This is a genomic window from Streptomyces sp. NPDC002386, from assembly GCF_053593175.1.
The window spans coordinates 56279-113548 of sequence record NZ_JBSFBX010000012.1 but is presented as its reverse complement, the minus strand read 5'-3'; the positions used below and the strand labels follow the sequence as shown (position 1 = coordinate 113548).

Below are 57270 nucleotides of genomic sequence, written 5' to 3'. Positions count from 1 at the left end.
CTGGCCGAAGGAACCGCGCCGCCCGCCTTCGACGAGGCGTCCCGGGTGCTGACCGTGTCACTGCCCAAGGGAGCCGTGGCCACCGTCCGCGTGTGCTCCGGCATCGACTTCGACGAGAACCTCATGGGCATGGCTTCCTGGTGCCGTGAGATACCCGAACCGGCGGCAGCGGGGCTCGCCCCGCGGTCGGAGAGCGAGGCCGCGGCGTGGCGAACCGACGCGTCGAGGATGGCGGACCGTGCGATGGAGCTGGCCGCGGCATGTCGCCACTGGATGTTCACTCCCTGGCACGAGCTGACTCTCGTCCACGCGGTCGACAAACCACTGAAGACCCCCGTCCTCACTCTGCACCCGCCGATGACCGGACGCCCCGAGAAGGCGACGGCGCAGCATCTGGCCGGCACCATCGCGCTGGACGAGGCCAGCACGGGCCGGGTCGACCTGATGGCGGAGTGGACCGAGGTGACGGACGCGGGCCCCGACGGACGTGCCACCCAGGAGATGACCGCGCCGGTGTTCGGGCTGCTGACGGCGAGAGCCGACACGAAAGGCGACCCCGGCAGCCAAGCCGCCGTCCTTCAGAACGGTGTCCTCACCTTCAGCACCGAGGCGGCCGAACAGGCCGCGGAAGAGGCCGCGAAAGCGGAATCGAAGGAAGTCCAGCCCCTCATCGGGAATCACGAGTTCGGTGACACGAAGTACCGCATGGTGCGGTATCACCCGCTGGCGGGCAGCCGGTTCGGCGACTGCTTCCCGGCGGACTTCGCCGAACCCGGCGCGAGCGAGCTGACCGTACCGGGCACCGCGCGGGAGTACCCGGTGTTCAGCAGCGCGGAACCCATGGCTCCGCGGGTCCTTTACTGCGTACCCACGCTCTCCCTGGATCAGGACCAAGGGACGCCGGGCGTCATCGTCCGGCGACGACGCGGTGGGGGCATCCGTGTGTACGTGGCCCGCCCCTGGTGGTCCTCCGGAGACGGTGAACTGCTCGGCGTGGTCCTCGGCAAGCCGCCCGGCGGCGACCCGGAGCCCCTGCGCGACGCCAAGGTCACCCTGATGGGCCGCGACCCACTCCACCCTTCCGCACCGGTGGTGGCCCCGACCCCGGAGATGTTCACCAACGCGGTGGGGGAGCCCAGGCCACTCGTCATGGACCCCCTCTCCGGCGGTCTCCCCGTTACCGTCGTCGGCTTCGCCCCGCAGTTCGACGGGGACGACAAGAGCGACAGCAAAGACAAGGACGAGAGGAATTCGGGGAACGGGGAGAGCGAGGCGAACGGCCGCTGGTTCTTCGACCTGGATCTGGACACCGGGGACGCCTTCCTGCCGTTCGTTCGCCTCGCCCTGGTCCGGTACCAGCCCCACTCGATCGAGGGAGCCGAGATCTCACCGGTCGTCCTCGCCGACCTGGTCCGCACCCTGCCCGACCGGGAGCTCACGGTTCGGCCCGGCCGGCCGCTCACCGTCAGCCTCACCGGCCCTTCCTGGAAGCCGACCGAGTCCTCGCGACCGCAGATCACCGCCAGCCTCCAGCGCCGGCACGACGTCATCAGCGACCAGGATCTCGGGTGGGTGACCCTCGACGGCACCGCCACCCCACTCGTCTCGGCCGAGGCGGAGTCGTCCGACCGACCGTCCTACACGGGCCGGATCGAGGTACCGCCCGTGCGGCGCGGGGTCCCCCTGCGCCTGCTGGTGATGGAGACCGAGGGCATCCCGGCCGACGGACCGACCTCACCCACGCCTGCCGGGCCGGTGATCTACTGCGACACCGTCGACCTCCCGCCGCTGGACGGCGGCCATGGCGGCGATCGCGACGACCATGGCGACGACGACCGGCGTGGTGAGCACGACCGGTCGGACGACGACCACGACGACCACGACGGTCACGGCCGGCGCGGTCCCGGCGGCGACTTCCGCCACCGCTGAGTCCCATGAACAGGTGCTGTGAACCGAGGAGGAGACCGCCATGCCCGACGAGACACTGCAGGACACCCTGCCCAGTCCGCAGACCGACACCACCGACCGGTTCGAGGCGGCTCCCGACCCGGACGGGACCCTGATCCCGATACCGAGGGAGGCGCCCGCCGGGAATCCGGTCCGCGACGACGCCACGATCAGTGTCAGCCCGCTCCAGGGCAGCGGCTACTACGTGACGATCTACAACGGTCCTCCCGAAAGCTCGGGTGGGACCGACGACTTCATCGCCGAACTGCTCACCGAGGCGTCGCTCGCGCGCCTGGAGCAGCTGTTCGCCGAGACCGCGGCCGGAGGCGTCATCAGATTCCTGACGGCACCGGTCGGAGTGCTCATCTCACTGCTGAACTCGACCCCCACGCTGAACGAGCAGTTCATCCGCACGAGGCTCGACGACGGCACCCAGGTCACCTACGCGGTCCTCTCCCCGGCGGAGTGAACACCGGGCCACGACCGCGGCGGTGTCCGGTTCTCGCCGTTCCGCGTTAAATGCCTGGACTGAGGTCCTCCCCCGACGGGACACTTCCGACTTCCGAACCTCCGGGAGTGTGATGGGGACGACAGACACGCGAGGGCCGACGCCGGGCAGGGGCGCGGTCGTTCTGGCGCTGCGCCGCTACGGCCGGGAACTGCTGCGACTAAGACGGCTGGCCCTGCCCGCCCTGCTGCTGCCGGCCGTGGGCAACATCGGCATCCGCTACGTCGCCCCCCTGCTGATCGCCAAACTGGCGGGGCAGGCCGCCGGCGGCGGTCTCACCCTCGGCTCGGCGCTGCCGTACGTGCTGGGTTTCGGGGTGACGCTGCTGCTCGCCGAGGCCGTTTGGCGGGTCGGGCAGCACTGCCTGAACCGCGTGGACGCACTGGGCATGGAACACCTGTACGTGAGCGGCATGGACGAACTCCTCGCCAAGGACGCGGCGTTCTTCCACGACAACTTCGCCGGCTCCCTGACCAAACGGGTGCTGAGTTTCGGCAAGCGCTTCGAGGACTTCGTCGACACGGTGACGTACCGGATCGTGGGCAGTCTCGTCCCCCTGGTGTTCGGTGCCGTGGTGCTGTGGAGCTACGCACCCATGCTCGTCGTGGGGCTCCTGGTGATGATCGCCTCGACCGTGGTGGCCGCCACGCCCCTGATCCGTCGCCGGCAGCGGCTCGTCAACGACCGTGAGGCGGCGATCGCCCGGGTCTCCGGGCACGTCGCCGACAGCCTCATGAACATGGAGACGATCCGCGCGTTCGCGGCCGAGCGGCGTGAGGCCGCCGAACACCGCACCCGCGTCGCGGACTCCAGGCGCCTGACACTGCGGTCGTGGGACTACGGCAACCTGCGCGTCGACACCCTGATCGCCCCCCTGTCCGTGCTGACCAACGTGCTGGGCCTGTTGATCGCCATCGCCTTCGGGGGTCCGGGTCAGGGAGTGGAGGAGGTCGTCGTCGCTTTCACCTACTACTCCAACGCCACCCAGATCATGTTCGAGTTCAACCAGATCTACCGGCGTCTGGAAAGCTCGATGACCGAGGCCGCGCAGTTCACGGAGCTGCTGCTGGATCCGCCCACCGTGCTCGACCCGACGGAACCGGAACCGCTCGCGCCGCGGGACGCCGGCGTCCGCTTCGAGGCGGTGACCTTCGCCCACACGGGCGCGAAGCCGATCTTCGAGGGGCTCGACCTGGACGTGCCGGCCGGCGCACGCATCGGACTGGTCGGCAGGTCAGGCGGCGGCAAGACCACGCTCACCCGCCTCCTGCTGCGGATGTCGGACATCGAGGAGGGACGCATCCTGATCGGTGGTCAGGACATCAGCCGGCTGCGCCAGAGCGACCTGCGCTCCCTGATCGCCTACGTGCCGCAGGAACCCGCCATGTTCCACCGCAGCCTGCGGGACAACATCGCCTTCGCCCGGCCCGACGCCACCGACGCGGAGGTCCACGCCGCCGCCGCGGCCGCGCACGTCACGGAGTTCGCCGACCAGCTCCCCAACGGCTTCGCCACCCTGGTGGGGGAGCGGGGGGTGAAACTCTCCGGCGGCCAGCGCCAGCGCGTCGCCCTCGCCAGGGCCATCCTGCGCGACGCCCCGATCCTGCTGCTCGACGAGGCGACCAGCGCGCTGGACTCGGAGAGCGAGCTCCTCGTCCAGGACGCACTGTGGCGGTTGATGGACGGACGTACGGCCCTCGTGGTCGCCCACCGACTGAGCACCGTCGCCGGTATGGACCGTCTCGTCGTCCTCGACCGCGGGAGCGTCGTCGAGCAGGGCACCCATGCGGAGCTGCTCGCGGTGAACGGTGCCTACGCCAAGCTGTGGCAGCACCAGTCGGGCGGCTTCCTCGGCGAGAGCGCAGAGCCGGTCCCCGGGCTCTCGGTCCCGGACCTGCAGGCGGTCGCCGACATCGGTCCGCCGGGCGAGCGGTGAGCCGCCCGGTGCCTGCTCGTCCGTCGCCGTCGCGCACTCGGCTCGCGGACGCCTCCGAGCGGGACTTTCGGCCCGCCCGGTGCTACGGCGCGGTGGGCGGGTGCGGGGAGCGGAGGACGAGCAGGGTGATCTCGCTGGGGGCGAAGACGCGGAACGGCGGGCCCCAGAAGCCGGTGCCGCGGCTGGTGTAGAGCAGGGTGCGGGCGCCGTGGTGGCTGAGGCCGGCGAGGGCGGGCTGGTCGAGACGGACCAGGTGGTGGAAGGGCCAGATCTGGCCGCCGTGGGTGTGTCCGGAGAGCTGGAGGTCGACGCCGGCGGCGGCCGCCCGGTCGATGAACTTGGGCTGGTGTGCCAGGAGCAGGACGGGCAGGTCGGGGTCGGCGCCGTTGAGGGCTCCGGTGAGGTGGGCACGGTGGCCCGCCAGGCCGGAGGACTCGGCGGTGACGTCGTCCACCCCGGCGACCACGAGGGTGTCGCCGCCGCGTTCGAGCAGCAGATGGCGGTTGCGCAGCGGCTCCCAGCCCAGTTCGTCCATCAGGTCGACCCAGCCCTGGGCCTCGCTGTAGTACTCGTGGTTGCCGGTGACGTACACACGGGCCCGGGTCGCCCGCACGGTGCCGAGTGGGGCGGCTTGGGCGCGGCGGCGTTCGGCCGTGCCGTCCGCGATGTCACCGGTGTGGCAGACCAGGTCGGCTTCCAGGGTGTTCACGGTCTCGCACACCCGTGCCGACCAGCGAGCGCGGTCCAGCGGGCCGTAGTGGGTGTCGGTGATGAGGACGACGCGGGTGCCGTCAAGACCGGCTCCCAGCCGCGGGAGTCGCACGTCGAGCCGGCGCACGCGTGGCACGCGGCGGGCTTCGGCGTACCCCCAGCCGAGGAGCACGGCGGTCACGCCGAGGACGGCCCAGGTGACGATGCGGGCCCGGTCCTGGCTCTCGCCGACGCCGGCCACGGTCAGGGCGAGCCTCAAGAGGACGCCGAGCAGGACGGACCAGGTGAACAGGACCCAGCTCGCGCCCAGCAGCGTGACACCGGCGACCGCCGCCCCGTCCTGCTGACGCCGGCCGTGGCCGCGCACCATCGCGAGCGGCATACCGACGAGGCCGAGGGCGAACAGCGCGGTGCAGGCCGCCGTGACGGGCAGCGCCCAGTGCTGACCGGTGTACAGGAGCACCCAGCAGGGCACGGCCCACAGCAGGACGGGGGCGATCAGGGGGATGTAACGCATCAGGCGGTGCAGTCGGCTCCGCCGCGGCGCTCGCGCCTCACCCTCGGAGGGCCGGGTGTTGCTGATGTCGGTCACGCTTACCCTCCCCGGCCGGACTGCCGTCCCCCGCACTGTATCCGGTCGCCTTTGACCAGCCGACCAGCCGACCAGCCGACCAGCCGACCAGCCGGTCGGCGTTCAGGGGCGCGGCCCCTCGGGGCGAGGGTTCTCCAGGGGACGGCAGGACTCCGCCGCGGAGCCGTCGTGCCGGGTTGCCCGGAGGACGAAAGCGCCTCCGGGCACCCCGGTGGAGGCTCTAGAAGAAGCCCAGCTTCTTGGGCGAGTACGACACCAGCAGGTTCTTCGTCTGCTGGTAGTGGTCCAGCATCATCCGGTGCGTCTCGCGGCCGATTCCGGACTGCTTGTAGCCGCCGAACGCGGCGTGCGCCGGGTAGGCGTGGTAGCAGTTCGTCCAGACGCGGCCCGCCTGGATCGCCCGGCCCGCGCGGTAGGCGGTGTTCATGTCACGGGTCCACACGCCCGCGCCCAGGCCGTACAGGGTGTCGTTCGCGATCTTGATGGCGTCGTCGAAGTCGTCGAAGGAGGCCACCGACACGACCGGTCCGAAGATCTCCTCCTGGAAGATCCGCATACGGTTGTCGCCCTCGAAGATGGTCGGCTGGACGTAGTAGCCGCCCTTGAGCTCGCCGTCGTACTCGATGCGCTCGCCCCCGGTGAGGACCTTGGCGCCCTCCTGCCGGCCGATGTCCAGGTAGGAGAGGATCTTCTCCAGCTGGTCGTTGGACGCCTGCGCGCCGATCATGGTGTCGGTGTCGAGCGGGTGCCCCGGCTTGATCAACCGGGTGCGGGCCACCGCCGCCTCCAGGAACTCGGCGTAGTTACCCCGCTGGACGAGCGCCCGGGAGGGACAGGTGCACACCTCTCCCTGGTTGAGCGCGAACATCGTGAAGCCCTCGAGGGCCTTGTCCCGGAAGTCGTCGTCGTGCGCCCAGACGTCGTCGAAGAAGATGTTCGGGGACTTGCCGCCGAGTTCCAGCGTGACCGGCTTGATGTTCTCCGAGGCGTACTGCATGATCAGCCGCCCGGTCGTCGTCTCCCCGGTGAACGCCACCTTCGCCACCCGCGGGCTGGAGGCCAGCGGCTTGCCCGCCTCCGCGCCGAAGCCGTTGACGATGTTGAGCACGCCCGGCGGCAGCAGGTCGGCGATCAGGCTCACCCAGTAGTGGATGGACGCCGGGGTCTGCTCGGCCGGCTTGAGGACGACCGCGTTGCCCGCCGCGAGCGCCGGGGCGAGCTTCCAGGCGGCCATCAGGATCGGGAAGTTCCACGGGATGATCTGCGCGACCACGCCGAGCGGCTCGTGGAAGTGGTACGCCACCGTGTCGTCGTCGACCTCGCTCAGCGAGCCCTCCTGGGCGCGGATGGCGCCCGCGAAGTAGCGGAAGTGGTCGATGGCGAGGGGGATGTCCGCCGCCAGCGTCTCCCGCACCGGCTTGCCGTTCTCCCAGCTCTCGGCCACCGCGAGCGCCTCGAGGTTCGCCTGCATGCGGTCGGCGATCCGCAGCAGGACGTCGGAGCGCTCCGCCACCGCCGTGCGGCCCCATCCGGGCGCGGCCTCGTGCGCCGCGTCCAGCGCCCGCTCCACATCCTCCGCGGTGCCGCGCGCGATCTCGGTGAACGGCTGCCCGTTGACCGGTGACGGGTTCTCGAAGTACTGCCCGCGCACCGGTGGCACGTACTCGCCGCCGATGAAGTGGTCGTAGCGCGCCTGGTAGGAGACGATCGCGCCCTCGGAGCCGGGCGCCGCGTAACGGGTCATGCTGGTCTGCCTCCCGGTGAAGCGCTGCCCGCCGTTGGGCAGCTCTCGGCGCGAGGCTAGGCGCGCCGACGTTGCGAGTACGTTGCGCCGCGGCGCGACGGAGGCCCGGGCGCCCGGCGGCGCGGGGGTGCCGGCACGGCCAGCTCGCCCTCCAGCGCCGCGAGCCGCGCCCGTACCGACGCCGACGGCCGCACCGCCGCCAGCGCCCGCCACACCTCCAGGTCGTCCTCGCCCCACGGGGCGCGCGCCCAGCCGGCGAGCAGGTCGGGGTCGCGGTGCGCGATCAGCGCCGACCGCATCCCCTCGGCGAGGCGCCGCCTGAGCCGTACCACCGCCGGGGCCTGCGAGCCCGGCAGCAGCGGACCGGTGTACGCCGCCACCGCCCCGGTCAGCGCGCCCGTCTCCAGCCGCCGCTCCACCACGGTCACGTCGGCCTCCACCGGCACCGTCAGCCGGTACGGCCGTGAGGCGAGCAGTCCCGGCCCGGTCAGCCGGCGCAGTCGCGCCAGTTCGGCACGCAGCGTCACCGGGGTCACCGCCGCGTCCTCGTACAGCGCGCAGAGCAGTTCGTCTCCGGTCAGCCCCTCGGGATGACGGGCCAGCAGCACGAGGATCTCGCTGTGCCGGCGGCACAGCCGGACCCGCCGTCCGCCCAGGCGGAGTTCGGCCTCGTCCCGGCCCAGCGCGCTGAGCAGGGCCGTGTCCTCGGCGACCGGGGACGGCGCCAGCAGCGCGAGCTGCGACTCGGCGGCCCGGGCCACCGCCTGCACGAAGCCCAGACTGTGCGGGTGCGCCAGCCCGTCTCCGCCGGTGATGTCCACGGCGCCCAGGACCCGCCCGGTGTGCGGGTCGTGCACCGGCGCGGCCGCGCAGGTCCACGGCTGCACCCGCCGTATGAAGTGCTCAGCCGCGAACACCTGCACCGGCCGGTCCAGCGCGACGGCCGTCCCCGGCGCGTTGGTGCCGACCGCCGCCTCCGACCAGAGAGCGCCCGGCACGAAGTTCATCCGGTCCGCCAGGCGCCGGGTCGCCGGGTGCCCCTCGACCCACAGCAGTCGGCCGTGCGCGTCGCACACCGCCAGCAGATGCTCTCCGTCGGCGGCGAACGAGCCCATCAGTTCCCGGAACAGCGGCATCACCCGGGCCAGCGGGTGCTCGGCCCGGTGGGCGCCGAGATCGCCGTCGGTCAGCTCCACGTTCGCCGTGCCGTCCGGTCCCACCCCGGCCCGGGCGCTGCGCCGCCAGGATTCGGCCACCACCGAGCGCACCGGGCGCGGCACCGTCCCCGCCGTGGTGAACGTCTCGTGTGCCCGGCGCAGCGCCCGGACGCGCTCGGCGGGATCGGCCCCCGGTTCCAGGGCCACCCAGGGATCGGTCAACTGGCCCTCCCGGACGGTGAAACGGCTGGCACCATCGTTACTCGACGTGTTGGCGGGGACAACCGGTTCGACAGCTCGCTCAGCCGAAATTGACCAGTCTGATGTAGCGCACCCAGTCCCACAGCGGTCCGGGATCGGAGTGGTCGCTGCCCGGCACCTCGTAGTGGCCGATGATGTGCTGTCTGTCCCTGGGGATGCCGTAGCGGGCGCAGATCGACGCCGTCAGCTTCGCGGACTGCTCGTAGAGGGCGTTGGTGAAGTAGGCCGGCTGATCCACCCAGCCCTCATGCTCGATGCCGACGCTGCGGGTGTTGTAGTCCCAGTTGCCCGCGTGCCAGGCGACGTCCCGCTCGCGCACGCACTGCGCCACGTGACCGTCCGCCGAGCGGACCACGTAGTGGGCGGACACCTTCTTGTCGGGGTTGCGGAAGATGGCCAGCGTGTCGGCGTACGTCTCCTGCGTGATGTGGATGATCACGCGGTCGATGGTGTAGCTGCCGGGGCGGTTCGACGCCGTGTAGTTGGTGGAGACCGCCGGCTGCCACTCGGCCGAGGGGTAGTCCACGGTCGTCTGCGCGCCCGCACGGGCGTCGGGGAGCATGACGGAGGGGACCGCGGCGAGCGCCGCTCCCATCAGGATCCGTCGCCTGCTGAGCTGGAGTCCGGGCCGGTTCGTGTCCATCGTCTGCCGCCTTTCGGGAGCGGGTGGGGGGATGGGGGCCGTGCCGTGAGTGGTTGACGCGACGTCAGGGGTGGAGGTGCCGCGCGGTCCGGCGCGGCCGCGTGTGCGTGCCGCGCACCAGCCACCGCACCAGGTCAAGCTGCGATATCCGGAACGCGTCCTCCAGCGGACGCGCCGAGTCGGCCGGGATCCGCCGCGTGTCTGACTCCAACCGGGGCCACAGGGCGGCGGCGTCCTCGCGGTGACCGACGGCCACCGCGGTGTTCGGTGCGCGCTCCACAGCCACCGTCATCCCTCCCCTGTACGCCGGTGTGTGTCCCGCGAGGGATGTCGGCCGGCCTCACTCGACGCGTGCGCGTTCCTCGGCGCACGGGACGGCGCCGGGTGGTCCCGGCGGATGTGTCCCGTGCGAATTACGGTACGTCGTGGGAGAGTTGGGCAGAAGAGTGTGCCGTGGACCGGTGGACAGAGCGCACTGTGTGAACAACTCGGCCACCTGAACGGGTGAGGCCGGGCAGCCCCTCTCGGGCCGCCCTCGCCCAGGGCCGCGCGCAGGAGGTCACCCTCGACCCCTCGTCGCCCGCCTCGGGCCGGCCACGCCCCGGGGGCGCCCGCTTCGACCCGCTGCCCGGGGCCGTCCGCCTCGGTTCGTCAGCCCCGTTCCGCCAGGGGCTGTTCCGCGACCGTCGCCGGATCGTCGAGGACCGCGCGGACGACATAGTGGGCGGCGCCCAGCAGCGGGCCCTCCGGGCCCAGCGTGGACACGGACACCGGGCAGACGGGTCCGGCCGTACGGCCCGTCAACTCCGCCTCCAGCGAGGGCAGCAGCCAGGGGGAGAGGCCCGCGAGCGCCCCGCCCAGGACGACCGCCTCGGGGTCGAGCAGATTGACGGCCCCCGTCAGGGCGATGCCCAGGGCCGTACCCGCGTCCCGCAGCGCCCCGCGTACGGCCCCGTCGCCCTCCTCGGCGCGCTCGGCGAGCAGGCCGGCCAGGTCCTGGCGCGGCTCCAGACCGGCCGCGCGCAGCACCGCCTCCTCGCCGGCGTATTGCTCCAGGCAGCCACGTCCGCCGCACGGGCAGGCGGGGCCGTCGGGTCGGACGGGCACATGCCCCAGCTCGCCCGCGAAACCGCGGGTGCCGCGCAGCAACTGCCCGTCCACGACCACCGCGGCGCCGATGCCGATCTCGGCCGACACGTGCAGGAAGTCCCGCGGGGTGCCGGCACCGAGCCACAGCTCCGCCAGAGCGCCGAAGTTGGCCTCGTTGTCCACGGTCAGCGGCGGCCCGCCGGGCAACAGGGAACCGAGATCCACGTCGTGCCAGTCGAGGTTCGGGGCGCGTACCACGGTGCGGCCGTCGCGTGCCACGAGGCCCGGCACGGCGACCGCGAGTCCGGCGGGCCACAGGCCGTCCCGTTCGATCTCCGCCAGGACCCGGCCGACCAGCTCCGTCAGCTCCGCCAGTACGGGCTTCGGGGCCCGGCCCCGGTTCGCGCCGTACCGCACGGCACGCGCGCGGACGGTGCCGCGCAGGTCGACGGCACACACCGCGAGATGGTCGACGCCGATCTCCGCCCCGATGCCGGCCGGGCCGCGTCCGCTCACCGCGAGAGCCGATCCGGGGCGGCCCACCCGGCCCGGCCGCTCGGGGCCCAGTTCCTCCAGCAGCCCCCACCGGATCAGCTCGTCCACGAGGGTCGACACCGCGGCCCTGGTCAGCCCGATGTGCGAGGCGACCGCCGCCCGGGACAGCGGACCCGCCGCGCTGACGGCGTGCATCACCCGGGCGAGGTTGCGCCGGCGCATGCCCTGCTGGGTGTCCGGCAGGGGGCGCCCGGTACCACGTGAGCGGCCCTCGTGCAGCGGTGCGGTCATGCCCTTCGTCAATCCTCGGTCTCTGCGGCCGGACCCGGACCCGGACCCGGCCCCGCGCCCGTCGCCGGGCGCGCGCTCAGCGCGATTCCGTCCCCCGCTCCAGCAGCGGGGCCGCGTCGGAGAGTACCCCGCTGATCCGCGCCAGCGTCTCCTCGTCCCGCTCCACGGCCTCCAGCACCGGGCCGGCGGCCGTGTTCCAGCGGCGTGCCACCGCGCCCGGATCCTCACCGGTCAAAAGGCCGGCGGCCTGTGCGGCGGCCCCCAGCGCCACCAGTTCCCCCGCCCGGGGAATCTGGACCGGCCGCCCCGACAGCCGCCGAACGGTCTGCTGCCAGGCGGTGCCCCGGGCCCCGCCGCCGATCAGCAGCAGCGGCGTGCCGCGGTCCGCGTCCTCGTCCAGGACCAGTTCGAGCGCGCCGAGGAGGGCGTGCACCGCGCCGTCGTAGGCGGCCTGCAGCAACTGGCCGCCGGTCGTGTCATGACGCAGCCCGTGCAGCAGGCCGGAGGCATGGGGGAGGTTCGGGGTGCGTTCTCCGTCCAGGTACGGCAGCAGGGTGACGGAGGCGCCGGACTCCACGGCCTCGCGGTCCAGGCCCAGCAGTGCCGCGACCCGGTCCACGGCGAGGGTGCAGTTCAGCGTGCACGCGAGCGGCAGCCAGTCCCCGTGCGCGTCCGCGAAGCCGGCCACCGTGCCCGTCGGATCGGCGGGGCGGCGCCGGGCGACCGCGTACACGGTGCCCGACGTGCCGAGGCTCAGCACGGGGGTGCCCGGCCTGAGCCCGAGGCCCAGCGCGGCGGCGGCGTTGTCACCGGTGCCCGGTGCCACCAGGGTGCCCTTGGAGAACGGCAGACCGTGGCCGCCGCGCACGGTGCCGGCCACCTCGCCGGGCCGCACCACCCGGGGCAGCAGCGCCGGGTCGAGCCCCACATGGGCGAGCGTCTCCTCGTCGTACGCCTCCGTGCCGGCGACCCACCAGCCCGTGCCGGACGCGTCGCCGCGGTCGGTCGTGCCCTGTCCGGTCAGCCGCTCCGTGAGGTAGTCGTGGGGGAGCCGGACCGCCCTGGTGGCACGGACGGCCTCCGGCTCGTGCTCGGCCAGCCAGGCCCACTTGGTCACCGTGAACGACGCCCCGGGCACACTGCCGGTCCGCTCCGCCCACGCCTTCGGGCCGCCCAGCTCCTCCACGAGCCGGCGGGCCTGCGGCGCCGACCGGACGTCGTTCCAGAGCAGTGCGGGGCGCACCGGTTCGCCCCGCTCGTCCAGCGTGACCAGGCCGTGCTGCTGGCCGCCGATCGACACCGCGGCCGCCTCGTGCGCAGGCTCGCCGCACTGGCGCAGCGCCTCGCACAGCGCGTCCCACCACTGGCGCGGATCACTCTCCCGGCCCGCCCCCGAGGTCACGGTGTGCGGGGCCTGGCCGCTCGCCACCACCTCGCCGGTGGACGAGTCGACGACCAGTGCCTTCGTGGACTGGGTGGAGGTGTCCACGCCCACGACGAGCGGACCCTCGGCTGCTGACATCGGGCTCTCCCTCTTTCCGCGGCTCCGCGGGATGCGCTGTGACCTGGCAGGACATGCGTCCGCGGCGGCGGTGGAACGAATCCCTCGCCGTCGAGGACACACCTTGTCTCTTCCCAGAGGTGTGTGCGCATACTAATTTGTAAACGGCCATTACGAAATAGTCGTACCAAGCAAGGAGCCGCGGCATGAGCTACCAGCCCACCCCCGAGGACAGGTTCACCTTCGGCCTGTGGACCGTCGGCTGGCAGGGCAGGGACCCGTTCGGCGACGCCACCCGCCGTGCCCTCGACCCGGTCGAGACGGTGCGGCGCCTGGCGGAGCTCGGCGCCCACGGAGTGACCTTCCACGACGACGACCTGATCCCCTTCGGGTCCTCGGACACCGAGCGCGAGTCCCACATCAAGCGCTTCCGCCAGGCTCTGGACGCCACCGGCATGACGGTGCCGATGGCCACCACCAACCTCTTCACGCACCCGGTCTTCAAGGACGGCGCGTTCACCGCCAACGACCGCGACGTCCGCCGCTACGCCCTGCGCAAGACGATCCGCAACATCGACCTCGCCGCCGAGCTGGGCGCGAAGACGTACGTCGCCTGGGGTGGCCGCGAGGGCGCCGAATCCGGGGCCGCCAAGGACGTCCGCGCCGCCCTCGACCGCATGAAGGAGGCCTTCGACCTCCTCGGCGAGTACGTCACCTCGCAGGGCTACGACCTCCGGTTCGCCATCGAGCCCAAGCCCAACGAGCCGCGCGGCGACATCCTGCTGCCCACGGTCGGTCACGCGCTGGCCTTCATCGAGCGCCTGGAGCGCCCCGAGCTGTACGGCGTCAACCCCGAGGTGGGGCACGAGCAGATGGCCGGGCTGAACTTCCCGCACGGCATCGCGCAGGCCCTGTGGGCGGGCAAGCTCTTCCACATCGACCTCAACGGCCAGTCCGGCATCAAGTACGACCAGGACCTGCGGTTCGGCGCCGGTGACCTGCGGGCCGCGTTCTGGCTCGTCGACCTCCTGGAGGACGCGGGCTACGACGGGCCGCGCCACTTCGACTTCAAGCCGCCGCGGACCGAGGACCTCGACGGCGTGTGGGCGTCGGCGGCCGGCTGCATGCGCAACTACCTCATCCTGAAGGAGCGGGCCGCCGCGTTCCGCGCCGATCCGGAGGTCCAGGACGCGCTGCGCGCCTCGCGGCTGGACGAGCTCGTCCAGCCGACCGCGGCGGACGGCCTGCGGGACCTGCTCGACGACCGCGCCGCCTTCGAGGACTTCGACGTGGAGGCGGCCGCCGCGCGCGGCATGGCCTTCGAGCGGCTCGACCAGCTGGCCATGGACCACCTGCTGGGCGCCCGGGGCTGAACCCGGATCCCGCCGGGGGCATTCCGAAGTCGCGGGGCGGCCTCGGAATGCCCCCGGGGTGGCTGTGCCGGTGGACACCGACCGGGTACGGACGGTGCCGGTGGGCACCGCACCGGTACGGACCGATCACAGCGCCGTCGAGATGTCGCGCGCGCCGGAAGCGGCCCCCGTCAGGAACCCTCGGGTGCCCGGGTCTGCGGGGTCGGCCGGTCCGTGGCCAGCGCTGTCGCCGGGTTCCGGTCCGGGGCACCCGCCGGAACCCAGTGGCCGCCCTCCGCCCGGTACGGCCACCAGCGGCCGTCGGGACCGAGGCGCAGCTGTACCCCTTCGTCGCCCACCGTCCACCGGTTGCCGTCCTGCCGGAACGACGGCCGTTCGTCCGTCTCCCAGGCCGCTTCCAGGGCGGCACGCGCGCGTGCGAGCGCCCCGTCCCGGACCTGCCACTGCCCGTCCAGCACGGCCAGGGCCGGCGGCCCTCCCAGGCGCCAGGCGCGCACGGCCGTCGCCAGCCCCGCAAGGTCCCGCCCCGAGCCCTCGGCGAGCCGGTCGGCCGCGGCAGCGGGAACCGCACCGTCGGCGAGCCTTACGACGTCCTCGGCCGCCGTCAGCGCCCTGTGCTCCCGGTCCTGGAAGCCGCTGCCGCCGAGGGCCCGCCCCAGCAGCCGGTGGGCCTCCTGCGCCGTCTTCCCGGCCAGGTACCGCAGTGCCTCGGGATCGACTGCCGTCGGCGGCGCGATCCCGGTGTCGTAGGACGGTGGTCCGCCGGGCGCCTCCGGGACGGCGGGCAGCACGGGGAGCGCGGGCAGGATGTCCGCGGCCGCCCACGCCTCCGCCGCATCCACGCCCTCCGCCCCGAACGGCTCGCCCGGCTCCGCCGGCGCGTCCGGATGCGGGGTGCTCCGCTCGTTCAGTTCCCGCAGGAACGTGCTCCCTCCCCTGCCGCGCATCAGCAGGAGCACGAACGGATCCTCGTCCAGCAGCCGTGCCACCTGATGGCACAGGGCGGCGGTGTGCCCGCAGTGGTCCCACGCGCCGCAGTCGCACTCGGGTTCCAGCTCACCGAGACCGGGCAGCAGCTCGATCCCCCTGATCGCCGCGTCCTCGATCAGATGTGACGGCAGGTCCCCGTCGAGAAGCGCGGCCAGGTGTCCCGCTTGCCGGGCGGCCAGGTCCACGAACCGGTCCCACTCCCGCTCGGACAGCTCGGGCAGCAGGACGTCGGCGCGGTGCGCCGCGCCCTTCGGCTCGCGGACCACGGCCGTCACCCGGCCCGGCCGGACGGTCACCGCGCCCACCTCGCCCGCGCGCGCGAGCCGACGCCCCGCCTTCACCGCGTTGGCCTCCAGTGCCGCGTCCTCCAGCGCGGCCAGCCATGCCCGGCCCCACCAGGTCCGCGCGAAAGCCCGCCCGCGCGCGGGCGGCAACGCGGCGTACGTGTGCTCCGGACCGCCTTCCGGCCCGTGCTCGAAACGGCTCATCGCGCCTCCCCGCGCAGTTCCACCAGCGCGGCCAGTTCCGCGTCCGTCAGCTCCGTCAGTTCCGCCGGCGCGGCCCCGCCGGTGCCGAGCACGGCGTCCGCGAGAGCGCGCTTGCGTTCGAGCATCTCCGCGATGCGGTCCTCGACGGTCCCCTCGGCGATCAGCCGGTGCACCTGCACCGGCCGGGTCTGCCCGATCCGGTACGCCCGGTCGGTGGCCTGGGCCTCGACCGCCGGATTCCACCAGCGGTCGTAGTGCACCACATGATCGGCCCGGGTGAGGTTCAGGCCCGTCCCCGCGGCCTTCAGCGACAGGAGGAAGACAGGCACCTCGCCGTCCTGGAAGCGGCGCACCAGCGTCTCGCGCTCGGCGACGGGGGTGCCGCCGTGCAGGAGCTGCGAGGGGACTCCACGGGCCGTCAGGTGCCGTTGCAGCAGACGGGCCATGCGCACGTACTGCGTGAAGACGAGCACTCCCGAACGCTCCGCCAGGATGGTGTCGAGCAGTTCGTCCAGCAGCTCCAGCTTGCCGGAGCGTCCCGCGAGTCGCGGATCGTCGTCCTTCAGGAACTGCGCCGGATGGTTGCAGATCTGCTTCAGCCCGGTCAGCAGCTTCACGATGAGGCCGCGGCGGGCCATGTCGTCGGCGTCCGCGATCAGGTCCAGCGTCTCGCGGACGAGCGCCTCGTAGAGACCGGCCTGCTCGTCCGTGAGGGCCACGGGATGGTCGGTCTCGGTCTTCGGCGGCAGTTCCGGCGCGATGCCCGGATCCGACTTGCGGCGCCGCAGCAGGAACGGCCGCACGAGCCGCGCCAGCCGCTCCGCCGCGGCCGGGTCCCCGCCGCCCTCGACGGGCCGCGCGTACCGCTCGCGGAAGGTGCCGAGACGGCCGAGCAGACCAGGGGTGGTCCAGTCGAGGATCGCCCACAGTTCCGTGAGGTCGTTCTCCACCGGTGTGCCCGTGAGCGCCACGCGCGCGCGTGCGCCGATGGAGCGCAGTGCACGTGCGGTCGCCGCGTGGGGGTTCTTCACGTGTTGTGCCTCGTCGGCGACGGTCATTCCCCAGGACACCTCGGCGAGCCGTTCGGCGTCCAGGCGCATCGTGCCGTAGGTGGTGAGCACGAATTCGCCGTCCACCAGGGAATCGAGGCCTCGCGCGGGGCCGTGGAAGCGGCGCACCGGGACCCCGGGCGCGAATCGCTCGATCTCGCGCTGCCAGTTGCCGAGCAGGGAGGCCGGGCACACCACCAGCGTGGGACCGGCCGACGAGGGGTCCTTCTGCCGGTGCAGATGGAGGGCGATCAACGTGATCGTCTTCCCCAGCCCCATGTCGTCGGCCAGACAGCAGCCCAGCCCGAGGGCCGTCGTCCGGGCGAGCCAGCCCAGTCCGCGCAGCTGGTAGTCGCGCAGGGTGGCGGCGAGTCCCGGCGGCGGGCCAGCGAACTCGGCGGACTCCGGGTCCGCGAGCCGCTCCCGGAGCTCCGCCGGCCACCCCGTGGGCCGTACGTCGACCCGGACGCCGTCGGCCTCGGCGAAGCCCGTCAGGGCGGCCGCCAGGGCCTCGACCGGAGTGACGGAACGATCCTCGCGGCCCCGCGCGCGCTCCGCCTCGCGGGGGTCGACCAGCACCCAGCGATCGCGCAGCCGGACCAGGGGACGCTTGGCCTCCGCCAGCAGGTCCAGTTCCTCCTGGGACAACTCGCGCCCGCCCAGCGCGAACGACCACCGGAACTCCGGCCGGGCGCCGGCGGAGAGGAACGACGGCGGTGCCCCGGCCGCTCCGTCCGGCGGGCCGACGGACGCGTGCGTGGTCAGCCCGCGTGGCAGCTCCGTAGGCCAGTGCACGTCGACGCCCGCGGCGGCCAGAGCCCGGGCACCCTCGCCGAGGAGGTCGGCGATCTCGTCGTCGGCGAGGTGCACCACGTCGGGCACGGCGGCGGTGAGCAGGGGAGTCAGCGGCGGCCATGCCCGGACCGCCCGGCGCAGCGCCAGGAGCGTGTCCGTCCGCGCGCGCGGTCCGAACGCCTCGTGTGCGGCCGCCGGACCGGACCAGAGGGCGGCGGCTTCCGCGACGTGCGCCGTCCCGCTCGCGCCGTGCACCTGGAGCACCGCCCGGAACCGCACCGGGGCGTGACCCTCGCCGGTGGCGTCGTGCAGGCCGGGCGCCTCCACCCGCAACGACAGCCGCACGCCCGTGTCGTGGCCGGCGGCGACGTCGTCGGCCCACTCCCGGAGGCCGGGCAGGTGCTGGGGGTCCGGCGCGGCGAACGCGGGGCCGCCCGTCACGAGTGCGGCGGCGGGGGAGCGGGGGAGGGTGTCGGCGACCGCGTCCAGGAAGGAGCGCAACAGCCTTTCCGGGTCCGGCAGGCGTGGCCGGCCCTCCACGTCGTGCGACGTGATGAGGTGTGTGGCGTGGGCCTCCGGGGGCATGGCGGCGGCGAGTTCACGGACCAGTCCGGCGTCGCGCGCGGACAGCGGTCCCGTCCGCCATGCGTCGTGGCCGGACGGCGACAGGCCGGGCAGGAGAAGGCCGCGCGCCAGGAAGTGCAGGGCGAGCAGGCCGGCCGTGCCCCAGAACTCGACGGCACGGTGCTGCCCGTCCCGCCGCCGCATGAGCCATGGCAGAGCCGCCCCGACCGGTAGCAGCACGGCGGGCAGACGTACCCGTTCCACGTCGCCGTCCGGCGCGGGCAGCACCAGGTCCAGCTCCGTGACGGTGCCCCGGGCGACGGTGGGGAGCGCTTCGCCGTCCGGCTGCCAGAAGGCCATGGTGCCGGTGCGGGGCGGGTCGGACGGGACGAAGACCGCGCGGCAGCGGTTCAGCTCGGACGGGGCGGGAGGGTCGAGGAGTCTCGACGGCTCGGACGGTTCCGTCGCATCGGTCGGTTGGGGGTGCTCTGACGGTTCGGTGGGCGGTGCGGTGGAGATCCTCTGCACGACTCTGCCCGCGCTCCTCAAATTTGACTACTGACTCGGAGTCGCCGAGGGTACAGCACTCGGGACGTCCGGCCCGCGGCTCTGCCCTGTGACGCGGGCCACTAGGGGAGGGGCCTCGGGGAAGTATCAGGGTCGGGCTCCGGAACCGCGGGAAGCGTGCGGCCGTTCTCAGAACAGAGAGCGGCAAGGGCTGCCGCGAAGGAGGCGACGCTCATGTCCAAAAACGCGAAGATCGCCGCCGGGGGCGTGGCGGTCGGTCTGCTCCTGCTGATCTGGCTGCCCTGGTGGGTGGCGTTCCTGATCGTGGTGGGCGTCCCCGTCGCCGCCTACCTCGCTCTGGACCCCTCGCAGCGGCGCAGACTCCGTCGTGTCTCGCGCAAGGAACTGGGCCGCTGACGGGCCGGTGAGCCGCCGTGGCCGGCGCGGACGGTTCTGGCCGGCGGGGCGGAAGCCGGACGGGAAACCGGTCGACGGCTGAGCCGGGCCGCTGCGGGCGCGGCACGGCTCCACCGGCTCACAGAGGCCGGACGGCCAGCTTGTCGAGCGCCTCCAGCAGGCCGGGCAGTTCGGGCCCCCGGCCCACCGGCAGCACCTCGCCCGGCTCCTCGTCCAGCAGGACGAAGGCGATGTCGTCGGTGCGGGCCACGATCGACCAGCCGGGGCCGTCGGCCCGCAGCGTGCGGGCGTCGCCCGGGGCGAACGAGGAGCGGACCCGGCCGAGCGGCGGCGGCGAGTCGACGTAGGCGCGCGCCTCCGCCAGCACACGCCGGACGCCGCGGTGCCCCGACTTGGGTCCGCCGTCGGCGTCCTCCGTCGCCGGGGACTCCGCCGCCTCGGGCCGTGTGTCGGAGGAGGCCGAGTAGCCGTCGCCGATCTGTTCCCGCCAGACCGCCCACTGCAGCGCGATCTCGTCGGCGCCCAGGCGGCGCTGGGGCGGACCCCAGGAGCCGGTGTCCGGCGGGGTCAGCGCGGGCCCGTCCGCCTCGTCCGGAACGGGATCGTGCGGTGCCGGCACCCCGGGAGCGGCCACGGCGACCGCCAGCGGCCAGCCCGGCAGTGCGGCCACCACCGTGTTCTCGTCCGGCGACAGTTCGTACTCCATGCCGCAGTCCCAGGACGCGATCGCCACGGCGACCAGGGACACGTCGTCGATGGCGACCGTCCAGCGGGCGCCGTCACCGTCCTGCCCCAGCACCAGGCCGTATCCGTCGGCACACGGCGCCAGGCCCAGCGCGGCGCAGGCCTCCGGATAGTCGTCGCCCAGCACGCTCGGGAACTGTGCGGGGGTCAGCAGCACCGCCGTGAGCACATACAGCGCCTCGTCCGCGGCGGCGACGGCCTGCTCGTCCGTCCCGGCCATCACAGCCCTCCCAGTGGTTGGTCCATCGGCGCGCACCCTAGTGCGAGTGGAAGGTGCTTGTCACGACTCCACACACCACGCGGAGCTGCAGGTTTCCACCTGGACGGGGGCGAAACGGCCGCCCGGCGGAAAGCCGTGACCCGGGGCCGGCACGGTCAGGCGGCCGGCAGACCGAGGAGGTCGCGGGCGACCGCCCGGGGCGACTCGTTGCGCTCCCGGGCCAGTGCCACGACCGCCCGGCACGCCAGTTCGCTCACCCCGAAGGACAGCGCCTCCGGCGACACCCACGCCGACGCCTCGTCGATGCCGTCCTGGTCGTCCTCCGTACGGGCCGCCACGTAGACGGCCGCGGCCTCGAACAAGTTGTGTGGACGCCGTTCCCGGCCGCCCGCCGCCTCCGCGCGCGGGGAGCCGAGGAACCTGGTGGCGTACTTGCGCATCGTGTCGAACACCTGACCCGCCTTCCTCTGTACGGGGTAGTCACCGACCACCCATCCGGCACTGTTCAACGTAGAGTTGAAGCTCCGGCGGTAAAAGGGGGCAGCGACGGTGCGCTTCGACCGGCTCAGGCGGATCCAGCGGATGGACCCGGTGAAGGACGCTCACGAAATCTACCGGCTCAGCACGGCGTTCGAATTTCCTTGGGACTACACGAGGGCCCTGGAACTGGCTCTGTACCGCACCTACGCCGTCCCCTCCATCGGGCGCCTGCTCGCGCGGACGGGGGAGCTGACCGAGCGCGCGCAGAGGCGGTACGACGACACCGCACTGCTGCTGGACACCGTCGTGGAGCACGGCTTCGCCGCCCCCGAGGGCCGCACCGCGATCCGCCGGATCAACCAGATGCACCGCAGCTACGACATCGGCGACGACGACATGCGGTACGTGCTGTCCACGTTCGTGGTGGTGCCCCGGCGCTGGATCGACACCTACGGCTGGCGCCGCCTGTCCCGGCACGAGATCGTCGCCGCCACCGAGTACTACCGCACCCTCGGCCGGCACCTCGGCATCCCCGGTGTCCCGCACACCTACGAGGAGTTCGAGGCGCTGCTCGACGCCTACGAACAGGACCACTTCGCCTGGGACGAGCAGGCCCGGCGGGTCTCCGACGCCACGCTCGACCTGATGGCGTCCTGGTACCCGCGCCCGCTGGCCCCCCTGCTGCGCACCGCCACGCTCGCCCTCCTCGACGGACCCCTGCTGCGCGCCTTCCACTACGAGCCGCCGGGACCCGTCTCCTCCGCCCTGGTGCGCGGCGCGGTGCGGACGCGCGGCCGGCTGGTCCGTCTCCTCCCGCCCCGCCGCGCACCGCACTACGCGCGGCAGAACCGGGAGATCAAGAGCTACCCGAACGGCTACCGCCCGGCCGACCTGGGCACCCGTCCGGTTCCGGGAATGGGCGGCTGCCCCGTGCGCCACCTGGACGTCTCAGCGGGCGACGTCCCCGAGTGAGGCCAGGGTGTCGCGCAGCCAGGCGAGTTCGGCCCGGCTCGTGGCACGCGCGACGGTGAGGACGCCGCGCCGGAACGGATCGTCCAGTTCCTCGGCGCGCAGCGGCCGGTCGCCGTCGTAGAAGAAGCTCGCCGGTTCCTCCAGGAAGGCCAGCCGGCGCCGCAGCACCGTCGCCTGGGCGGCCGGATCGTCGAGGTGCCGCAGGAACGCGAGCAGCGTGAACCAGTGGTTCTCGTCGGTGATCTCGCGCTGCCCCGGCTCGGCCAGGCGGCGGCGCAGCTCCTGCCTGCCCTCCTCGGTGAGCGTGAGGACGTGACGCGGCGCGGCCACGGCGCCGGGTTCGGTGGTCCGCGCCAGCAGCCCCGCCTTCTCCAGCCGCTTGATCGCGGGGTACAGCGTGCTCTCGGCCACGGGCCGCACGTGCCCGGTGAGCGCGGCGATGTGCCTGCGCAGGACGTAGCCGTGCAGCGGGACGTCGTACAGGAAGCCGAGGATGGCGAGTTCCAGCATGGCCGCATTCTCCCGCATCAGCGCTGTACATCAAGACGCGCATATTCCTGTAGCGCAATACATCGGTGTCGAAGTATGTTGTGCCGAGTGCAGCCGAGCCGTTGGTGACGCAGGAGGGGCGACGTGGAGCAGGCCGTGTTCGACGACAGGGGAAGCCGGATCCGGTGGACGGAGGTGTCCGGGGCGGGGCTGGCGCGCGTGTATCTGCACGGGCTGGGATCGGTCTCCTCCGTCTATCACGCGCATGTCGCGGCCCGCCCCGAGCTGGCCGGCAGGCGCAGCCTGTTCGTGGACCTGCCCGGGCACGGCATCAGCGACCGGCCCGAGCACTTCGGCTACACGCTGGAGGAGAACGCCGACGCCCTGGCGGTCGCGATGGACCAGGCGGACGTCACCGGAGCCGAGCTGATCGCGCACAGCATGGGCGGAGCCGTCGCGGTCGTCCTCGCCCACCGACGGCCCGACCTGGTCTCGCGGCTGGTCCTCACCGAGGCCAACCTCGACGCCTTCCCGCCGCCCACGGCCGGCAGCAGCTCGATCGCCGCCTACGGGGAGGACGAGTTCGTCGAAGAGCGGTACGCGCGCGTGCTGGAAGCCGTCGGCCCGCTGTGGGCGGCCACGATGCGGCTGGCCGACCCCCGGGCGCTGCACCGCAGCGCCGTAGGCCTCCGCCGCGGCTCGGACCCCGTCATGCGCACGATTCTCGAGGGCCTGGACATCGACCGCGTCTACCTCCAGGGGGAACACAGCGGCGAACTCCCTGGCCGGAAGACGCTGGAAGCCGCGGGAGTCCGCGTTCTCACGGTGCCGGGCGCCGGGCACAACGTCATGTTCGACAACCCCGACGCCTTCGTGACGGCCGTGGCCGGACAGGGCTGACGCGCCCCCGGATCAGTCCTCGCGCGTCGCCAGCGCGAGGAAGCGGGAGTCCTCGTCGACGTACGAGGTCATGCGCCACCCCGCGCCCTCCAGCAGAGGGCGGAGGTTGGCCTCGGCGCGGAGGTCGTCCGGGGTGATCCGCCGCCCCTGACGGGCCGCCAGGGCCGCCCGCCCGATGGGGTGGAACAGCGCGAGTCCGCCGCCCGGACGCACCACACGGGCCAGTTCCCGCAGGTTCTCGGCGGGCTCCGGCAGGTGCGCGATCAGGCCGGCCGCGAACACCGCGTCCAGGGCGCCCCGGCGCAGCGGAAGCGCCGCGACGTCCGCGAGCAGCAGGCGGCCCTCCCGGTCCCGGCCGGCCCGCACGGCGGCCTGGAGCATCGCCGGAGTCAGGTCGATGCCGAGCACCACCCCGGTGGGACCGACCGCGGCACGCAACGGCGGCAGAGCGCGGCCCGTGCCGCATCCGGCGTCGAGCACGCGGTCGCCCGGACGCAGTCCCATGTCCGCCACGGCGGCCGAGAAGGCGGGGCCGTCGTCGGGGAACCTGCTGTCCCACCCGGCCGCACGGGCGGCGAAGAACTCCTGGACGTGTGTGTGGTCGTCGCTCATGTCCGGCATGATTCCTCACCGACACGAGGGACACTCCTGTGCGCACGTTCGAGCGCGACCCGATCGTTCCGCCGCCTCTCTGCGTCATATTGCAACACCTTTCGAAATGCGCCCCCTTCGTGCGCCCCGGCCCCGGCTAGCGTCCCGGGGCCATGGGACACCTGGACCACGCCGCCTTCGGCTGGCTGACCCCCGTGCTGTCGTATCTGATGGCCTGCACGGGCGCCGCACTGGGTCTGCGCTGCACCGTCCGCGCTCTCGCCGCCACCGGCCGGTCGCGCCGCAACTGGCTCCTCACCGCCGCCTCCGCGATCGGCACGGGCATCTGGACCATGCACTTCGTGGCCATGCTCGGCTTCCGCGTCAGCGGCACCGACATCCGCTACGACGTACCGCTGACCATCCTCAGCCTGGTCGTCGCCATGGCCGTCGTCTGCGCCGGCGTCTTCGCCGTCGGCTACAGCCGGGACCGCAACCGCGCGCTCCTGCTCGGCGGGCTCACCACCGGGCTGGGCGTCGCGAGCATGCACTACCTGGGCATGGCGGCCGTACGGCTGCACGGCGACGTCACCTACCGGCCCGCTCTCGTCGGCCTCTCGGTGCTGATCGCCGTCGTGGCGGCGACCGCGGCGCTCTGGGCGGGACTCAACATCAAGTCGCCCCTCGCGGTCACCCTCGCCTCCCTCGTCATGGGAGCGGCCGTCAGCAGCATGCACTACACCGGAATGTTCGCGGTGAGGGTGCGGGTCACCCCCTCTGGCGAAGTCCTGCCCGGGGCCACGGCGATGCAGTTCATCTTCCCCCTCGCCGTCGGCCTCGGGTCCTACCTGTTCCTCACCTCGGCCTTCGTCGCCCTCTCGCCCACGGCCGGCGAACGCGAGGCGTCCGCCTCCGCGCAGCGGCCCGTCCAGAGCGCCGTCCGCTAGCGGGACCCCGTTCCCGGACCCCCGTCCCACGTCCCGAGCGAGGAGGCCATGCGCCCACCCAGAGACACCCCGGATGCCGGCTCGACCGGACAGGTCCCGGCCCCGCCGCGCGGCCGCCGCGCGCACGCCGGACCGCCGGCCGACGAGGGCACGGACCAGCCCCTCGACCGTTTCGTGTTCTCCCCGCCCGCGCGCGTGGGACGCCGGCGCCTCCGCCCCCGTACGGTGCGCGCCAAGGTGATCTGCCTGCTGATGGTGCCCGTCGTCTCCCTGCTCGCCCTGTGGGGTTACGCCACCGTCAGCACCGCCCAGGACATCGCCCGGCTGCGCCAGTCCCAGCGCGTCGACTCGGAACTGCGCGCCCCGGTGGCCGCCGCCGTCTCCGCTCTGCAGGACGAGCGGGCGGCGGCCGTGCGCTACGCCGCCGAGCCCGGCGCGGCGCGGGGCGACGACCTGCGGACCACGGCAGCCCGCACCGACCGCGCGCTGACCGGGCTGCGGCTCGGCGACGACAGCACGATCGCCGACAGCCAGGAGCTCCCCGGCCGGGTCGCCGACCGGCTCGAGGCGTTCGTGACCGGCGCAGAGCGCCTGCGCGCGCTGCGGACCGCCGTGCTCGACCGCAGAACCGGGTGGAGCCAGGCCTTCGACCAGTACACGGCGGCCATCGGTACCGCCTTCACGGTGGACGGCGCCCTCACCGGCATCCAGCAGGCCGACGTCGGATCGGACGCGCGCGTGCTGCTCGAATTCTCCCGAGCGGCCGAGGCGCTGGCCCAGGAGGACGCCGTCCTCGGCGGCACGCGCCCGGACGCCCGACCGCAGGGCGAACGGCTGCGGCTGTTCGCGGCCGCCGTCGCCACGCGGCGCGCCCTCACCGAGGCCGCCGTCGCCGACCTGCCCGGTACCCGGCGTGCCGCCTGGCAGGACCTCGCGGGCGGTGGCGCGCACACCGCCCTCACCGCCGTCGAGGACAGGATCCTCACCGCCGGCCCCGGAACGAGGGCGGCCGACACGGCACCGGGGACCGCCTGGAACAGCGCCCACGCGCGCGTACGGGACGACATGCGGGCCCTGGTGGCGGACACCGGCCGGGCCGTGGCGGGCCGTTCCGACCCCTACCGGCGCGGACTGCTGAGTCCGGCGGGCGCAGCCGTGCTCTTCGGCCTCCTCGCCGTCGGCACCTCGCTCGTCATCTCCGTCCGCATCGGCCGGGCCCTCGTGATCGAACTGGTCAGCCTGCGCAACGACGCCCTGGAGATCGCCCGCCGCAAACTCCCCGCCGCGATGCGGAAACTGCGAACGGGCGAGGAGATCGACGTCGAGGCCGAGGCGCCCGCCGGGCCGCCGGCGGAGGACGAGACCGGTCAGGTCGCCGAGGCCCTGACCGTCGTGCACCGCGCCGCCCTGCGGGCGGCGGCGGAGCGCGCCGAACTGGCCGGCGGCATCTCCGGGGTCTTCGTCAACCTGGCCCGGCGCAGCCAGGTGCTGGTCCACCGTCAGCTCAGCCTCCTGGACAGCATGGAGCGGCGCTCCGACGACCCCGACGAGCTGAGCGACCTGTTCCGGCTCGACCACCTCACCACCCGGATGCGGCGGCACGCCGAGAGCCTGATCATCCTCTCCGGAGCGGCACCCGGCCGGGCCTGGCGCACGCCGGTGCTCCTCACGAATGTCGTACGCGCGGCGGTGTCCGAGATCGAGGACTACGCGCGCGTGGAGGTGCGCGGGTTCCCGGCGGCGTGCGTCGTCGGAGCGGCGGTCGCCGACCTCACCCATCTGCTGGCCGAACTCGTGGAGAACGCGGCCCAGTTCTCGCCGCCGCACACGCGTGTGCGGGTCACCGGCGAGCCCGTCGGCAACGGCTACGTCCTGGAGGTCGAGGACCGGGGCCTCGGCATGGGCCCCGAGGTACTCGCCGAGGCGAACCGGCGGATCGAGCAGTCCGAGGCGCTCGACCTGTTCGACAGCGACCGCCTCGGACTCTTCGTCGTCAGCAGGCTCGCCTCCCGGCACGGCATCAAGGTGCACCTGCGCACCTCCCCCTACGGAGGCACCACCGCGGTCGTCCTGCTGCCCACCGCCCTTCTGCACACGCAGTCCCCGGAACACCCCGCGCGGGAGGAGGCACCGGCGGCCCCGCAGCGCCGGACCGAGTACGCGCGCGTACCGGAAGAGCCCCCGGCTCCTTCCGAGGTCACCGCCCGTACCGGCCGGCCCGCCCTAGCGGCCACCGCCCCCGCACACCAGCCCTCGAACCCTGAACGCCGGCCGTCGTCCCGCACGCCCCGGTCCCCGGCACCGACACCCCCGCCCACGGCCCCCGCACACGAGCCGCCGCCCCCCGGAGTCACCGCCCTGAGGCCGCACCGCCCGCCGCACGACTCCGAGCCCTCCGACGTCCTCCCGCGCCGCGTGCGCCAGGCGAACCTCGCCCCGCAACTGCGCCGGCAGCGCCCCGAGGAGCCGGACCCGGAAGCCGCCCCGCGCGGTGACGACGGTCGTACCCCCGAAGTCGTACGGGACCGCATGGCGGCCTACCGCGACGGCTGGGTCCGGGGCGGCGGACGGTCCGGCCGCGGTGCCGTCCCCGGAACAGGAACAGGCAGTCAGAGCAGCGAAGGAGACCCGGCGTGATCCAGGACCCGAACATGAGGGCCGCCCAGCGGTCCGGTGAACTCGACTGGCTGCTGGACGACCTGGTGATGCGGGTGAGCGAGGTACGGCACGCCGTCGTGCTGTCCAACGACGGCCTCGCCGTGGGCGCCTCCACCGGCCTCGGACGGGACGACGCGGAGCATCTGGCCGCCGTGGCCTCCGGCTTCAACAGCCTCGCCAAAGGCGCCGGACGCCACTTCGGCGCGGGCGGCGTACGCCAGACCATGGTGGAGATGGACGACGCCTTCCTCTTCGTCGCGGCCGCCGGAGAGGGCTCCTGCCTCACCGTGCTCACCGCCGTCACCGCGGACATCGGCCTGGTCGCCTACGAGATGGCGCGACTGGTCAGACGGGTCGGCGAGCACCTGCACACCGCGCCGCGCGTCTCCGCCCGGCCGCCCGCCGCCGGATGATCCGGAAGAGCGCGAGCCATGACCGACATCCCGACCGGCGGCCCGGGGCGACCGGGCGTCCAGTGGTACGACGGCGAGGCCGGCCCCCTCGTCCGCCCCTACGCCATGACCGGCGGACGCACCCAGCCGGGACCGTCCGGAGTGAGCTTCGACCTGATCGCCCTCGTCACCCTCGACCCGGACGCGCCGGGGGCGGACGACGACACCGCGCTCGGGCCCGAACACCGTTCCCTGATCGGACTGTGCCGTGACGAGACACAGTCCGTCGCCGAACTCGCGGCCGGTGCGGACCTGCCGGTGGGCGTGGTCAGAGTGCTCCTCGGCGACCTGCTGGAACTCGGCCGGGTCACCGTCAGCCGTCCGGTGCCCCCGGCCCATCTGCCGGACGAACGCGTTCTGCGCGAAGTCATCGAAGGTCTGCGGGCGCTGTAGCCGCACCCCGTGGAACCCAACTCACGCCGAGAGAAGTGATCATGGTCTCCGAGCACTCCGACGCAGCAGCCGACACCTCCGCCCTGGCACTGAAGATCCTGGTGGCCGGCGGATTCGGGGTCGGCAAGACGACCCTCGTCGGCGCCGTGAGCGAGATCCGTCCGCTGCGCACCGAGGAACTGCTCAGCGAAGCCGGTCAGTCGGTGGACGACACCGACGGCGTGGACCACAAGGTCACCACGACCGTCGCCATGGACTTCGGGCGCATCACCATACGTTCGGGCCTCTCCCTGTATCTCTTCGGGACGCCCGGACAGGACCGCTTCTGGTTCCTGTGGGACGAACTCTCCCAGGGGGCGCTCGGCGCCGTGGTCCTCGCCGACACCCGCCGTCTTGAGGACTGCTTCCCGGCGGTCGACTACTTCGAGCACCGGCGCATCCCGTTCGTGGTGGCCGTCAACTGCTTCCCCGGCGCGCGCGGCCACGGCGCACACGACGTCTCCCGCGCCCTCGACCTGGACCCCGGGACACCGGTCGTCCTCTGCGACGCGCGCGAGCGGGACTCCGGCAAGGAGGTGCTGATCCGGCTCGTCGAGTACGCCGGGCGGATGCACACCGCCCGGCTCCTCGACTCCGTGAGCTGAGCGCGCCCGCTCAGGCGGCCAGGTCCTTGACCGCCACCACCTTGTCGATGGTGACCCTGACCAGCAGCTCACCCGGGACGCCGTTGCGGGCCCCGTACTCCTCGGCACGCTCTTCTCCCATGTACCGGGCGGCGATGCGGGTGGCCCACAGCCGCACGTCGTCCAGTTCCTCCGACAACTGGGCCCGGCCGCTCAGCACCACGAAGTGAAAGGGCGGCCGGTCGTCGTCCACGCACAGGGCGATCCGTCCGTCACGGGCGAGATTGCGCCCTTTCACGGTCTCCTTGCCGGTGTTGAACACCAGCTCGTCCCCGTCCAGCAGAAACCAGATGGGGGCCACATGCGGGCTCCCATCGGCGCTGACGGTGGACAACTTGCCGGTTCGGGTGCCGTTCGAGACGAACGCCCGCCATTCCTCATCGGTCATCTTCTGTGCCATACGCCCATCCTGCTTGCCCGGACGCCGGTCGTGGGGAAGGCTGGCGGACAGATCCTCCGGGGAGGAGGAGACGTCACACGGGGAGACGGAACATGGCGCAGAACCAGGGACTCGGCTGGCTCCTGGACGATCTGACCCAGCGAGTGGACCATGTGCGGCACGCGCTGGTCCTGTCCAACGACGGGCTGGTCACCGGAGCGAGTACCGGGCTGCGCCGGGAGGACGCCGAGCATCTGGCCGCTGTCGCCTCCGGGTTGCACAGCCTGGCGAAGGGTTCCGGACGCCACTTCGGGGCGGGCACGGTCCGCCAGACGATGATCGAGTACGACGACGCCGTGCTGTTCGTGACCGCGGCCGGCACCGGCAGCTGCCTGTGCGTGCTCAGTGGCGCCGAAGTCGACATCGGTCAGATCGCCTACGAGATGACCCTGCTGGTCAACCGCGTCGGCGAACACCTCGGGGTGGACGCCCGGCAGCCCGACCGCCCCGTCACAGACCTCTGACCTGCGTGCTCCCCCTGCACGGCAGAGTTGTCCACAGGCTCGCCGCCCCGCATCCGGTTCCGGCTACGGTGTGTGCACGGGCAGCGCACAGGGCGTGAGCCACATCCACTCCACGGGGGAGTACCACCATGCCGGACGACACCCTTGTCCCCGCAGTACCCGCCACCAGCTCGCCGAGCCGAGCCGCCCGCGAACTGGGCCTCGAGCGGGCGGAGTTCGACCTGGCCGTCCAGCTCGGCCGGATCCGGACGGTGCCCGACGAGGGCGGCGGCGGAGGCCGCAGGGTGGAGCGGGCCGAGATCGCCCGGTTGCGCGCCCGGTACGGCTTTCCCAGCACCCTCCGTGAGCGCGTGCGGGTGGTGGGTACGGCGGAGGGCGCCGCGCTCATGGGGGTTCCCGCGGGCCGGTTCACCCGGCTCGCCCGTCTTGGCCTGCTGGTGCCGGTCCGGTTCTACCTGAACCGCTATCGGGCCGTGGTCTGGCTCTATCTGGCGGAGGAACTGCAGCAGTTCGCGACCGGCGCGGAGAACGCCCGCCTGCTGAAGGGCCGTACGCCCGAGACCCTCAGGGGGCAGCTGGCGACCGGGGTCGATCTGCGGGCCCGCAACTGGCGTGGCCGGCACTTCGGGTTCCTGCTGCGGCAGGCCGGGGACCCCTGGACCCGGGCGGCGGCCGTGGCCGCGTTCCTGGCGCCCGCCGAGATCGCGGACGTCGTCCAGGACCCGCACGAGCGTGCCGCGCTGGAGCGGCTGCGGCCCGGGCCACCCGCCCATGGCGCACCGGGCTCCTCCTTCGCGCACCTCGCCGAGCACCTCATGACCGCGCAGGACTCGGACGAGATCGGCTGGCTGCGCAGCGATCTGGCCCAGGCGATGCGGGAGGCACGCACCCAGTCGCCCGCCCGGCGCCCGCCGGTTGCGCTCCCGGAGGCCGAGGGGCAAACCGCTGCGGGACACGGCGAGGCCGGGCGGCGCGCGGCGCCGAGGCCCGACGGGGCCACGGGAAGCACGTCGGGGCGGCACCTCCGAGCGGTGGCACATACCGCGGTGACCGCGCCGCCGGACCCCAGGGCGCCCCGCCGACCGACTGGTGCCCGGCCGGAGGCGCACCGGCCCGTCCGCGGCCTTCGGGCGTGGCTGTCACGCGCGAACTCCCGGCCCGCCGGGGCGGTACCGCGCTACAGGGCCCGGAACAGACCTTCCTGCACGACGGAGACGAGCAGCCGGCCGCGCACGTCGTAGATGCGTCCGCGGGCCAGCCCGCGTCCGCCGGTGGCGACCGGGGACTCCTGGTCGTACAGGAACCACTCGTCCGCGCGGAACGGCCGGTGGAACCACATGGCGTGATCCAGCGAGGCCATGTCGAAGTTCCGCGGACCCCACAGCGGTTCGACCGGAATGCGGACCGCGTCCAGCAGAGTCATGTCACTGGCGTAGGTCAGTGCGCAGGTGTGCACCAGCGGGTCGTCCCCCAGCGGGCCGACCGCGCGCATCCACACCGCGCTGCGCGGCTCGGCACCCCGGATCTCCTCGGTGTTCCAGCGCAGCCGGTCCACGTAGCGGATGTCGAACGGCTGGCGTCGCGCCATCCGCTCCAACTGCTCGGGCAGCGCGCCCAGATGTTTGCGGATCTCCTCGGACACCGTCGGCAGCGACTCCGGGTCCGGCACCTCGCGGGCGGGCGGAAGCTGGTGCTCGAAGGGTCCTTCCTCGGGCTTGTGAAAGGAGGCGGTGAGATTGAAGATCGTGCGGCCCTGCTGCACCGCCGTGACCCGCCGGGTCGTGAACGACCGGCCGTCGCGCACCCGTTCCACCTGGTACACGATGGGCACGCCAGGCCGGCCCGGGCGCAGGAAGTACGCGTGCAGCGAGTGCACCGGGCGCTCGCCGTCCGTGGTGCGCCCGGCGGCGACCAGCGCCTGGCCCGCGACCTGGCCGCCGAAGACCCGCTGCAGGGACTCCTGCGGGCTGCGGCCGCGGAAGATGTTGACCTCGATCTGCTCCAGGTCGAGCAGGTCGACCAGCCGCTCGGCGGGATTCGTCGTCATCGGTTGGGTTCTCCCGTACTCAGAGCTGGCCGACATCGGTGACACGGACGACCGCACGGCCCTCGGCGTCGGAGGCGGTGAGGTCGATCTCCGCGCTGATGCCCCAGTCGTGGTCGCCGTTCGGATCGTCGAAGATCTGCCGGACCCGCCACAGGCCGTTCTCCGGCTCCTCCTTGATCACCAGCAGCTTGGGGCCGCGGGCGTCCGGGCCGGTGCCGAGGTCCTCGTACTCGTCCCAGTACTTGTCCATCGCCTCGCCCCACGCGTCGGCGTCCCAGCCCGACTCGGCGTCCATCTCGCCCAGCTCGCCGACCTGGTCCAGAGCGGCGAGCTCCACCCGGCGGAACATGGCGTTGCGGACCAGGACCCGGAAGGCGCGCGCGTTGGCGGTGACCGGCTTGACCTCGTCGGCCTTCTCCTGGGCCTCCTCGGCGGTCATCTCCTCGGGGTTGGCCAGCTGCTCCCACTCGTCCAGCAGGCTGGAGTCCACCTGGCGCACCATCTCGCCGAGCCATTCGATCAGGTCCTGCAGGTCCTCGGACTTCAGGTCGTCCGGGATCGTGTGGTCCAGGGTCTTGTAGGCGCTGGCGAGGTAGCGCAGCACGATGCCCTCGGTGCGGGCCAGCTCGTAGTGGGACACCAGTTCCGTGAAGGACAGCGCGCGTTCGTACATGTCGCGGATCACGGACTTCGGCGACAGCGGATGGTCGCCGACCCACGGGTGGCTCTTGCGGTAGGTGTCGTACGCGTGGAAGAGCAGTTCCTCCAGCGGCTTCGGGTACGTGACGTCCTGGAGGCGCTCCATGCGCTCCTCGTACTCGACGCCGTCGGCCTTCATCGCGGCGACGGCCTCGCCGCGCGCCTTGTTCTGCTGGGCGGCGAGGATCTGCCGGGGGTCGTCCAGCGTGGACTCGACGACGGACACCATGTCGAGGGCGTAGGAGGGCGACTCGGGGTCGAGGAGCTCGAACGCGGCGAGCGCGAAGGTCGACAGCGGCTGGTTCAGGGCGAAGTCCTGCTGCAGGTCGACCGTGAGCCGGACGATGCGGCCCTCGGCGTCCGGCTTGTCGAGCTTCTCCACGATCCCGCCGTCCAGCAGCGAACGGTAGATCGCGATGGCCCGGCGGATGTGCCTGAGCTGCTGCCGGCGCGGCTCGTGGTTGTCCTCGAGGAGGTGGCGCATCGCCTCGAAGGCGTTGCCGGGCCGGGCGATCACCGAGAGCAGCATCGTGTGCGTGACCCGGAACCGCGAGGTCAGCGGCTCGGGCTCGGAGGTGATCAGCTTCTCGAAGGTGTTGTCGGTCCAGGCGACGAAGCCCTCGGGTGCCTTCTTGCGCACCACCTTGCGGCGCTTCTTGGGATCGTCGCCCGCCTTGGCGAGGGCCTTCTCGTTCTCGATGACGTGCTCGGGCGCCTGGGCCACGACGAGTCCGGCGGTGTCGAAGCCGGCCCGGCCGGCCCGGCCCGCGATCTGGTGGAACTCGCGGGCGCGCAGCGTGCGCACCCGGGTGCCGTCGTACTTGGTGAGGGCCGTGAACAGCACGGTGCGGATGGGCACGTTGACGCCCACGCCGAGCGTGTCCGTACCGCAGATGACCTTCAGCAGGCCGGCCTGCGCGAGCTTCTCCACCAGGCGCCGGTACTTGGGCAGCATGCCGGCGTGGTGGACGCCGATGCCGTGCCGGACGTAGCGGGAGAGGTTGCGGCCGAACTTGGTGGTGAAGCGGAAGTTGCCGATCAGCTCGGCGATCCGGTCCTTCTCCTCGCGCGTGCACATGTTGATGCTCATCAGCGCCTGCGCCCGCTCCACGGCCTGCGCCTGGGTGAAGTGCACGATGTACACCGGCGCCTGCTTGCCGGCCAGCAGTTCGGTGAGCGTCTCGGTGAGCGGGGTGAGCTCGTACTCGTAGGAGAGGGGCACCGGGCGGGTGGCCGAGCGGACCACGGAGGTCGGGCGGCCGGTGCGGCGGGTGAGATCCTTCTCGAAGAAGGACACGTCGCCCAAGGTGGCGGACATCAGGATGAACTGCGCCTGGGGGAGCTCCAGCAGCGGGATCTGCCAGGCCCAGCCGCGGTCCCCCTCCGCGTAGAAGTGGAACTCGTCCATGACGACCTGGCCGACGTCGGCGTTCTTGCCGTCACGCAGCGCGATGGAGGCCAGTACCTCGGCGGTGCAGCAGATCACCGGCGCGTCGGCGTTCACGGAGGCGTCGCCGGTCAGCATGCCGACGTTCTCGGTGCCGAACAGCTTGCACAGCTCGAAGAACTTCTCCGACACCAGCGCCTTGATCGGGGCGGTGTAGAAGGTGACCTCGTCCCGGGCCAGCGCGGCGAAGTGGGCGCCCGCAGCGATCATGCTCTTGCCGGAGCCCGTGGGCGTCGACACGATCACGTTCGCCCCGGACACCACCTCGATCAGCGCCTCCTCCTGGTGCGGGTACAGGGTGAGGCCGCGCTCCTGCGCCCACGACTCGAAGGCTTCGTACAGGGCGTCGGGGTCGGCGGTCGGCGGGAGCTGATCGATGAGGGTCACGCCCCCATCTTGCCTGGCCCGGTGCCCGAGGGGGGAATCGGCTGCGAGTACGAAGATCACTGCGGCTACGCTGTGTCGCCGACGGCGCGTCAGCGCTCCAGGTCAACTGGACAGCGGCACAAGAGGAATGGGGCGGAAAGCGGCCATGATGGGACCAGCACACTCTCTGTCGGGAGCCGCGGCCTGGCTCGGCGTCGGAGCGGCCGCCGCAGCGGCCGGACACCCGATGCCCTGGCCCGTTCTTCTCGCCGGAGCGCTGATCTGCGCCGGAGCCGCGCTCGCCCCGGACCTCGACCACAAGGCCGCCACCATCTCCCGGGCCTTCGGACCGATCTCCCGGTGGATCTGCGAGATCGTGGACAAGCTCTCCTACGCCGTCTACAAGGCGACCAGGAAGAAGGGGGACGCCCGACGCTCGGGCGGCCACCGCACGCTCACGCACACCTGGCTGTGGGCGGTCCTCATCGGCGCGGGCAGCTCCGGCGCGGCGATCGCGGGGGGCCGCTGGGCGGTGCTGGCGATCCTCTTCGTGCACATGGTGCTGGCGATCGAGGGCCTGCTGTGGCGGGCGGCCCGCGGGTCCAGCAGCGACGTGCTGGTCTGGCTGCTCGCGGCGACCAGCGCGTGGATCCTCGCGGGGATCCTGGACAAGCCGGGCAACGGCTCCGACTGGCTGTTCACCGCGCCCGGGCAGGACTACCTGTGGCTGGGCCTGCCGATCGTGCTGGGCGCCCTGGTGCACGACATCGGGGACGCGCTGACGGTGTCCGGCTGCCCGATCCTGTGGCCGATCCCGGTCGGCCGCAAGCGCTGGTATCCGCTGGGGCCGCCGAAGGCCCTGCGCTTCCGGGCCGGCAGCTGGGTCGAGATAAGGGTGCTGATGCCCGCGTTCATGCTGCTGGGCGGTGCGGGCTGCGCGGCGGCGCTCAACGTGATCTGACGCGCCGCGGTTCTTCAGGCCTGCTCGCCGCCCTCGCCCCCGCCGTAGCGGCGTTCGAACCGGGCGACGCGTCCCTCCGTGTCGACCGTGCGGGCCTTGCCTGTGTAGAAGGGGTGGCTCTCGGAGGAGATCTCCACGTCGATCACCGGGTAGGTCTCACCGTCGTCCCATTCGATGGTCTGCTCGCTGTCCGCGGTGGACCGGGTGAGGAAGGCGTACCCGGCGGCGCGGTCCCGGAAGACCACGGAGTGGTAGTCGGGGTGCTTGTCCTGCTGCATGGCGGCTCCTCGCGCGGGGCGGTCGGACAGGGGGCGTCCGGGTCAGCCGGAGAGGGTGTCCTCGTCCACGATGTGCATCGCGGCCTCCTCGGCGGAGGCGGCGGCGCCGTCGATGCCGACGTCGGTGGCGACCAGGGCGCTCTCCTCGTCCTCGTGCGCGCCCTCGTCCGGGGCGACCAGGCGGCCGGAGCGGGATGCGCCGACCTCGTTGTCGAGGAGTTCCCCGTCGGTGCCGTCGCAGTCACCGATACCGTCTCCGTCGGGGGCGGAGGTCTCGGGCAGCTCCTCGGCGAGCCGCTGGTCCAGGGTCTCCCCGGTCAGGCGTTCGCGGGCCGTCACCCCGGTGTGTTCCACCGCCCACGGCCGCTCGGGAGGGGACCAGCCCCGGTCGAGGGGATCGTCGACACCGTCGTTGTCCAGAGTGTCCTCCGCGTCGAGGACGCCCGAGTCCTCCCGGATCTCCGAGGAATCGGGCTGGTAGACGTCGTCCCCCCATCCGTCGGCGCTGTCCACGGGTACCTCCATGTGGTGAGGACGGCCTTGTGCCCCCAGCAGGGGCAGTGCGCCGTCGGCACGCCCGGCACCGGTTGCGTACGCCGGGACCCGACGGGTTCCCGGCCGTCCCCCGAGCCGGTGCCGCTATCCAGCCTTCCACCCCTGTTCGCTCCCGCGCAACGGCACGGGTGGTGGCCTGACGTCGCGTACCCCGGCCGGGTCGTGCGGAACCGCCGTCCCGCCCCGCCCTCGTACGCCCGCCGGGACGCGACCGCGGCCGGGCCCACCGGCCGGGCCGCCCGCCCGGCCGAACCCCCGACTCCGGACACGTCCGCGAGCCAGGACGGCGCCGTGTCAGCCTGCCCGGCCACCGCCCGGCCGTATGGCGCGGCGCCGCACGTCCGGGCTCGCGACGCCACCGCCTCCGCCTCGCCAGGGCACTCAGGCTCGCCCGGGCCGCCCGTGGGCCGGGTGCCCGGCCTCAGCCCCGCCCGCTCATCCGTGCCACGAGCGCCACAGCGCCGCGTACGCCCCGTCCGCGGCGACCAGCTCCGCATGGCTGCCCAGCTCGCTGATCCGGCCGTTCTCCACGACGGCGATCACATCGGCGTCGTGGGCGGTGTGCAGCCGGTGGGCGATCGCGACCACCGTGCGGCCGTCCAGCACACGGGCCAGCGACCGTTCCAGGTGCCGGGCCGCTCGCGGGTCGAGCAGCGAGGTCGCCTCGTCCAGGACGAGCGTGTGCGGGTCGGCCAGCACGAGCCGGGCCAGCGCGATCTGCTGGGCCTGCGCCGGGGTCAGGGCCAGCCCGCCGGAACCGACCTCGGTGTCCAGTCCCGCGTCCAGCGCCCGGGCCCAGCCGTCCGCGTCGACCGCGCCCAGAGCCGCCCAGAGCTCGGCGTCGGCGGCACCCGTACGGGCGAGCAGCAGGTTGTCCCGCAGGGAGCCCACGAAGACGTGATGCTCCTGGTTGACCAGGGCGACGTGCGAGCGGACGCGTTCCGCCGGCATCCGGGACAGTTCGGCGCCGCCCAGGGTGACACGGCCGTCCCGGGGCGCGTAGATCCCGGCGAGCAGCCTGCCCAGCGTGGACTTGCCCGCGCCGGACGGACCGACCAGGGCCAGCCGGGTGCCCGGGGCGACCTCCAGGGACACCTGGCGCAGCACGTCGACGCCCTCGCGGTAGCCGAAGCGCACCCGGTCGGCGTGCACGTCCCGGCCGCCGGGGGCCAGCGAGGCGTCCCCGGCGGCCGGCTCGATGTCCCGGACGCCGACCAGCCGGGCCAACGACACCTGGGCCACCTGCACCTCGTCGTACCAGCGCAGGATCAGGTTCACCGGATCGACGAGCATCTGTGCGACGAGCGCGCCCGTCGTCAGCTGACCGACGCCGATCCAGCCCCGCAGCACGAAGAAGCCGCCCACCATCAGCACCGAGCCGAGCACGGTGACATGGACGGTGTTGATGACCGGGAAGAGCACGGACCGCAGCCAGAGGGTGTACCGCTCCCAGGCGGTCCACTCCTTGATCCGCCGCTCCGACAGGGCGATGCGCCGCTCGCCCAGACGGTGCGCCTCGACCGTGCGGCCGGCGTCCACGGTCTCGGCGAGTGCGGCGGCGACGGCGGCGTACCCGGCCGACTCCGAGCGGTAGCCGGAGGGTGCCCGTCGGAAGTACCAGCGGCATCCCACCACGAGCACGGGCACCGCGAGCAGTACGGCGGCCGCGAGCGGCGGGGCCGTCACCACCAGGCCGCCGAGCAGAAGCAGGGCCCACACCACGCCGATGGCGAGCTGCGGCACCGCCTCCCGCATGGCGTTGGCCAGGCGGTCGATGTCGGTGGTGATGCGGGACAGCAGGTCACCGGTGCCCGCCCGCTCCAGCACGCCCGGCGGCAGCCCCACCGAGCGGACGAGGAAGTCCTCGCGCAGGTCGGCCAGCATCCGCTCGCCGAGCATCGCGCCCCGCAGCCGCACCTGCCGTACGAACACGGCCTGTACGAGCAGCGCCAGCACGAACAGCCCGGCGGTCAGGCCCAGATGCAACTCCCGCGCGCCGTCCGACACCCGCTCGACGAGTCCGCCGAGCAGGTACGGGCCCACCATGGAGGCGATGACGGCGACGGTGTTGACGGCGACGAGGAGGAGGAAGGCCCGACGGTGCCGGCGGAACAGTTCGGCCACGTAGGCGCGCACGGTCGCGGCCGCGCCGACGGGCAGGGTGGTGGCGGTCGTCGGGGCCGCCGGGTCGTACGCCGGTGGCGCAACGCCGATCATGCGCTCTCCTCGATCTCGTCCAGCGGGCCGAAGGCGCCCAGGAGAGCGCCCCGTCCGGGCAGGTCCGCATTCCGCTCGGCCGCGGCCCGCTCGTCGTCGGTCTCCCGTGTCACGACGGCCCGGTACCGCGGCTCCGCGTCGACCAGTTCACGGTGCACGCCCACGGTGACGACCTCGTCGTCGTGGACGAGGACGACCCGGTCGGCGTGGTCGAGCAGCAGGGGAGAGGTCGTGAACACCACGGTCGTCCGACCCGAGCGCAGCCGCCGCAGACCCTGCGCGATCCAGGCCTCGGTGTGCGAGTCGACGGCGGAGGTCGGCTCGTCCAGGACCAGTACCTCGGGGTCGGTGATGAGCGACCGGGCCAGTGCGAGCCGCTGGCGCTGGCCGCCCGAGAGGGAGCGGCCCCGCTCGGTGACACGCGAGTCCAGCGGGTCGGTGGCGTCCAGCGACCCCTGCACCAGCGCGTCCAGGACGTCCTCGCACCGGGCGGCCGCCAGCGCGTCCTCGGCCCGCACGGCACCGGACGCCGGCACGTCGAGCAGCTCGCGCAGTGTCCCGGATAGCAACACCGGGTCCTTGTCCTGGACCAGGACGGCGGTGCGGGCGCTGTCGAGCGGGAGGTCGTCGAGCGGTACGCCGCCGAGCAGGACCGGCGTACCCGCCTCGGCGGGGTGGCCGCCCAGGCGTTCCGCCAGCCGCCCGGCCGCGTCGGGGTCGCCGCACACCACCGCGGTGAGCAGACCGGAGGGCGCGAGCAGGCCGGTGGCCGGGTCGTACAGGTCACCGGCCGGCACCTCCGCTCCGCGCACTCCGCCGGCGTCCGTGGACCGTCGCAGTGCGAGCACGCGCGCGGCCCGCCTGGCCGAGGGACGTGAGAAGGAGTACGCCATCGCGATCTCCTCGAAGTGCCGCAAGGGGTAGTTGAGCACCATCACCGCGCTGTAGACGGTGACGAGTTCACCGACCGTGATCCGGCCCTGGCGGGCCAGGTGGGTGCCGTGCCAGACCACGGCGATCAGCAGCAGCCCCGGAAGCAGCACCTGGATCCCGGAGATGAGCGCCCACATCCGGGCGCTGCGCACGGCCGCGTGGCGTACCTCCTGGGAGGCGCGGCGGTAACGGTCGAGGAAGAGTTCCTCGCCGCCGATCCCGCGCAGCACGCGCAGGCCGGCCACCGTGTCCGAGGCCAGCTCGGTGGCCCGGCCGGCCTTCTCGCGCTGCACGTCGGCGCGCCGGGTGGCCCGGGGCAGCAGCGGCAGCACGGCGAGCCCGACGACCGGCAGCCCCACGGCGACGACCACGCCGAGAGCGGGCTCGTAGACGACGAGGCCGACGCAGACCACGACGACGGTGAGCGCGGCGGCGGTGAACCGGGAGACGGCCTCGACGAACCAGCCGATCTTCTCCACGTCGCCGGTGGACACGGCGACCACCTCACCGGCCGCGACCCGCCGGGTCAGCGCGGAGCCCAGCCGGGCCGCCTTTCGGGCCAGCAACTGCTGGACCCGGGCGGCGGCGGTGATCCAGTTGGTGACGGCGGACCGGTGCAGGAAGGTGTCGCCGACCGCGATGGCCGTGCCGCACAACGCCATCAGCCCCCCGGTCAGGGCGAGTCGGCCGCCGGAGCGTTCCACGACGGCCTGGACGGCGAGACCGACGCAGAAGGGCAGCGCGGAGACGGCCACGAAGTGGAGCAGGCCCCAGGCCAGCGCCTTGAGCTGGCCGCCCAGCTGGTTGCGCCAGAGCCACCACAGGAGGTGAGGACCCGAACGCGCGTCCGGTACGCCCGGATCGGGATACGGAAGGTCTTGGATTCGCATGACGTCCCAGTGGCTCGTGTCAGGGAGGGCGGGGGAGCGGCGGCAAGCCGTGAAAGGGTCGCGTCGCGGACCGGGGAATTTCAACCGGTTTTCCCCCGGCGGCCCGCGTGGTTCGCCGGGTTCCGGCCAACCGCGGGCGGACGGCGGCCGGAAGCCGTGACCCGGCCGGGTGAATGTCCGGAAGATCGCACGATGAACCGGTGGCCGATGCCAGCATGGGCCGCGTGCGGAGCGACAGTGCGCGGTGTGCGGCGTGGGTGGTGACGGCCGCCGGGACCCTGCTCGCGGCCCTGGCGGCGTGCGGCTCTCCGGGCGGCGGTGCGAGTGCCCCGGAACCGGACGGCCGGGCCGGGCGGTCCGGCACCGACGGGCGCGACCCGCACGGCGTCCCGGGTGTCGGCCCCGAACTGCGGCGGCGCATCCCGGCCGGTTCCGGACAGGTGGTGGCCGTCTACGGCGAGGGCAGGAACTCGGCGGACTCCACGGTCGTGCTGTACACCAGGCGCGGCGAGGGGTGGCGACGCGTCCGCGACTGGCCGGCGCACAACGGCAGGAAAGGCTGGACCACGGACCACCGCTCCGGCGACCGGCGCAGCCCCGTCGGTGTGTACACCCTGACCGACGCGGGCGGCGTACTCGACGACCCGGGCACCGAACTGCCCTACACGCAGGACCGCTCCTTGGCCGCTCCGCGCTGGTGGGCCAGGCCGTACTGGCACGACTTCGACTACGTCATCGCCATCGACTACAACCGCCTCCGGGGCGCTCCGCCGAACGACCCGAGGCGGCCCGAAGGGGACGGGAAGGGCGGGAGCATCTGGCTGCACATGGATCACGGCAGCGGCACGTCGGGCTGCGTCAGCATGTCCCGGCAGGCCATGGAGTTTCTGCTGCGCACCCTGGATCCGGACCGGCGTCCCGTGGTGGTGATGGGGGACAGGGCGGATCTGCTGGGCCGGTGAGGATGGCGCCACGCCTCATTGCGGGCCGGCCCCGGAGCCCCGTAGAACCGGGCCCATGAGAAGACGGATAGTCATGTCCATGCTTGCGGGGGCGACCCTCCTGGCGAGCACGCTCTTCGGCACCGGCGCGGCGGCCGCCGGGACGGCGGGGCGAACGGCCGACGCTCCCGCCGAGTTCGGCACCGACTGGCACGATCCGGTGACCGCCGCCCCGCCCGTCACCCGGCCGCACACCAAGTCCTGCCGGGTCACCCTGGCCGAGAACCAGTTCCGTGACTTCACCCCCTACCGGGGCGCCTACACACCGCCGCGGGGCTGCGGCGACCGCTGGAGCAAGGTCGTCCTGCGACTCGACGGCAAGGTGAAGGGCCGGCAGTTCGACCGTCTCGGCTACCTGCACGTCGGCGGTGCCGAGATCCTGCGCACCTCGACGCCGGAGCCGTCGCCCGACGGCATCGCATGGCACGTGGAGAAGGACGTCACCCGCTACAGCGACGTCTTCCGCGGCCCGCAGGACGTCGAGATGCTCATCGGCAACGTCGTGGACGACACCTACACCGGCGTCATCGACGTCAAGGTGACGCTCACCTTCTACCGGGGCCGGCCCGACGCGTCGGCGCCCGACCGCGTCCTCACCCTCACCGGCGCACCCGACGCCACCACCCTCACCACCCCACGCAACAGCGAGCGCATCGTCGCCGAGGTGTACGCCACCGGATCCGGTGGCGGCTGCGAGGAGTTCTGGTACCTGACCGTGGCCGACCCGGCGGCGTACTCCTGCAAGGCCGACCACGGCCCGTACCGCGAGGTGCAGATCGAGGTCGACGGACAACTCGCCGGTATCGCCGCGCCGTTCCCCCACGTCTGGACCGGCGGTTGGTCGAACCCCTTCCTCTGGTACGTCCTCCCGGCGCCGCGCGCCTTCGACGTGCGGCCCGTCGAGTACGACCTCACACCGTTCGCCGGGCTCCTGAACGACGGCCGCCCGCACCGCGTCGAGGTCTCCGTGGTGGGTGTGCCCGCCGGCCGGTCGGGGTGGAGCGCCCCCGTGAACGTACTGGTGTGGCAGGACGCGCACCGCGCCCACGTCACCGGCGCGCTCACCCGCTCCGAGGCGACCGATGTCGCCGACTCCTCGGTCTACACGCCGGGTGCGGAGAACCGCGTCGACACCGAGGCCGGACACCGGCTCACCGTCTCCGGTTACCTGAACACCTCGCACGGCCGCGTGAGCACCACCGTCACCCGCACCCTCGCCAACACCTCCGCGCACCGCTGGACCGACGGTGAGAACACCGACGGCCTCGACGCGGCCTGGACGGACGACGAGACCGTCGCGCTCAGGGGGAGCGGTCCGGTGCGGACGACGCACACCCACCGGACGTACACGATGAAGGGTGCCACCACCCTCGGTACGGACGACCGGCTGCGTACCGAACTCACCCTGGGCGACCGGGCCACGGTCGTGTGGCGCGAGGACGGCCGGCGCACCGCGTGGTCACGGCTCGACGACACCTACCGGGGCGACGCCGCGTACACGGTCGACGTCCCCCGTGACCAGCGGCACGCGGTCGGCACGTCCAGCGAGCGCTACCGCGTCGACGGCTCGGCGGGGTGCTACGACCGTTCGCTGAGCACGGCGCAGGGCGCGCTGACGGAGGACCGCCGCCGCTGCTGAGGCCGCCGCCGGCCGACCCCGCTCCCGCGGCGCGGGGCGGGGGCGGCCGCGTGCGTTCAGCAGGGTTTGGCGGTCTCCGAGTCGACGAGCGTGTCCAGGAGTACGCCGAGCACCGCGCGCTCCTTCTCGGTCAGCGGGGCGAGTATCTCCTCGGCGGCCGACCGGCGCGCCCCGCGCAGTTCACGCAGGGTCTCCCGGCCGTCGTCCGTCAGCTCGATCCGGGTCACCCGCCGGTTCGACGGGTCCGGCACCCGGCGTACCTTGCCGTTCGCCTCCAGGCCGTCGACCAGCGTGGTCACCGCGCGTGGCACCACTTCGAGGCGCTCGGCGAGGTCGGCCATGCGCGGGGGCGAGCCGTAGTGCGCGAGGGTGCGCAGCAGCCGGGACTGGGCCGGGGTGACGCCCAGCTCCCGTAGCTCCAGATGGCGTTTCTGGATGCGATGCACCCGGCGGGTGAGCCGCAGCAACTGCTCGGCGAGCAGGCCCTCGGGATCGGGGGAGGTCATGCGGGAACAATATCAGGATGCCGTTCATTGTGAGTATAGGTAACAATGAGCTACGATCCGTCAGTCGTCGGCGGCCGGTCCCGGCCGCCGCCCGCCACCTCCGTAGGAGCCCATGCATCCCGAACGAGAACCCTCCTGGACCCCGCCTGCCGACGCCGGTGAGCAGCCCCGGCAGGTGCGCCGCATCCTGAAGCTCTTCCGCCCGTACCGCGGGCGTCTGGCGATCGTCGGCCTGCTGGTCGGCGCCTCGTCGCTGGTCTCGGTGGCCACGCCGTTCCTCCTCAAGGAGATCCTCGACGTGGCGATCCCCGAGCGGCGTACCGGCCTGCTGAGCCTGCTCGCGCTCGGCATGATCCTGAGCGCCGTGCTCTCCAGCGTCTTCGGCGTCCTGCAGACCCTGATCTCGACCACCGTCGGCCAGCGCGTCATGCACGACCTGCGCACGGCCGTCTACGGCCGCCTGCAGCGCATGTCGCTCGCCTTCTTCACCCGCACCCGCACCGGTGAGGTGCAGTCCCGCATCGCCAACGACATCGGCGGCATGCAGGCGACCGTCACCTCCACCGCCACCTCGCTGGTCTCCAACGCGACCAGCGTCGTCGCCACCATCGTCGCGATGGTGGCCCTCGACTGGCGGCTCACCGTCGTCTCGCTCCTCCTGCTGCCGGTGTTCGTCTGGATCAGCCGCCGTGTCGGCAACGAGCGCAAGAGGATCACCACCCAGCGCCAGAAGCAGATGGCCGCGATGGCCGCCACGGTCACCGAGTCGCTCTCCGTCAGCGGCATCCTGCTCGGCCGCACCATGGGGCGCTCCGACTCGCTCACCGCCTCCTTCGCCGCGGAGTCCGAACAGTTGGTGGACCTCGAGGTGAGGTCCAACATGGCCGGCCGCTGGCGGATGGCCGTGATCACGATCGTCATGGCCGCCATGCCCGCCGTCATCTACTGGACCGCTGGGCTCGCCCTGCAGTTCGGCGGGCCGCAGGTCTCGCTCGGCACCATCGTGGCCTTCGTCTCGCTCCAGCAGGGCCTGTTCCGCCCGGCGGTGAGCCTGCTGGCGACCGGCGTGCAGGTACAGACCTCCCTCGCACTCTTCCAGCGCATCTTCGAGTACCTGGACCTGCCCGTCGACATCACCGAGCGTGAGCGGCCGGTCCGCCTCGACGCGGTCAAGGGCGAAGTGCGCTTCGAAGACGTCGAGTTCCGCTACGACGGCAAGGGCGTCCCGGTCCTCGACGGGCTCGACATCACCGTGCCCGCCGGCGGCAGCCTCGCCGTCGTCGGTCCCACCGGCGCCGGCAAGTCCACCCTCGGCTGCCTGGTGCCCCGGCTGTACGACGTCACCGGAGGCCGCGTCACCCTCGACGGGGTGGACGTGCGCGACCTCGACTTCGACACCCTCGCCCGCGCCGTCGGCGTCGTCTCGCAGGAGACGTACCTCTTCCACGCCTCGGTGGCCGACAACCTCCGCTTCGCCAAGCCGGACGCCACCGACGAGGAGCTGTACGAGGCGGCCCGGGCCGCCCAGATCCACGACCACATCTCCGCGCTGCCCGACGGCTACGAGACCGTCGTCGGCGAACGCGGCCACCGATTCTCCGGCGGCGAGAAGCAGCGTCTGGCGATAGCCCGCACCATCCTGCGCGATCCGCCGGTGCTCATCCTGGACGAGGCGACCAGTGCCCTGGACACCCGTACGGAGGCCGCCGTGCAGCAGGCCATCGACGCCCTGTCGGCCGACCGGACGACCCTCACCATCGCCCACCGCCTGTCCACCGTCCGCGGTGCCGACCAGATCGTGGTCCTGGACTCCGGCCGGGTCGCCGAACGGGGCACGCACGAGGAGCTGCTGGAACTGGACGGACGGTACGCGGCCCTGGTGCGCCGGGACGCCCGGCTGGCGCCGGCGGGCTGACATACGGCGGCCCTCGCCGACAAGCTGACGATATGTCGGGTTTGTGACCATACGCGTATTACCGTGCCCGCATGCAGATGAACACTCCACCACGGAGCACGATGCGACTGACGCGCCGGGGCAAGCTCGTCCTCGTCGTGACCGGCGCCGTCCTGGCCGGCACCGCCGTGGCGGTGCCGCTGCTGAGCCTGGCGAGCGGTCGTACGGAGCAGCCCGGGCCCCGCACGCTGGTCATCCCGGAGGGCCGGCGCGCGAACCAGGTGTACGAGGCCGTCGACAAGGCCCTCGAACTGCCCCCGGGCAGCACCCGGAAGTCACTGGGCAAGGCCGGCCTCAAGCTGCCCAAGGAGGCGGCGGGCAATCCGGAGGGCTACCTCTTCCCGGCGGCCTATCCCCTCACGAAGGGCACCACCCCCGAGTCGCTGCTGCGGCTCATGGTCGACACGGCGGGCAAGAGGTTCGACACGACACCGGTGGCCGCCGGGGCGCAGCGCAACACGCTGAACGTCTACCAGACGGTCATCGTCGCCAGCATCGTCCAGGCCGAGTCGACCGCCAAGGCCGACATGGGGAAGGTGGCGCGGGTCATCCTCAACCGGCTGCAGCGGGGCATGCCGCTGCAGGTGGGCTCCACGCTCAACTACGCGCTGAACCGCACCGGCGGCAACGCCGGTGACCACGCCGACTCGAACAGCCCGTACAACTCCTACCAGCGCGTCGGGCTGCCGCCCACCCCGATCGGCAACCCCGGCCCGGAGGCGATGCGCGCCGTGACCAGTCCGCCGTCCGGCGACTGGCTTTACTACGTCACGGTCAAGCCCGGCGACACCCGCTTCACCGCCGACTACGCCGAACACGTGCGCAACGTCGCCGAGTTCAACGCCCGCCACCAGAGCGCCACGCCGTCACGGCAGCCCAGCGGCAGCCCGCGGCAGCCCGCGGTCACACAGCCGCCGAGCTGAACCGGTGGAACGTCACGCGGCGACCGGCCGGACCGGGTCCCCGGCCAGCAGCCGCACGATGTCCCGGACGGCCGAGCGTCCGGCCCGGTTCGCGCCGACGGTACTGGCCGAGGGACCGTAGCCGACGAGATGGACGCGTGGATCGGCGACCGCCCGCGTCCCCTCGATCCGGATCCCGCCGCCCGGCTCCCTCAGCCGCAGCGGCGCCAGGTGGTCCAGCGCAGCCCGGAAACCGGTGGCCCAGAGGATGACGTCGGCCTCCACCCGGCGTCCGTCGCTCCACTCCACCCCGTCCGGGGTGATCCGGTCGAACATCGGCCTGCGGTCCAGGACCCCGTCGTCAAGGCCCCGCCTGATGGCGTCGTTCAGGGGCAGCCCCGTGCCGGAGACGACACTCCTCGGCACCAGGCCCTGCCGTACCCGCTCGTCCACCAGCGCCACGGCCGCCCGGCCAGCCTCCTGGTCGAAGGGGCCCTCGCGGAAGACCGGGGGCCGCCGGGTGACCCAGGTGGTGGCGGCCGCGAAGGGGGCGAGTTCCAGCAGGTGCTGGGTACCGGAGGCGCCGCCGCCCACCACCACGACCCGACGGCCGGTGAACTCCTCCGGGCCGGTGTACTGCGCGGTGTGCAACTGCCGTCCCCGGAAGGTCTCCTGACCCGGATAGCGCGGCCAGAACGGCCGGTCCCAGGTACCGGTCGCGTTGATCAGCGCCCGGGTGGTCCAGTCGCCGTCCGAAGTCTCCACGGTCAGCCGCCCGTCGGGTCCCTCGCCCCCCGGACGCACGGCCGTCACGTCCACAGGACGGCGCACGCGCAGGTCGAAGCTCCGTTCGTAACGGTCGAAGTAGGCGCCGACGACCTCCGCGGACGGCCGCGCCGGATCGGCGTCCGTCAGCTCCATGCCGGGCAGGGAGTGCATCCCGTGCACCTTGCCGTACGTCAGCGACGGCCAGCGGAACTGCCAGGCACCGCCCGGCCGGGGGGAGTGGTCCAGGACCACGAAGCCGCGGTCCGGCTCGAATCCGTTGCGCCGCAGGTGATAGGCGCTGGACAGACCCGCCTGACCAGCGCCTATGACGACCACGTCGACCTCGCGCGTCTCGCTCACGCCCCTGCCAACAGCGGGAAGGTCACGGATCTTCCCGCCCGCGCGGCACCCGCCCGAACACGGCCGGCGCCGCCTCCTCCCGGCGTGTGAAACCCGGCACATGGGTCAGGATGGAGGGCATGTCAGATGCCTTCACCACGCGAATGCTGAACGTCGCCACCGGTTCCCGGGAGCGGGTCGTCGATCTCACCGGCGAGTGCGCGGACTTCCTGCGGGAGGCCGCGGCCGGCCGCGACGGCCTGCTCAACATCTTCGTCCCGCACGCCACGGCCGGTGTCGCGATCATCGAGACCGGCGCCGGCAGTGACGACGACCTGCTCGCCGCCCTGCACTCCCTGCTGCCCGCCGACGACCGCTGGCAGCACCGGCACGGCAGTCCGGGCCACGGCCGTGACCACGTCCTCCCCGCGCTCGTGCCGCCGTACGCGACCCTTCCGGTCATCGGCGGGCACCTGGAGCTGGGTACCTGGCAGTCGGTCTGCCTCGTCGACACGAACAAGGACAACCGCGACCGTCAGGTGCGGTTGAGCTTCCTGGGCTGAGGGCGCTCCCGAGGCGCCGTGCTCCTCCCGCGACGCCGTCGTGCGCCGACGTGCGGGGCGTGACCCGCGGGTGAAAACTGAAGACCGGGCGCGCGGACGGGACGGCGCGTCCGCGCATCGGATCCACGCTCCGTACAGAGGTCCTCGGCCATGGGTGCTATCGACGAAACGGCTGTCGGCAGACTGCGTGAGGCACTGCGGGGGCCGGTGATCGCCCCGCGTGACCCCGGTTACGACGAGGCCCGCAGCATCTACAACGCCATGATCGACCGGCGGCCCGCGGCCTTCGCGCGGTGCGTGGACGTGGCGGACGTGCAGGCGACGATCTCCCTCGCCCGGGACACCGGCGCCGAACTGGCGGTGCGCGGCGGCGGCCACAGCGGGCCGGGTCTGTGCCTGGTCGACGACGGGCTCGTGCTCGACCTGTCGCCGATGCGCTGGGTCAGGGTGGACCCCGAGTCGAAGTCGGTCCAGGTGGGCGGGGGCAGCCTGCTCGGGGATCTCGACCACGCGACGCACGCCTTCGGGCTCGCCGTGCCCTCGGGCATCATGTCGACGACGGGGATCGGCGGCCTCACGCTCGGCGGTGGACACGGCTACCTCACCCGCAGGTACGGCCTGACGATCGACAGCCTGCTGTCGGCCGACGTGGTCCTCGCCGACGGCAGCTGCGTCACCGCCTCGGCCGAACGCCATCCGGACCTGTTCTGGGCGCTGCGGGGCGGCGGCGGCAACTTCGGCGTGGTCACCTCGTTCACCTTCCGGCTGCACCCGGCCGCCACGGTCGGGGTCGCGGTGACGGTCTGGCCGGTCGACCGCATCCAGGAGGTGCTGCGCTGGTACCGGGAGTTCCTGCCCGCCGCACCGGAGGAGCTCAGCGGCTTCTTCGCCGTGCTGGTCGTGCCGCCCGGCCCGCCGTTCCCCGTGCCGATCCACGGGCAGAAGGTGTGCGGTGTCGTCTGGTGCTACACCGGCGGACTCGCCGACGACCACCTCGCCGAGCTGCTCTCGGTGGTCAACGACCCGGCGCCGCCGGCCTTCCACTTCACCACCCCCATGCCCTACCCCGGGCTGCAGACCATGTTCGACACCCTGATCCCGAAGGGACTGCAGTGGTACTGGCGCGGTGACTTCTTCGACGCCGTCTCCGACGGGGCCGTGGACGTGCACCAGAAGTACGCCGAGAACCTCCCCACCGGCCTGTCGACCATGCACATGTACCCGGTGGACGGGGCGGCCCAGCGCGTCGGCCCCGACGACACGGCCTGGGCCTACCGGGACGCCGTCTGGTCCGGCGTGATCGGCGGCATCGACCCCGACCCCGCCAACGCCGGCCTGGTGCGGCAGTGGTGCGTCGACTACTGGACCGACCTGCACCCGCACTCGATGGGCGGCACCTACGTCAACTTCATCGGCGAACAGGAGAACCCGGACCGGGTCCGGAGCACCTACCGGGGGCACTACGACCGCCTTGCCTCGGTCAAGCGCGCCTACGACCCGGACAACCTGTTCCACGCCAACCAGAACATCCCGCCGGCCGCGGACTGACTCCGGCCCACCCCCGAACCGACGGCTCCGGGAGGACCTCGTGACCGCTTCGCCACCCGCCACCGACGCCCCGCCGAACCACTACGACGACCTGCGGGCCCTGGTGATCAACTGCACCCTCAAACGCTCGCCGGAGACGAGCAACACCCAGGGACTGATCGACCGGAGCACCGCCGTCATGGACGCCCAGGGCGTGCACGTCGACGTCGTACGGGCCGTCGACCACGACATCGCCACCGGTGTGTGGCCCGACATGACCGAGCACGGCTGGAAGACGGACGCCTGGCCGGACCTCTACCGGCAGGTCCTGGCGGCCGACATCCTCGTCCTGGCGGGCCCGATCTGGCTGGGCGACAACAGTTCCGTCATGAAGCAGGTGATCGAACGCCTGTACTCCTGCTCGAGTCTGCTCAACGACGCGGGTCAGTACGCCTATTACGGCCGTGTCGGCGGCTGCCTCGTCACCGGCAACGAGGACGGCGTCAAGCACTGCGCGATGAACGTCCTCTACAGCCTGCAGCACCTGGGATACACCATCCCGCCGCAGGCGGACGCCGGCTGGATCGGCGAGGCGGGCCCCGGACCCTCGTACCTCGACCCCGGATCGGGCGGCCCCGAGAACGACTTCACCAACCGCAACACCACCTTCATGACCTGGAACCTGCTGCACCTGGCGCGGGCGCTGAAGGACCTCGGAGGCATCCCCGCCTACGGCAACCAGCGCACCGCCTGGGACGCCGGATGCCGCCGCGACTTCGAGAACCCCGAGCACCGCTAGGGGGCGTCTCCCCGATCCTCGCGGGTCCGCGACGCCCGGCACGGCACCTCACCGCACGGCCGAACCGCCCACGTACGCCCGGTACGAGGGCGACTCGACCGCACGCCGAGGCACCGCACCGGACGCCGCGGCCTGATCCACGAAGATCGAGGAGACGCCCCCTAGCCGCGCCCGGGCACCGCGACCAGCCCGAGCCGCTGCGCGCGCAGCAGGGTGCCGATCCGGTCGCGGGTGCCCAGCTTGCGGTAGATGTTCTCGACGTGCTTGTGCACGGTGCGGGCCGAGATGCCCAGGCGCCGGCCGATGGCGTCGGCGGTCAGGGCCTCTGCGAGCAGCAGCAGTACGGCCGTCTCACGCGGCGTCAGCGCGCAGTCCGCCGCCCGTTCGTCGGACGACGCCCCGGCCGGGGCGAGGGAGCGCCGCCACTCCTCCAGCAGTAGCCGCTGCCGCTCCACGGCCTCCATCAGCGGCTGGGCGCGCGCGGCCATCGTCAGGTGGTCGTCGGTGAAGTCCGTGCCGGACCGGAAGACCAGGCAGCCGGTGATCGGGGCGGAACTGCCGGGCAGCGGCACGCCCAGCACATGGTCGACGTCCAGCACCGCGCCGAGCAGCCGGGCCGTCGCACTGCCCCGCCAGCCCCTGCCGGCCGCGCGGTGCGCGGAGACCGGCGCCCGCCCGGGCCGTCGCGCGTAGTGGCGGGCGAAGGGATAGCCGGCGCGCAGCAGCCCCAGGTCCGCCTCCGGGAGCCGGCCCAATTCGCGGGCGGCGGCACCGGGGGCCGCGCCGACCGTGCCGCTGTGCTCGCTCCAGTCGTCCAGCTTGTGGACCGCGGCCTCGCCGCCGCACAGCTCGGTCAGCGCGCCGCTCAGCGAGGGCCACAGCCGTCCCGGTTCCCGTTCGTGCAGCGCCGCCACGGCCACCGCCACCAGGCGTTCGTAGGCCTTCTCCAGCCCCTGTGCCACGTGCTTCGTCTCCGCGTGTATCCCGTGCGCCGTCCTCCCCCGACCGGCGCCGCGTACGTACTTGTACGCATACCCTCGCCCTCCCCGGATGCCGGACACTTCAACCCGGCGCGTCCGACCTGCTCGGACGACCGCCGGGCGGGCCGCCGGCGCGGGGGAACGGCGGCCCGCGCAGCCTTCGCGCGCCCCGCGCCCCTCAGGAGCCCCAGGCCGCGGCGCACAGAGCCCGGTCCACCGCGTCGGTGTAGCGGGCCGCCGCCAGCCAGGCCCGGGCGAACCGGTCCGGGTCCGCCGGGAGCAGACGGCCGAAGACGTCACGTGAACGCTCCGCCGCGGCCGCGTGCAGCTCCCGCAGGAGGTCACCCGCCGTCGCCAGCCCGTGGCGGCCCAGCCGCCGGACGTCGGCGCCCATGTCCCCGGGGAAGGACAGCACGAGCCGTCCGCCCGAGGCGGCCTGCAGCACCCGGCGGCGCAACAGGTGCACCGGTGCCTCGTCGGGCGCGGGGACGGCTGCCGGGGGCGCCGGGGAGGCGGGCACGGTCGGCAGGTCGGCGTGCTGGAGCCGGTCCAGACCCACGTCGACGCGGGTGCCGGGGAGGGTGGGGTGCTCGGTCGCGAGCAGCAGGGCCCTGGGATGCGGGGCCGGGTCCAGCCGGGCGGCGATCCGGAGCCGGCTGCCCCGGGCGGCGGCCAGCAGCCGCAGGTTGTCGCGGTGGGGGAGCGCGGGGTGGTCGTGCGCGGCGGCCAGCCGCAGGAAGACGCCGCCGCAGTCGGCGAGCAGACAGTCGCCCGACGCCTCCCGGACCGTGCCCACCAGGGTCACGTCGAGGAAGAGCAGGCCGTGGCCGCCGTCCAGGGCGCCGGCCACCTGCTCGGCCGCCGGGACCGCCCAGAGCCGCTCCAGCGGGTCCGCGCGCCAGCCCGCGCCGGAGGCACGGACCGCCCGTACTTCCGCGCCCGCTCCCAGCCGCCCCGTCGGGGACACCGTGGCACCCGACACCGCGAGTCCCGCCCGCGACAGTTGACGATGGGTCAGGGCGGTGTCGCCGACGCGGACCGTCCGGTCGGCCGCGCCCACCGCGCGCCCGGCGCCGCCCGGCGCCACGTCCGGCACCTGGTACAGCCGCCCCTCGGCGTCCGCGGTCCAAGTCACCGCGCCCGCGTGTCCCGTGGCGGTGAGCACCGGTTCGGTGAAGACCCCGTACAGCCGCAGTGAGCCGTCCGGCCGGTACGGCTGCCGTGCCGTCCCGCGCAGCCCGGTCAGCTCCGGGCCCCGCGCGTGCGGGAGGCGGTGGGCGTCGGACAGCGCGTCGCGGAGCGCGGAGACGAGGTCCGCGAGGCGGTACGCCGGGTCGGCGGAGCGGGCCCGGCGCAGTGCGGTCACGACGGACACGGCCGTGGCGGCGGCCCGGGGGAGCCCCGCGAGCCGGGCCGTGTGCGCCGCGCGCAGCAGTTCCGCCTGGAGCACCGCACCGGAACCGTGCGTACCGGCCTCCAGTACCGCCGCCGCGGCGGTGTGCAGGGCACGGGCGGCGGCACACTGCTCGGGCGTGGCCCTTTCCGTGTCCGCCGCGCCGGGCGGCTCCGGCGCGGCCTCACCCGCCGTCGCCGGTTCGTCGGCCTTCTCCGGTCCGGCCGCGGCGGACGGTTCGGCGACCGGTGCCGCCGACGCGGCCGCGGCGCGGTGCACGCAGCCGGGCGCCAGCAGACAGCCGCAGCGGATCGCGTCCGCGTCGGTCACCCTGCCGCCGGGCGCGTGCAGTTCGACGTCGGTGCTGTCGTCGACGCCGATCCGCACGGTGTCGCCGTCACGGACGACCGGGCGGCCCGCCAGCTTCGCGACGCCCGCGTCGAGGCGCTTGCGCAGCCGGGGGGAGAGCGCCGCGACGAGCGCGGCGGTCACGGACGGGTCGACCGGAGGCAGATCCGGGCTCATGCGATCTTCTCCCCTACCCAGCGGGCGAGTTCGAGCGGGCTCAGGGCGGCCACCGGCATCCCCGCGGCGACCAGCTGCCCGGCGACGGAAGTGGCGTAGCGGGGCCGGCCGGCGTCGTCCAGGCTCGCGCAGCCGAGCACCTGGCAGCCCGCGCCGACCAGGGCCCGCACCTCGGCGAGCAGCCCGCCGAGCGGGTAGCCCTCCTCGAAGTCGCTGACGACCACGACGAGCGTGCGCGAGGGCACGGTGACCAGTTCCCGCGCGTGCCGCAGTCCGGCCGCGATGTGGGTGCCGCCGCCCACGCTGACCTCCAGCAGCAGCGACAGCGGGTCCGCCACGTGGTCCGTCAGGTCGATCACCTCCGTGGAGAAGGCCAGGAAGTGCGTGGACAGGGTGGGCACCCCGGCCAGTACGGACGCCGTGAGCGCGGCCCAGACCGTGGAAGCCTCCATGGATCCCGAAACGTCGGTGACCAGGATCAGCCGCCAGTCCGCCGTCTTGCGGGCCCGGGTGCGGAAGACGGGGCGCTCGGGGACGACCCGGACCGTGCCGTCCGGCATGCGACGTGCGGTCGCCAGGTTGGCCCGCAGCGTACGGGGCAGGTCCAGGCCGCCGCCCGGACGGCGGCTGGGACGCGGCAACGCGGTGCCGTGCAGGGCCGGGCGCAGCCGGGTCGCCAGCTCCCGGGTCAGCTCGTCGACCAGCCGCTTCACCAGCGGGCGCAGCGCGGCCAGCCGGGCCTCCGGCAGTCCGCCCGCGTGCCGCAGCACCGAGCGGAGCAGATCGACCGACGGCCGTACGGCGTCCGGGTCGAGCTCCGCGAACACGTCCGGGCGGCCCGACCCGGCGGCGGCCGCCAGCACCTCCTCCCGGACACCCGGGCCGAAGAGCGCGGCCAGTTCCTCCGACCACTCCCGCACCGAGGGGTACGGCGTCTCGCGGCCGCCGCCGCTTCCCGCGCCGGTGAGGTCGCCCCGGCTGCCCTCGCCACGTCCGCTGCCGTACAGCTCGTCCAGCGCGGTCGCCAGGCGGCCCGCGGAGGGCGGCAGCCGGTCGGCGCGCCGGCCCAGCACCAGGCGCCACCGGTCGGCGGGCGCCAGCAGGTGGTCCGCGCCGTCCGCGCCGCCGGGGGCGTCCCCGGCGGCGCCGCTCCCGGCGCCGGCTGCCGGGGCATCCGCGGGCCGGTGGCCCGATGGAAGGAGTCCCCAGTCGCGGAGGGCTTCGCGGGCCGCCAGATCGGCGCGGGTCCAGGCGGCCAGCGCGACCGGGTCGACGGCTCCGGTGTCGCCCACCCGGCGCTCGTCCAGACGCTCCTCGACGGTGGACAGCAGCCGCTCGCGCGCGGCCGGGCTGAGCGTGTCGAAGCCGCCGCGCAGGGCGGGCAGCCGGTCCAGGAAGTCCCGATCGGACAGTTCCCGCACCCGGTCCAGCAGCGGCTCCAGCGCGGGCGCCGCCGACTCCAGCAGCGGCCCGGCCGCGGTCAGCAGCCCGGTGAGCCGCGCGGTCAGCGCGGACCGGGAGGCGGCGTCGTGGGCCCCGTCCACCCAGGACGCCACCCGGCCGCCGAAGGCGCGCGGCTCCTCGTGTCCGAGCAGCACACGTACCGCGCCGGCGGCGCCGCGCATCAGCGGGGAACCACCGGTGGCCAGCCGGGCGAGGGCGTCGGTGAGCCGCATGCCGCCCGACACGTCGGCGCGGTGGGCGAGTTCCAGCAGCGCGTGGGCGTCCGCGGGGTCCTCGGAGCCGGTGAGGCCGTCCACCTGACGCACCGCGGCGGTGGTGAGCAGCCCGGCGACGGCCGCCGCCCGTGCCGCGCGGTCCGCGCCGGCCGGCAGACCGGCGATGTGACCGGCGCCCAGACGGTCCAGCAGGGCGAGTCCGGCGAGCAGCTCGGGCAGCGTCCCGGAGCCGGGCAGCACCTCGGCGACGTCGTCCAGCCGCTCGTCCGCGAGCCGCTCCAGGCCGCAGTGAGCCGCCTGTTCCAGACCGGGCAGGACCTGGGCCGCGGTGGACCCGCCGGCGTCCCGCTCGGTGCGCCGGCGCTCCCGCAGCAGGCCCTCGGCGGCCTGCGCCGGGGTGACCCCGCGGACCCCGGCCACGGTCAGCATGGCGGCCGTGGCGGGGGTCCAGCGCACCTCCCAGCGGGAGGTCAGCGCCTCGGCGCCGCCCGCGCCGGTGACTTCCCTGGACTCCGCGTACGGCACCGCGCACACCGTCAGGCGGCGCAGCAGGAGTTCGCGGCGGCGGTCCAGGCCGGAGCGGAGCGGGTCGAGGCGCAGGTCGCGCGCGCTGCCGGGGCCGGCGTCCGCCGGGCCGGGCAGGCCCAGCGCGGCCAGCTCGGCCTCCACCGCCGGGGCCAGCCCGCTGCGCGGCGCGCCCGGTGCCGGACGGCCGGTCCGGCCACCCACCAGTACCCTCTCCATCGCCCGCGCGACGGCCCGCCCCCGCCCGTGGGGCTCACCCTGGGCGAGCACCGTCTGCACGGCCTCCACCAGCTCGCCCCGGCCCGCCGCGGGCAGCCCCCGCAGCCGGGCCAGGTCACCGGCGAACCGCACGACCTCCCGCGCGTCCGCGGGCCCGGAGGGGTGGCCGAGCGCCCGGAGTTCGGCGCACACCCGCACGGCGGCCCCGGTCAGCGCCTCCGCCAGCGCCGCCGGGTCGCCCGCGGCCTCGAGCACCCCCTGCTGCCACTCGGGGTCGCGGATGCCGGCGGGGTAGCCGGAACGCTCGTCGAGGAGGGCGTAGGTGTAGGGGATGAGGGACGTCGTCCAGGGCGTGGCCGGCGAGGGGCCGGCGGGGCCCGCCTCGGCGCCGTCGTCCGGCTCCAGCAGCGCCGGGGCGTGGAAGGCGCCGACGACCACGGCGGCCCGCTCACCGCCCGCCGTCGCCGCGGCCAGGCACGACCGCATCCACCGCTCCCGGCGCAGGTCCAGCTCGGGCACCCCGCCCGCACCCGCCGCCTCCTCGCGCAGCGCCCACCCGGTCAGCAGCGCGGCCCGCCGCAGGGCCTCCGGCGGCGAACCCGGGGCGGCGGTCTCCACCAGCCGGTCCCACAGGTCGTCACCGGGACGGCCGGTGAGACGGGAGCGCAGGGCACCGCCGAGCCCGCCGAGGCCGGGCGCCTCCGTCGCCCGTGCCTCGGCGCCAGGGGGCCGCCGGCGATCGTCCCCGCTCCAGGCCCGGTCCGCGAGCGGCAGGTCGCAGGCGACCACCGGCACGCCGTGCCGCGCCGCCCAGCGCACCGCCACCAGTTCCGGTGAGAAGTCCGCGAACGGATAGAACGCCGGGCCGGTGCTCCCGTCGACCGGCGCGGCGGCGAGCGCGACCGGGGCCCGGGTCTCCTCGTGGGCGAGCCACGGCAGCCATTCGCTCAGCTCGGCGGGGAGTTCGACGAGCAGGACGTCCGGCTTCGCCGCGTCCAGCAGGGCGGGCACGGCCGCCGCCAGCGAGGGCGCGTGATGCCGTACGCCGATGAGGTAGGGCGCCGCCTCGTCGGTGAGGGCCCGCGCGGCCGCCTCGGGGGAAGCGTGGGGCACGGCCGTCAGCCCTCCAGGACCGAGCGCAGGTCCCACAGGGTGCGCCAGGTGGCGGAACCCTGCTCGGCGCGGCGCCGCACGGGACCGTCCCAGTAGCCGCGCAGCCGCGCCGCGTCGGCCGGGTCGTCCTTGCGCACGACGCCCAGGAGATGGCCGGGGAGCAGACCGAGGACGTCACGGTCGCCGGGGAAGTAGGCAGCGGCCAGGCCGAGCGCGCCGGCCACGGCCACGGCCTCCGCCGTACTCATCACCGTCGAGGGACGCTCCACCTCCCAGCCTTCCGCCGACCGGCCCTCGCGCAGGTCACGGAACGCGGTGACCAGCGCCTCCAGCACGGCGTCGTCGACCCGGAAGGGCGCGCCGGCCCGCTCCAGCGAGGCCCGTGCCTGGCCGCGCACCAGAGCGGTCTCGACGTCGAGGTCGGCGATGGGCCCCACCGTCTCGAAGTTGAAGCGGCGCTTGAGCGCCGCGGACATCTCCGAGACGCCCCGGTCCCGCAGGTTGGCGGTGGCGATCAGGTTGAACCCGGGCGCGGCGTGGGCCGACCCGTCCTCACCGCCCGCCAGTTCGGGCACCGCGATGAGCCGCTCGGACAGCAGCGACACCAGCGAGTCCTGCACCTCGGGCAGGCAGCGGGTGACCTCCTCGACCCGGGCGATGGCGCCCCGGGTCATCGCGGTGAGCACCGGGGACGGCACCAGCGCCTGCCGGCTGGGGCCCTGCGCGAGCAACAGGGCGTAGTTCCAGCCGTACTTGAGCTGGTCCTCGGTCGTGCCCGCGGTGCCCTGCACCACCAGACCGCTCGTCCCGCACACGGCCGCCGACAGCAGCTCGGACAGCATCGACTTGGCGGTGCCGGGCTCGCCGACGAGCAGCAGGCCCCGCTCCCCGGCGAGCGTGACGACACACCGCTCCACCAGCGCGCGGTCGCCCACGAACTTGCTTTCCACCACCA

48 protein-coding genes (2 of these 48 only partly in view) are annotated in these 57270 nt (G+C 73.4%); 22 read left to right on the top strand and 26 right to left on the bottom strand.

The window, feature by feature from the left end:
• The 3 genes from ACWCPN_RS23925 to ACWCPN_RS23915 form a co-directional block, all read left to right on the top strand.
• Positions 1–1929: the 3' end of a peptidoglycan-binding domain-containing protein gene (locus tag ACWCPN_RS23925; RefSeq protein WP_451209595.1), read on the top strand. 2736 nt of this gene lie to the left of the window's left edge; 1929 of the gene's 4665 nt are visible here — the last part of the coding sequence; its start codon lies off the left edge, out of view; it ends in the stop codon at positions 1927–1929.
• 40 nt (positions 1930–1969) lie between these two features.
• Entirely contained in the window at positions 1970–2416 is a 447-nt protein-coding gene (locus tag ACWCPN_RS23920; RefSeq protein WP_451209592.1) for a hypothetical protein, read from the top strand.
• A gap of 112 nt (positions 2417–2528) precedes the next feature.
• Entirely contained in the window at positions 2529–4391 is a 1863-nt protein-coding gene (locus ACWCPN_RS23915) for an ABC transporter ATP-binding protein (RefSeq protein WP_451209589.1), read from the top strand.
• An 82-nt stretch (positions 4392–4473) separates the two neighbouring features.
• Here the strand turns inward: ACWCPN_RS23915 and ACWCPN_RS23910 are convergent, their stop codons facing one another.
• From ACWCPN_RS23910 to xylB, 7 genes are all read right to left on the bottom strand, one after another.
• Positions 4474–5694, bottom strand: a complete 1221-nt coding sequence (locus tag ACWCPN_RS23910; RefSeq protein ID WP_451209584.1) for a metallophosphoesterase — start codon at positions 5692–5694, stop codon at positions 4474–4476.
• A 220-nt stretch (positions 5695–5914) separates the two neighbouring features.
• Entirely contained in the window at positions 5915–7438 is a 1524-nt protein-coding gene (gene adh, locus ACWCPN_RS23905; protein ID WP_392293782.1) for an aldehyde dehydrogenase, read from the bottom strand.
• Positions 7439–7494: 56 nt separating this feature from the next.
• Positions 7495–8817: a GAF domain-containing protein gene (locus ACWCPN_RS23900; protein WP_451209581.1), complete on the bottom strand. Its 1323-nt coding sequence runs from the start codon at positions 8815–8817 to the stop codon at positions 7495–7497.
• Between the two features lie 79 nt (positions 8818–8896).
• Positions 8897–9499, bottom strand: a complete 603-nt coding sequence (locus ACWCPN_RS23895; RefSeq protein WP_451209579.1) for an N-acetylmuramoyl-L-alanine amidase — start codon at positions 9497–9499, stop codon at positions 8897–8899.
• A gap of 64 nt (positions 9500–9563) precedes the next feature.
• Positions 9564–9791: a hypothetical protein gene (locus tag ACWCPN_RS23890; protein ID WP_451209575.1), complete on the bottom strand. Its 228-nt coding sequence runs from the start codon at positions 9789–9791 to the stop codon at positions 9564–9566.
• A gap of 359 nt (positions 9792–10150) precedes the next feature.
• Positions 10151–11374 carry an ROK family protein gene (locus tag ACWCPN_RS23885; RefSeq protein ID WP_451209572.1) on the bottom strand — a complete coding sequence of 408 codons (1224 nt, stop codon included), beginning with the start codon at positions 11372–11374 and terminating at the stop codon, positions 10151–10153.
• Between the two features lie 76 nt (positions 11375–11450).
• Positions 11451–12896 (bottom strand): xylulokinase, encoded by a 1446-nt coding sequence (xylB, locus tag ACWCPN_RS23880; protein WP_451209569.1) that lies wholly within the window; start codon positions 12894–12896, stop codon positions 11451–11453.
• Between the two features lie 185 nt (positions 12897–13081).
• Here xylB and xylA point away from each other — a divergent pair, with 185 nt between their 5' ends.
• Complete coding sequence (gene xylA / locus ACWCPN_RS23875) at positions 13082–14248, top strand: xylose isomerase (protein ID WP_451209566.1); 1167 nt, start codon at positions 13082–13084, stop codon at positions 14246–14248.
• Positions 14249–14418: 170 nt separating this feature from the next.
• Here xylA and ACWCPN_RS23870 read toward each other — a convergent pair whose 3' ends face one another.
• Both ACWCPN_RS23870 and ACWCPN_RS23865 read right to left on the bottom strand, forming a co-directional pair.
• Positions 14419–15726, bottom strand: coding sequence for an SWIM zinc finger family protein (locus tag ACWCPN_RS23870; RefSeq protein ID WP_451209563.1), 1308 nt, complete (start codon positions 15724–15726; stop codon positions 14419–14421).
• Positions 15723–18662, bottom strand: coding sequence for an SNF2-related protein (locus tag ACWCPN_RS23865; protein ID WP_451209560.1), 2940 nt, complete (start codon positions 18660–18662; stop codon positions 15723–15725). The genes ACWCPN_RS23870 and ACWCPN_RS23865 overlap by 4 nt, the downstream gene beginning before the upstream one ends.
• Before the next feature lie 213 nt (positions 18663–18875).
• On the opposite strand from ACWCPN_RS23865, the gene ACWCPN_RS23860 reads away from it, so the two are divergent.
• Positions 18876–19058 carry a hypothetical protein gene (locus ACWCPN_RS23860; protein WP_199209588.1) on the top strand — a complete coding sequence of 61 codons (183 nt, stop codon included), beginning with the start codon at positions 18876–18878 and terminating at the stop codon, positions 19056–19058.
• 118 nt (positions 19059–19176) lie between these two features.
• Here ACWCPN_RS23860 and ACWCPN_RS23855 read toward each other — a convergent pair whose 3' ends face one another.
• The gene (locus ACWCPN_RS23855) at positions 19177–20022 is read right to left on the bottom strand and encodes a hypothetical protein (protein WP_451209556.1); all 846 of its coding nucleotides are present in this window, start codon (positions 20020–20022) and stop codon (positions 19177–19179) included.
• A gap of 155 nt (positions 20023–20177) precedes the next feature.
• A complete protein-coding gene (locus ACWCPN_RS23850) occupies positions 20178–20474 on the bottom strand; it encodes a hypothetical protein (protein ID WP_451209553.1) in 297 nt (98 codons plus the stop codon).
• 130 nt (positions 20475–20604) lie between these two features.
• Here ACWCPN_RS23850 and ACWCPN_RS23845 point away from each other — a divergent pair, with 130 nt between their 5' ends.
• A complete protein-coding gene (locus tag ACWCPN_RS23845; RefSeq protein ID WP_451209949.1) occupies positions 20605–21474 on the top strand; it encodes an oxygenase MpaB family protein in 870 nt (289 codons plus the stop codon).
• Here ACWCPN_RS23845 and ACWCPN_RS23840 read toward each other — a convergent pair.
• Positions 21451–21984 carry a PadR family transcriptional regulator gene (locus ACWCPN_RS23840; protein WP_392293773.1) on the bottom strand — a complete coding sequence of 178 codons (534 nt, stop codon included), beginning with the start codon at positions 21982–21984 and terminating at the stop codon, positions 21451–21453. The genes ACWCPN_RS23845 and ACWCPN_RS23840 overlap by 24 nt on opposite strands.
• A 123-nt stretch (positions 21985–22107) precedes the next feature.
• On the opposite strand from ACWCPN_RS23840, the gene ACWCPN_RS23835 reads away from it, so the two are divergent.
• Complete coding sequence (locus ACWCPN_RS23835; protein ID WP_451209550.1) at positions 22108–22863, top strand: alpha/beta fold hydrolase; 756 nt, start codon at positions 22108–22110, stop codon at positions 22861–22863.
• A 12-nt stretch (positions 22864–22875) separates the two neighbouring features.
• On the opposite strand, the gene ACWCPN_RS23830 is transcribed toward ACWCPN_RS23835, so the two are convergent.
• Positions 22876–23475, bottom strand: a complete 600-nt coding sequence (locus ACWCPN_RS23830) for a class I SAM-dependent methyltransferase (RefSeq protein ID WP_451209546.1) — start codon at positions 23473–23475, stop codon at positions 22876–22878.
• Between the two features lie 152 nt (positions 23476–23627).
• Here ACWCPN_RS23830 and ACWCPN_RS23825 point away from each other — a divergent pair, with 152 nt between their 5' ends.
• The 5 genes from ACWCPN_RS23825 to ACWCPN_RS23805 are packed head-to-tail and all read left to right on the top strand — an operon-like array spanning position 23628 to position 28548.
• Complete coding sequence (locus ACWCPN_RS23825; protein ID WP_199209584.1) at positions 23628–24401, top strand: MHYT domain-containing protein; 774 nt, start codon at positions 23628–23630, stop codon at positions 24399–24401.
• A gap of 48 nt (positions 24402–24449) precedes the next feature.
• A complete protein-coding gene (locus ACWCPN_RS23820; RefSeq protein WP_451209543.1) occupies positions 24450–27038 on the top strand; it encodes a nitrate- and nitrite sensing domain-containing protein in 2589 nt (862 codons plus the stop codon).
• Positions 27035–27472, top strand: a complete 438-nt coding sequence (locus tag ACWCPN_RS23815; RefSeq protein WP_392293769.1) for a roadblock/LC7 domain-containing protein — start codon at positions 27035–27037, stop codon at positions 27470–27472. The genes ACWCPN_RS23820 and ACWCPN_RS23815 overlap by 4 nt, the downstream gene beginning before the upstream one ends.
• An 18-nt stretch (positions 27473–27490) precedes the next feature.
• Complete coding sequence (locus ACWCPN_RS23810; protein WP_451209540.1) at positions 27491–27904, top strand: DUF742 domain-containing protein; 414 nt, start codon at positions 27491–27493, stop codon at positions 27902–27904.
• A gap of 41 nt (positions 27905–27945) precedes the next feature.
• Complete coding sequence (locus ACWCPN_RS23805) at positions 27946–28548, top strand: GTP-binding protein (RefSeq protein WP_451209537.1); 603 nt, start codon at positions 27946–27948, stop codon at positions 28546–28548.
• Between the two features lie 10 nt (positions 28549–28558).
• Here the strand turns inward: ACWCPN_RS23805 and ACWCPN_RS23800 are convergent, their stop codons facing one another.
• Positions 28559–28987: a PPOX class F420-dependent oxidoreductase gene (locus ACWCPN_RS23800; protein WP_199209581.1), complete on the bottom strand. Its 429-nt coding sequence runs from the start codon at positions 28985–28987 to the stop codon at positions 28559–28561.
• 92 nt (positions 28988–29079) lie between these two features.
• Between ACWCPN_RS23800 and ACWCPN_RS23795 the strand changes: the two genes are divergently transcribed.
• Complete coding sequence (locus ACWCPN_RS23795) at positions 29080–29490, top strand: roadblock/LC7 domain-containing protein (protein WP_351660357.1); 411 nt, start codon at positions 29080–29082, stop codon at positions 29488–29490.
• 128 nt (positions 29491–29618) lie between these two features.
• Positions 29619–30731, top strand: coding sequence for a DUF6397 family protein (locus ACWCPN_RS23790; RefSeq protein WP_451209533.1), 1113 nt, complete (start codon positions 29619–29621; stop codon positions 30729–30731).
• Here the strand turns inward: ACWCPN_RS23790 and ACWCPN_RS23785 are convergent.
• On the bottom strand, positions 30668–31537 hold the full coding sequence (locus tag ACWCPN_RS23785; protein WP_451209530.1) for an acyl-CoA thioesterase: 870 nt from the start codon (positions 31535–31537) through the stop codon (positions 30668–30670). The genes ACWCPN_RS23790 and ACWCPN_RS23785 overlap by 64 nt on opposite strands.
• A gap of 19 nt (positions 31538–31556) precedes the next feature.
• Positions 31557–34070 carry a DEAD/DEAH box helicase gene (locus ACWCPN_RS23780; protein WP_451209527.1) on the bottom strand — a complete coding sequence of 838 codons (2514 nt, stop codon included), beginning with the start codon at positions 34068–34070 and terminating at the stop codon, positions 31557–31559.
• 145 nt (positions 34071–34215) lie between these two features.
• Between ACWCPN_RS23780 and ACWCPN_RS23775 the strand changes: the two genes are divergently transcribed.
• On the top strand, positions 34216–35010 hold the full coding sequence (locus tag ACWCPN_RS23775) for a metal-dependent hydrolase (RefSeq protein ID WP_451209524.1): 795 nt from the start codon (positions 34216–34218) through the stop codon (positions 35008–35010).
• A gap of 14 nt (positions 35011–35024) precedes the next feature.
• Here ACWCPN_RS23775 and ACWCPN_RS23770 read toward each other — a convergent pair whose 3' ends face one another.
• From ACWCPN_RS23770 to ACWCPN_RS23755, 4 genes are all read right to left on the bottom strand, one after another.
• Complete coding sequence (locus ACWCPN_RS23770; protein ID WP_451209521.1) at positions 35025–35288, bottom strand: type B 50S ribosomal protein L31; 264 nt, start codon at positions 35286–35288, stop codon at positions 35025–35027.
• A 42-nt stretch (positions 35289–35330) separates the two neighbouring features.
• Complete coding sequence (locus ACWCPN_RS23765; protein ID WP_451209517.1) at positions 35331–35801, bottom strand: DUF5709 domain-containing protein; 471 nt, start codon at positions 35799–35801, stop codon at positions 35331–35333.
• Between the two features lie 477 nt (positions 35802–36278).
• Complete coding sequence (locus tag ACWCPN_RS23760) at positions 36279–38060, bottom strand: ABC transporter ATP-binding protein (RefSeq protein ID WP_451209514.1); 1782 nt, start codon at positions 38058–38060, stop codon at positions 36279–36281.
• On the bottom strand, positions 38057–39883 hold the full coding sequence (locus ACWCPN_RS23755) for an ABC transporter transmembrane domain-containing protein (protein WP_451209511.1): 1827 nt from the start codon (positions 39881–39883) through the stop codon (positions 38057–38059). The genes ACWCPN_RS23760 and ACWCPN_RS23755 overlap by 4 nt, the downstream gene beginning before the upstream one ends.
• A gap of 215 nt (positions 39884–40098) precedes the next feature.
• Here ACWCPN_RS23755 and ACWCPN_RS23750 point away from each other — a divergent pair, with 215 nt between their 5' ends.
• Together ACWCPN_RS23750 and ACWCPN_RS23745 are read left to right on the top strand one after the other, a co-directional pair.
• Positions 40099–40845, top strand: coding sequence for a L,D-transpeptidase family protein (locus ACWCPN_RS23750; protein ID WP_451209947.1), 747 nt, complete (start codon positions 40099–40101; stop codon positions 40843–40845).
• 55 nt (positions 40846–40900) lie between these two features.
• Positions 40901–42523 carry a peptide-N4-asparagine amidase gene (locus ACWCPN_RS23745; RefSeq protein ID WP_451209508.1) on the top strand — a complete coding sequence of 541 codons (1623 nt, stop codon included), beginning with the start codon at positions 40901–40903 and terminating at the stop codon, positions 42521–42523.
• 56 nt (positions 42524–42579) lie between these two features.
• Here ACWCPN_RS23745 and ACWCPN_RS23740 read toward each other — a convergent pair whose 3' ends face one another.
• Entirely contained in the window at positions 42580–43029 is a 450-nt protein-coding gene (locus tag ACWCPN_RS23740; protein ID WP_199209573.1) for a MarR family winged helix-turn-helix transcriptional regulator, read from the bottom strand.
• A 112-nt stretch (positions 43030–43141) separates the two neighbouring features.
• On the opposite strand from ACWCPN_RS23740, the gene ACWCPN_RS23735 reads away from it, so the two are divergent.
• Positions 43142–44944 (top strand): ABC transporter ATP-binding protein, encoded by a 1803-nt coding sequence (locus ACWCPN_RS23735; RefSeq protein WP_451209504.1) that lies wholly within the window; start codon positions 43142–43144, stop codon positions 44942–44944.
• A 71-nt stretch (positions 44945–45015) separates the two neighbouring features.
• Positions 45016–45906: an endolytic transglycosylase MltG gene (mltG, locus tag ACWCPN_RS23730; RefSeq protein WP_451209501.1), complete on the top strand. Its 891-nt coding sequence runs from the start codon at positions 45016–45018 to the stop codon at positions 45904–45906.
• Between the two features lie 12 nt (positions 45907–45918).
• Here mltG and ACWCPN_RS23725 read toward each other — a convergent pair whose 3' ends face one another.
• Entirely contained in the window at positions 45919–47013 is a 1095-nt protein-coding gene (locus ACWCPN_RS23725) for an NAD(P)-binding domain-containing protein (protein WP_451209498.1), read from the bottom strand.
• Positions 47014–47132: 119 nt separating this feature from the next.
• Here ACWCPN_RS23725 and ACWCPN_RS23720 point away from each other — a divergent pair, with 119 nt between their 5' ends.
• The 3 genes from ACWCPN_RS23720 to ACWCPN_RS23710 all read left to right on the top strand — a co-directional run bounded on the left by ACWCPN_RS23720 (position 47133) and on the right by ACWCPN_RS23710 (position 49881).
• Positions 47133–47555 carry a YjbQ family protein gene (locus tag ACWCPN_RS23720; RefSeq protein WP_199209570.1) on the top strand — a complete coding sequence of 141 codons (423 nt, stop codon included), beginning with the start codon at positions 47133–47135 and terminating at the stop codon, positions 47553–47555.
• A 150-nt stretch (positions 47556–47705) separates the two neighbouring features.
• Entirely contained in the window at positions 47706–49103 is a 1398-nt protein-coding gene (locus ACWCPN_RS23715) for an FAD-binding oxidoreductase (RefSeq protein ID WP_451209494.1), read from the top strand.
• A gap of 40 nt (positions 49104–49143) precedes the next feature.
• A complete protein-coding gene (locus ACWCPN_RS23710; protein ID WP_451209491.1) occupies positions 49144–49881 on the top strand; it encodes a flavodoxin family protein in 738 nt (245 codons plus the stop codon).
• Between the two features lie 161 nt (positions 49882–50042).
• Here the strand turns inward: ACWCPN_RS23710 and ACWCPN_RS23705 are convergent, their stop codons facing one another.
• The 4 genes from ACWCPN_RS23705 to ACWCPN_RS23690 form a co-directional block, all read right to left on the bottom strand.
• Positions 50043–50843, bottom strand: a complete 801-nt coding sequence (locus ACWCPN_RS23705) for a LuxR C-terminal-related transcriptional regulator (protein WP_451209488.1) — start codon at positions 50841–50843, stop codon at positions 50043–50045.
• A gap of 196 nt (positions 50844–51039) precedes the next feature.
• Entirely contained in the window at positions 51040–52779 is a 1740-nt protein-coding gene (locus ACWCPN_RS23700; protein ID WP_451209485.1) for a hypothetical protein, read from the bottom strand.
• Complete coding sequence (locus tag ACWCPN_RS23695; protein WP_451209482.1) at positions 52776–56315, bottom strand: DUF5682 family protein; 3540 nt, start codon at positions 56313–56315, stop codon at positions 52776–52778. Before ACWCPN_RS23695 ends, ACWCPN_RS23700 begins: the two co-directional genes overlap by 4 nt.
• 5 nt (positions 56316–56320) lie before the next feature.
• Positions 56321–57270: the 3' portion of an ATP-binding protein gene (locus ACWCPN_RS23690; protein WP_451209479.1), read on the bottom strand. It continues 220 nt past the right edge of the window; 950 of the gene's 1170 nt are visible here — the last part of the coding sequence; its start codon lies off the right edge, out of view — the gene reads right to left on this strand; the stop codon is at positions 56321–56323.

Coding starts and splice junctions, on each gene's coding strand:
- ACWCPN_RS23890 (WP_451209575.1), bottom strand. CDS start 9,791: ATGACGGTGGCTGTGGAGCGCGCACCGAACACCGCGGTGGCCGTCGGT.
- ACWCPN_RS23860 (WP_199209588.1), top strand. CDS start 18,876: ATGTCCAAAAACGCGAAGATCGCCGCCGGGGGCGTGGCGGTCGGTCTG.
- mltG (WP_451209501.1), top strand. CDS start 45,016: ATGCAGATGAACACTCCACCACGGAGCACGATGCGACTGACGCGCCGG.
- ACWCPN_RS23715 (WP_451209494.1), top strand. CDS start 47,706: ATGGGTGCTATCGACGAAACGGCTGTCGGCAGACTGCGTGAGGCACTG.
- ACWCPN_RS23750 (WP_451209947.1), top strand. CDS start 40,099: ATGGGCCGCGTGCGGAGCGACAGTGCGCGGTGTGCGGCGTGGGTGGTG.
- ACWCPN_RS23740 (WP_199209573.1), bottom strand. CDS start 43,029: ATGACCTCCCCCGATCCCGAGGGCCTGCTCGCCGAGCAGTTGCTGCGG.
- ACWCPN_RS23855 (WP_451209556.1), bottom strand. CDS start 20,022: ATGGCCGGGACGGACGAGCAGGCCGTCGCCGCCGCGGACGAGGCGCTG.
- ACWCPN_RS23895 (WP_451209579.1), bottom strand. CDS start 9,499: ATGGACACGAACCGGCCCGGACTCCAGCTCAGCAGGCGACGGATCCTG.
- ACWCPN_RS23745 (WP_451209508.1), top strand. CDS start 40,901: ATGAGAAGACGGATAGTCATGTCCATGCTTGCGGGGGCGACCCTCCTG.
- ACWCPN_RS23870 (WP_451209563.1), bottom strand. CDS start 15,726: ATGAGCCGTTTCGAGCACGGGCCGGAAGGCGGTCCGGAGCACACGTAC.
- ACWCPN_RS23785 (WP_451209530.1), bottom strand. CDS start 31,537: ATGACGACGAATCCCGCCGAGCGGCTGGTCGACCTGCTCGACCTGGAG.
- ACWCPN_RS23800 (WP_199209581.1), bottom strand. CDS start 28,987: ATGGCACAGAAGATGACCGATGAGGAATGGCGGGCGTTCGTCTCGAAC.
- ACWCPN_RS23915 (WP_451209589.1), top strand. CDS start 2,529: ATGGGGACGACAGACACGCGAGGGCCGACGCCGGGCAGGGGCGCGGTC.
- ACWCPN_RS23760 (WP_451209514.1), bottom strand. CDS start 38,060: ATGATCGGCGTTGCGCCACCGGCGTACGACCCGGCGGCCCCGACGACC.
- xylB (WP_451209569.1), bottom strand. CDS start 12,896: ATGTCAGCAGCCGAGGGTCCGCTCGTCGTGGGCGTGGACACCTCCACC.
- ACWCPN_RS23825 (WP_199209584.1), top strand. CDS start 23,628: ATGGGACACCTGGACCACGCCGCCTTCGGCTGGCTGACCCCCGTGCTG.
- xylA (WP_451209566.1), top strand. CDS start 13,082: ATGAGCTACCAGCCCACCCCCGAGGACAGGTTCACCTTCGGCCTGTGG.
- adh (WP_392293782.1), bottom strand. CDS start 7,438: ATGACCCGTTACGCGGCGCCCGGCTCCGAGGGCGCGATCGTCTCCTAC.
- ACWCPN_RS23795 (WP_351660357.1), top strand. CDS start 29,080: ATGGCGCAGAACCAGGGACTCGGCTGGCTCCTGGACGATCTGACCCAG.
- ACWCPN_RS23845 (WP_451209949.1), top strand. CDS start 20,605: ATGGACCCGGTGAAGGACGCTCACGAAATCTACCGGCTCAGCACGGCG.
- ACWCPN_RS23830 (WP_451209546.1), bottom strand. CDS start 23,475: ATGAGCGACGACCACACACACGTCCAGGAGTTCTTCGCCGCCCGTGCG.
- ACWCPN_RS23700 (WP_451209485.1), bottom strand. CDS start 52,779: ATGAGCCCGGATCTGCCTCCGGTCGACCCGTCCGTGACCGCCGCGCTC.
- ACWCPN_RS23840 (WP_392293773.1), bottom strand. CDS start 21,984: ATGCTGGAACTCGCCATCCTCGGCTTCCTGTACGACGTCCCGCTGCAC.
- ACWCPN_RS23720 (WP_199209570.1), top strand. CDS start 47,133: ATGTCAGATGCCTTCACCACGCGAATGCTGAACGTCGCCACCGGTTCC.
- ACWCPN_RS23735 (WP_451209504.1), top strand. CDS start 43,142: ATGCATCCCGAACGAGAACCCTCCTGGACCCCGCCTGCCGACGCCGGT.
- ACWCPN_RS23770 (WP_451209521.1), bottom strand. CDS start 35,288: ATGCAGCAGGACAAGCACCCCGACTACCACTCCGTGGTCTTCCGGGAC.
- ACWCPN_RS23920 (WP_451209592.1), top strand. CDS start 1,970: ATGCCCGACGAGACACTGCAGGACACCCTGCCCAGTCCGCAGACCGAC.
- ACWCPN_RS23820 (WP_451209543.1), top strand. CDS start 24,450: ATGCGCCCACCCAGAGACACCCCGGATGCCGGCTCGACCGGACAGGTC.
- ACWCPN_RS23885 (WP_451209572.1), bottom strand. CDS start 11,374: ATGACCGCACCGCTGCACGAGGGCCGCTCACGTGGTACCGGGCGCCCC.
- ACWCPN_RS23790 (WP_451209533.1), top strand. CDS start 29,619: ATGCCGGACGACACCCTTGTCCCCGCAGTACCCGCCACCAGCTCGCCG.
- ACWCPN_RS23810 (WP_451209540.1), top strand. CDS start 27,491: ATGACCGACATCCCGACCGGCGGCCCGGGGCGACCGGGCGTCCAGTGG.
- ACWCPN_RS23805 (WP_451209537.1), top strand. CDS start 27,946: ATGGTCTCCGAGCACTCCGACGCAGCAGCCGACACCTCCGCCCTGGCA.
- ACWCPN_RS23775 (WP_451209524.1), top strand. CDS start 34,216: ATGATGGGACCAGCACACTCTCTGTCGGGAGCCGCGGCCTGGCTCGGC.
- ACWCPN_RS23755 (WP_451209511.1), bottom strand. CDS start 39,883: ATGCGAATCCAAGACCTTCCGTATCCCGATCCGGGCGTACCGGACGCG.